Genomic DNA, 56,915 nt, shown 5'->3' with positions numbered 1-56,915 from the left:
GCTCGGCCCAGCGGATGAAGTCGTAGGCGTGCCCGACGTGCAGGGGCAGCCCCGCGCCCGCGTACGGCCGGTCGAAGGAGACCGTGACCGCCGCCTCCTCCTCGCCGAGCAGCCGGCCCTCCTCGTCCCAGGCGTGGTAGAGGCTGGCGCCGGTGTGGCCGTCCTCCGGGTAGAGGTTGTACGCCTGCCAGGTCACGTCCGGGAGGACGAGGAGCAGATCCGCCGGGTGGTTGTCGCGGACCGTGAAGGGGATGTGCGAGCGGTAGCCGTCGGCGGTGGTGAGGACGGCGACGTACGCGCCGATCGACCAGTACGAGGGGACCTGGAGCCGCCAGGACTGCCACCAGTGGTGGCAGGAGACCGTGCGGTCGGCGGTGAGCGGGGGCGGCTGGACGATCCCCGAGAGGCGCGGACTGGTGGTGATCTTCGCGGCGCCGTCGCCGCCGTAGTGCCCGATCCGGTAGACGTCGACCGAGAACTGCTGCGGCGGGTCCACGGTGATGTGGAAATCGATCGACTCGCCCGGCGCCACGGCCCCGTCGGACGCGAAGCCCTTGATCTGGCGCCGGACGTCGTCGGCCGTGCGCGGGCCGCCGCTGCCGCCCCGGGCCAGGACCTCGTCCGCGTACCAGGGGACCATCTGGCCGGTGTCGTCGAAGTAGTTGTCCGAGCCGCGCAGCCAGGGCAGCGGGCCCTGGCCGAAGGGATCGGAGACGGCGTGCGCCAGCGCACCCGACTCCCACCGTCTGATCTGCTCCGCCCCCATGTGCGCCCCTCCCTCGACTCCCCCGGTCGACCGGTCAGTGCCTGTGGATCGTGCCGCTGTCATTGACGGTCTCCAGCACATCACATAACGCACGCACTCCGTCACCGTTCGTCGTGAATCGGTGAGAGTGGAAGACAGCGCTCCGGGTACCTGCCGGTACGGCGGGCCTCAGACCAGGCGTACGGGCTTCTCCGGGCGCACCCCGGTGCGGCGGAGCCAGACCCGCAGGGGCTCCGGGTCGCCGTCCTCGACGAGGGCGAGCACCCGGGGGCCGAGGTCCGCCGCCCGCTCGCCGCCGACGAGCAGGGCCGGCCCGTCGAGCCAGTCGAGGCCGGGGGCGGCCTCGGCGGTGTCGACGGCCGCGCAGCAGACCATCGCGGTCACGTGGTCGGCGAGCAGGTCGCGGCCGGTACGGGGCGGCTGGAGCGGGAACAGCGGCAGGGGTCCGTCGGGACCGCTGACCACGTACGGGGCCGTGGTGCCGCTCCCCTTCTCCTCGGTACGGGCCGCCTCCTCGGCCGCCGCCGCGACCCGCGCCTCCCGGGCCGCCTCCTCCCGCGCCACGAGCGCGCTGAGCGCACCGGCGAGCGCGTCGGCGGCGGGGTTGACGGGGTCGTCGTCGTGCTCGTCGTGCTCGTTGAGGTCGGTGAGGTCGTCGTGCTCGCCGAGATCGGCGTGCTCGTCGCGCCCGGCGTCCAGATCGGCGTCGATCCCGTGCTCGTCCCCGGGTCCGGCCTCGCCGCCGGTCTCCGTCCCGGTCCCACTCTCCGCACCCGTACTCGCACCCACGCCCGCACCCGCCTCGGGCCGGGCAGTCGTCAGGTGGGCCATGACCCGGGTCAGGGTCGGGCCGGGGGCGTCGTCGGAGGAGGGGGAGTCACCGGTGCCGGGGACGCCCAGGCCGTCGAGGGCCTGGTGGAGGCGGGCGGCGTCGGTGCGCCACTTCCGGTCGACGACCTCCTCCGGGTACTGGCTCCACTCCACCGGGGCCCAGTCGGGTCCGGGCGCGGCGGGGCCGCCGTGGAAGAGGCGGGCGGCGAGCAGCGAGGTGGCCTCGTCGACGGCGCCGGGCTCCTCCAGGAGGTCGCAGGCGGGGCGCTCCCCGAGCCGGGAGGAGAAGCCGTCCGCGAGCCGGTCGCGGCGGGAGAGCTCGGTCAGGGCGGAGACCACGCCCGCGTCGAGCTTGGCGGGCCAGCGGCCCATGCGCCAGGCGGGCAGCGCGACCCGGGTGAGCAGGCGGTCCCAGCCGGCGTAGGCGAGGCCGACCTGCTCCTGGGCGACGATCCGCACGCCGTAGTCCACGGCCTGGGCCCGCTCCGAACCGGCGGCGGCGACGCCGCGCTCCATCTCGGCGGCGTGGCCGCGACAGGCGCGGAGCAGCACGCGGGCGACCTGCCCGACGCCCTGGGCGCCGAGCCGGCGGACCGGGTCGAGGCCGGGGGTCCGGGGCACGGCGACGGCGGCGTCGAGGCCGCGGACGAAGCGGCGGGCGGCGGCTATGTCGGGGTGGGCGGCGGGTCCCGTACCGGCGACGACGGGGGCGAGGACCGCCCGGAGCTCGCCGACGCGCATCCACCACAGGAAGGGCGAGCCTATGACCAGGACGGGGGCGCCGTCGCCGCCGGAGGTGCGGTGGAGGTGGCGGTGGGCCCGGTGGGTGCGGTCCTCCAGCCAGCTGTCGCAGTCCGGGGTGAGGGCTATCGCGGCGGGCGCGGGGACGCCGAGCCGGTCGGCGAGGTCGCGGACGAGCCGGTACAGGTCGGGGGCGGCGGTCTCGGCGAGCTCCACCGTCGGCGTGGCCGCCGGGCGGGCCCGGGCGATGACGAGGGCGACGGCGGCGGAGGCGAGGAGGACGAGCACGGCGAGGACGGTCACGACCCAGCGGGCCGTGTCCCAGCCCGCTCCGGTGAAGTGGCCGGTGACCCCGCCCGCGTACAGGACGACGGCCACCGCCGCGGGGAGCACCGCGAGGCCCAGGGCCCTGCCGCGGACACGGAGGACGGCGAGGGCCCGGGAGCGCGCGGCACGCGCACCCCACTCCTCGCCGACAACGGAACCGGTACCGGACACGCCGTTCATCACCCCCTCCTGCCCTCGACGGGACTGCCTGTGGCGGTGTTGCTCACTCCCCCACTGTGGCACCCGTCACTGACATCGCAATGCCGGTGGGCCAAGTGCCGGAATGCCTTCGCCGCACCCTAGTTGGGGCTGTGGCGGGCGTCATCCGTATGGCCGAGCCGTCACTCGATGGAATGGCTTTGGGTAAAGGTGATGGCGCACATGTGGCCGTGTGGTGCACAGCTTCCGCACCACACGGCCACAAGTGGAATCAAGAGAATTCAGGCGAAATACGCCCGGATCAGGCTTCGGCGGCCTTCCGCGCGATGTCCGTACGGTGCTGCGAACCGTCAAGGCGGATGCGGCCGACCGCCGCGTACGCGCGCTCGCGGGCCTGCGCCAGGTCCGAACCGGTGGCGGTGACCGAGAGGACGCGCCCGCCGGCGCTCAGGACCGCGCCGTCCTCGCCCCGCTTCGTACCGGCGTGGAGCACGTACGCGTGCGGGGCGTCCTTCTCCGCGACCTCGTCCAGGCCCTCGATCGGGTCGCCCGTGCGCGGGGTGCCCGGGTAGTTGTGCGAGGCGATGACCACGGTCACGGCGGCGTCGTCGCTCCAGCTCAGCGGGGCCTGGTCGGCCAGGGTGCCGTTGGCGGAGTGCAGCAGGACGCCCGCGAGCGGGGTCTTCAGACGGGCCAGGACGACCTGGGTCTCGGGGTCGCCGAAGCGCGCGTTGAACTCGATGACCCGGACGCCGCGGCTGGTGATCGCCAGACCCGCGTAGAGGAGGCCGGAGAACGGCGTGCCGCGGCGGCGCAGCTCGTCGACCGTCGGCTGCAGGACGGTCTCCAGGACCTCGTCGACCAGCTTCGGGTCGGCCCAGGGCAGCGGCGAGTAGGCGCCCATGCCGCCGGTGTTCGGGCCCTCGTCGCCGTCGAGCGCGCGCTTGAAGTCCTGCGCGGGCTTCAGCGGGAGGACGGTCGTGCCGTCGGTGATCGCGAAGAGGGAGACCTCGGGACCGTCGAGGAACTCCTCGATGACGACCCGGTCGCACGCGAGCGCGTGGGCGCGGGCCGCCTCGATGTCCTCGGTGACGACGACGCCCTTGCCGGCGGCGAGGCCGTCGTCCTTGACCACGTACGGAGCGCCGAAGGCGTCGAGCGCCTCGTCGATCTCCTCAGGGGTCGTGCAGACGTAGCTGCGGGCGGTGGGGACCCCCGCGCCCGCCATGACGTCCTTGGCGAAGGCCTTGGAGCCCTCCAGCTGCGCCGCCTCCTGAGACGGGCCGAAGACGGGGATGCCGGCCGCGCGGACGGCGTCGGCGACGCCGGCGACGAGCGGGGCCTCCGGGCCGACGACGACGAGCTCGGCGCCCAGCTCGGTGGCGAGCGCGGCGACGGCAGCGCCGTCCAGCTGGTCGACGGGGTGCAGCTCGGCGACCTCCGCGATTCCGGCGTTGCCGGGCGCGCAGTGCAGAGCGGTGACGTCGGGATCGAGGGAGAGAGAGCGGCACAGGGCGTGTTCGCGGGCGCCGCCGCCGATGACGAGGACCTTCACGCCTGCCAGGGTAGCCCGCTGGACGGGATGCCCTTTGTGCGGGCCACCGAGCGAGACGCCCCTACTGGTTCGGATATTCCTCCACAACCGTGGCGCCGAGCTCGCGCACGATCAGGTCGTGCCCGGACAGCGCCGACTCGACGAGATCCGGGTCGTCCTCCTCCGGGATGTCGTCCTCGGGCGCCACGGGCTGCGGCGCCGGCGGGCTGTACGCGGGCGCGGGGGCCGGCGCGGACTGCTGCTGCACGGGCGCGGGAGCCGGGGCCTGGGCCGGCTGCGCCTGTACGGGGGCGGGGGACGGGGCCTGCTGGAAGGCGGGCGCGGGAGCGGCGGGCCGACCGCCGCCGAAGCCGCCGCCGTTGTTGAATCCTCCGGTGCCGCCGGAACCGCCGAAGCCGGTGGCGGCGGGCGGGGGCGAGGCGCCGCCCGAGGGGTCGATGATCGCCTCGATCTTCCAGTTCACGTTGAACTGCTCGGCGAGGGCCTGCTTGAGGACCTCCTCGCTGCCGCTGCTCGCGAAGTTGTCGCGGGCTCCGGCGTTGAGGAAGCCGAGCTGGAGGGTCGTACCGTCGAACCCGGCCACCTGCGCGTTCTGGCTGAGCAGGATCCAGGTGAAGCGGCGCCGGTTCTTCACCGCGTCGAGGATCTGCGGCCACAGGTTCCGCACCTGGGCCGTGTCCCCGCCACCACCACCGCCACCGGCGGCCGGAGCGGGGGCCTGCGGCGCGGACTGCTGCTGTACGGGCGCGGGGGCCGGGGCGGCGGGCGCGGCGGGCGCGGCGGACGCGCCGGGCCAGGCACCGGGGGCACCGCCGCCGGGGGTGGCGGCACCGGGCCAGGCACCGGGCCGGGCCTGTTCCTGCACAGGAGCCGGTACGGGGGCGGAGGTGGGCGCGGGCGCGGGCGCGGGCTGCTGGACGGGCGTCGGGGCCGGCGGGGGCGGGGCCATCGGGGTGTGGGCCTCGGGCCCGGGCACGTACCCCATGGCGGGCGCCGGGGGTCCGGGCGTGAAGACGGGCGCGGGCGCGGCGGCCGCCCCGCGCTCCAGTCGGTCGAGCCGCGCCTGGAAGGAACGCTCGTCGTCGAAGGCGGCGGGCAGCAGCACGCGCGCGCAGATCAGCTCCAGCTGGAGCCGGGGCGAGGTGGCACCGCGCATCTCGGTCAGCCCCGCGTTGACGAGATCGGCGGCCCGGCTGAGCTCGGCGGCCCCGAACACGGACGCCTGGGCCTGCATGCGCTCCAGGACGTCGACGGGGGCGTCGATGAGCCCCTTCTCGGCGGCGTCGGGCACGGCGGCGAGGATCACGAGGTCCCGCAGCCGCTCAAGGAGGTCGGCGACGAACCGCCGGGGATCGTTCCCGCCCTCGACGACCCGGTCGACGACCTCGAACGCGGCGGCGCCGTCCCCGGCCGCGAACGCGTCGACGACGGAGTCCAGCAGGGACCCGTCCGTATAACCGAGAAGAGAGGTCGCCATGGCGTACGTCACACCGTCATCGGCGGCACCCGCGAGCAGCTGGTCCATGACGGACATCGAGTCACGCACGGACCCGGCGCCGGCGCGCACGACGAGCGGCAGCACCCCGTCCTCGACGGGGATGCCCTCGCGCCCGCACACCTCGCCGAGGTAGTCCCTGAGCGTCCCCGGCGGCACCAGCCGGAACGGGTAGTGGTGCGTCCGGGACCGGATGGTCCCGATGACCTTCTCGGGCTCGGTCGTGGCGAAGATGAACTTCAGGTGCTCCGGCGGCTCCTCGACCACCTTCAGCAGGGCGTTGAAGCCCGCCGAGGTGACCATGTGGGCCTCGTCGATGATGTAGATCTTGTACCGGCTGGACGCGGGCCCGAAGAAGGCCTTCTCCCGCAGGTCACGGGCATCGTCCACACCACCGTGCGAAGCGGCGTCGATCTCGATGACGTCGATCGACCCCGGCCCGTTCCGCGCGAGGTCCCGACAGGACTGGCACTCACCGCACGGAGTGGGCGTCGGCCCCTGCTCGCAGTTCAGACACCGCGCGAGGATGCGCGCACTGGTCGTCTTCCCGCACCCGCGGGGCCCGCTGAACAGGTACGCGTGATTGACCCGGTTGTTCCGCAGGGCCTGCTGCAACGGGTCGGTGACATGCTCCTGCCCGATGACCTCGGCGAAGGACTCGGGGCGATAGCGGCGGTACAGCGCGAGAGACGACACGTATACGAGGTTATAGGCGCCCACCGACAACCCGGGAAACCCGACCGACGTCCGCGGGGAACACCCATGGGGAACATCCGCGGGAACGCAAGCGCCCCCCACGCACCTGCCAGAGCCGACCTACCCTTGCTGCCTTCCGGCCCTGGGGGAGTTCAGTCAGATAGCACCGCGTGAGGGGCTGCGCCCAGCGTACCCGATCCCGCGCCTCCCCCGGCCCCCCTCACCCACCTGCGACCTTCCCCCACCCCCCGCTCCGGACGGCGTGCGCGAGCACCCCCTCCGGTCATGTAATGTTCTCCACGGAGGATTCGCCTAGAGGCCTAGGGCGCACGCTTGGAAAGCGTGTTGGGGGCAACCCCTCACGAGTTCGAATCTCGTATCCTCCGCCAGTGCCTCACCGGGCACGTTGTCGAAGGGCCCCACTGCTTGCAGTGGGGCCCTTCGACGTGTGTGGTCTCAGTTTTGGTCTCAGTTGGCGCGAGCGGCCGGTCATGAACCTGCGCAACCGCGCCTGTGGTGCGGGTGAGTCCGGGGTTGATCAGCCAGCGGCTGCCCTGCTGCATCACGTGGCTGTTGTCAGAGGCACACAGGAGGCTGGACTCCGCTGACCATGGAGGAGACCTTCGACGAGCCGCCGTGGAGCCACGAATCCGAGTAGTTGTGGGAAGTCCTCTGGCGGTCGTGCCCACCGATAGCCTTGAAGTGAAGGCTCGTGCAGTGAGCCATGACGAGAGGAACCCATGGCTGCAGCTGCCCCCGACGAGGTCGAGTACGGCGAGGTCTTCACCCGTCGGTGGGTCGTCGAGACGATTCTTGATCTGGTCGGCTATACGGCAAACAAGGACCTCACCCAGATGAAGCTCGTTGAGCCGTCAATCGGGTCCGGAGCGTTTTTCGTCCCCGTACTAGAGCGACTGCTCGAGTCTGCAAGGGTCCATGGCACGGAGCTGCCGGCACTGGCTGGCTGTCTGTACGGTCTCGATCTCCAGCACGAGCATGTCTCGACCTGCCGGAAGAAGTCGGCAGACATGCTCCAAGCCGCTGGGGCAAGTCCCACAGAGGCCCGAGCTCTGTCTGCAGGCTGGCTGCGTCACGGCGACTTCCTTCTCGATGAGGTACCGACGGATGTCGATTTCGTGATCGGCAACCCGCCGTACATCCGCACCGAAGACCTCGATGATGAGACCGAGGCTGCCTACCGCAAGACCTGGCGGACGATGCGTGGACGGGCGGACATCTACGTCGGCTTCTATGAGCGATCGCTATCCATGCTCGCAAGCGGCGGGAAGCTTGGGTTCATCTGCGCGGACCGTTGGATGCGGAACGCCTACGGGAAGCACCTGCGGGGTCTCGTGACCTCACGCTACGCGGTCGAGTCCGTGTGGCAGATGCACGACGTGGACGCATTTGAAGCAGAGGTCTCGGCCTATCCGGCGATCACGGTACTGGCCAACTCCGAGCAGGGCAGCTCCACGTTCATCGACACTACTGCCACATTCGGAGCGGCCTCCGCGAGTGAGGCCCTGGCGTTCGTGCGGGGCACGGTGGAGGAGGCCTCAGGCCAGGGGTGGGAGGGCGCACGCCTGCCCAGCTGGTTCGAGACCGATGACTTCTGGCCCGCGGGATCCCCTCACACGATCAAGCTGCTGGAGCACCTACAGGAGAATTTCCCGACGCTGGAAGCCGACGGCACGACGAAGATCAGCATTGGGGTCGCGACCGGAGCCGACAGGGCCTACATCATCAGCCCAGACGCTGGCATTGACGTCGAGCAAGATCGGCTGACACCCATCGTCATGGCCGACGACATTCGCGCAGGTCACCTCACGACGCCTACGAAGATGCTGCTGAACCCATGGGACGACGAAGGCAGGCTCGTGGATCTCGCGGACTACCCGAAGTTCGCGGACGCGCTTGCGTCGCACCCGAACGTCAAGAAGCGCTTCGTCGCGAGGAAGAACCCGAACACCTGGCACCGCACGATCGACAAGGTCTATCCGGGCCTCGCCGAACAGCCGAAGCTACTTCTTCAGGACATGAAAGCCCAGATCACACCAGTGCTAGAGCCGGGTGGCTACTACCCGCACCACAACCTGTACTACATCGTCTCGTCGTCGTGGGACATGGAAGTGCTTGGCGGGTTGCTGCTGTCCCGGATCGCAGAGGCCTTCGTGAGTGCCTATGGCGTGAAGATGCGTGGCGGCACGCTGCGATTCCAGGCACAGTACCTGCGGAAGATCGCCGTTCCGCGCCCCGAAGCGATCCCCGACGACATCGCCTCCAGGCTCCGTGACGCGTTCCGGGCCGGCGACAGGGCGGCTGCGACGCGTGCGGCCGAAGAAGCGTACGGGCTGCCTGCTGGCAGCATCTGAGGATCCGAACAGAAGAAGAGGGGTCATGAGCGACCTGACACCTGTCGAGACCTGGCGCGCTGCTGTTCTCGGCTACTGGACTGGCCTGGACCTTCAGGCCGCCAAGCAGGGGCAGGCGACCGGGGTCAAGGACACTGGCAACCGGGCAGCCGTCACGGGCGGCAAGCAGATGGACGCGATGCAAGAAGTCGTGGCGAAAATATGGCGCGACAATCCGGATGTCACCCTTGAGGTGCGAACGACCGGTCACAACAATCTCCCGGCGTACTTTCGGCCAGCGAAGAACTGGGACCTCCTGGTGCTCTACCGCGGCTCCCTGATCGCGGCGATGGAGTTCAAGTCCCAGCGAGGCCCCTCGTTCGGCAACAACTTCAACAACCGGACAGAGGAAGCCCTCGGGCTCGCGGCCGACTCCCAGATGGCCGCGGAGCGCGGCCTGTTTGGCCAGTTGAAGCCCTGGTTCGGTTTCATCATGCTCGTAGAAAGCGCACCGGGATCGTTGAGCACGGTCAAGGTGCCCAAGAACATGCCGTTCCCGGCGGACCCGATCTTCGAGGGGGCGTCGTACATAGGGCGCTACAAGATCTTCTTCGAACGCATGGTCAAGGAGGGCAACTACGACGCTGTCGCTCTACTCACCGCCGAGGCAGGCAGCGAACACTTCACCGAGCCGTCGGTGAGCTTGTCGTTGGCCAATCTCGAGGCAGCCATCCGTGCACGCATCGCGTACATCAAGACGCTGCCGGACGATGTGTTCGACGAATTGACGCATTAGCGCATATTGCACCAGGAGGTGAGATGACACCTCCGAACCGGCCCATGCGTGAGATGCCAGCCGGTCTCCTACTGCCATCGGGACCGGATCGAACGAGAACGCAGAGGGCCCGACCAGACAGGTCGGGGCCCTCTCTCATGCGCACCAACTACCACTCGTCGGTGTCGCCGTACTTTCCCGGGTTTCGGGCTCGGTCCACGGCCTGAGCACACGCCGCCGCGAAGGCCACCTCCACGGCGGCCTTGTCCGTGCCTCGCACCTGGGCCTCGACCTCCTGGCCCATGCCGGGTCGTCGGGCCGTGCGCCAGGCAGAGGCGCGGTCGGTGTAGCGGTCGGTCTCGAAGTCCCAGGCCGGTACCGACCACTGCTCCGGAACCCCGGTCGCCGCGCGTTCCCCGCCGGGGAGGAAGAGGGCTCGGGCGTGGAAGACCACAGCCCGCTCCGGTACACGGTCACGGATGGCGCTCGCGCCGCCGGGGCCCTGGTGTTCCCAGCGCCAGCGATCCCATTCCTCGACCTCGGCAGGGTGGTCGGGCCAGTCCTCGCTCCAGCGCGCTACGACCTCGTCGGCATGCTCACGGTGGAGGAAGGGCACACGCCGCTCGCCGAGGCGGGCGACGTGGACCACCAGGTCGGCGGGGACGGGACTCTGGCCAGCGTCCGGCGCGGCACTTTCCGCAGCCTGGTCCGTGCCCCACAGGAGGCCGCCGATCTTGGCAGCGGTGTCCTTGAGGACGCGGCTGGTCAGGTGCTGGTAGCGGCGGCGCATCCGGGCGGACTTGCCAGGTTCCCAGCCCATGATTGCGTCGACAACTGCGTCGGAGACGCCGAGGATGAGCAGGACCGTCGCCGCGGTGTGGCGGGCGTCGTGGAGGCGGGCGTCGCGGACGCCGGCGGCTTTCAGGAGCTCCTTCCATTTGTGGTAGTCGGTGTTCGGGTTCAGGGGCTCGCCGGTGGGCGAGGTGAAAACGTACCCCTTCTCCGTCCAGAGGTCGCGGGCCACGGTTCGCTCACGGGCCTGACCCTCCTTGTGCCGGCGCAGGAGCTGGAGCAGCTCTTCGGGTACGCCGATAGGTCGCTGGCCAGCGCGGGACTTGGCGTTCTTCGTCTCGCGGCGGGTGTTGATCTTCTGGGGGCAGAAGCCGGGCTTGCGTCCGCAGCGGTCGCCGCAGCCGTGCTTGTAGCGGGGCCGCAGCCGGCCACGGCGTACGCGGATGACTCCGAGCTCGAAGTCGACGTCGTCCCACTGCATGCCGAGAACCTCGCCCTGGCGCAGGCCGAGAGCGAGCGCGATGACCCAGCGGGCGGTGTTGCGATGCTTGCCCGCTTCGGCGAGGAGCCGCTGGACCTCCTCGACCGTGTACGGCTCGACCTCCTCCTCTTCGACCTTGGGGGCCTTGGCGATGGAGGCCGGGTTCGCGGTGAGGTGCTTGCGGCGCACGGCCTCGTTCAGCGCCGTGCGGATCGTGCGGTGCGCCTGGTGTGCGGTGCCAGCGGCGCTGCCGTTGTCCTGCATCTTCTTGTAGAAGCGCTCCAGGTGTTCGGGGTCGAGCCTCTCCAGGCGGTGGGCGCCGAGGCCGGGGATGAGGTGGTGGTAGACCGCCACCCGGTAGCCATCGATCGTGTTCTCCGAGACGTGCGAGGCGGCGATGTTCTCGACCCAGTGGGCGAGCCACGTCTTCACGGTCCACGACTGGCCTGCCTTGCGGACGGCGCCCTTGTCGCGCTGCCGCTCCAGCTCGCGTACGAGCTTGGTGACCTCGGCGCGGGTCTTGCGGCCGACGTGGCGACGGTCCGGGGTGCCATCGTCCTTGACGCCGACGGTGACGCGACCGTGCCAGCGGCCGTCCTTGCCGAGATAGATGGACGAGGCGCCGTTGGGCTGGCGGGGCTTCGGTGCGGAGGCTCGCGTCACGCGGCGGCCCCGAAGTCGGTCGCCGACAGACGGCGGGCCAGGAAGTCGTTCAACGCCTCCGCTGGGATGCGCCGCAAGCTACCGATCTTGACCGAGGCGATCTCGCCGGAGGAGACGTACTCGTACAGCTTGGTGCGGCCGATGCCGATCCGGCGAGCTGCCTCGGCAACGGTGAGGGCGACCAGGGTCGTGTCGCCGGCGGATCGCCGCTCGACCATCAAAGTGCGCAGGGCGTCTTCGGGGACGTCCAGGAGGTGGGCTATCTGGGAAATGGGCAGCGCGGGCTGTGGCATGGGGTACTCCTCCCGCCGGCATCGCAGCGTCGCGGGAGCGGCAACTCCCGTCGGCCTGGCCGGTGGCATCGTTCAGGGATGGATGGGTCGTTGGATGATCGTCGGCGACGGAGGTCGCCGTGCGTGGGGGGTCTCAGCGTTCGTAGCGCCGTAAGGGGACAGCGGCCGACTATTCGCCGGTGGGTGGCTTCCCCTGGTTTCGCAGGTGCGCCCGGGATGGGTGCAGGCTCCTCTGCAGGGCTCGTTCTTCGAGCCGGAGGAGTTCGTCGACCTGTCCTCTCTGCTCGGGGCCCTTGTCCCCGTATGCGTTGAGTTCCATGTCGATTTCGTGCAGGTGCATCTGGTTCCGGTCGATCGCCGCTCGCAGTTGGTGGTACTCCCGCGTCATCTGGACGTACTCACGGACAAGCTCACGAATGCGGGGCGTGGCCAGCTCTCCTGGCGGCCCCGTCAGGTCCTGCATGGTGATGTCGAAGACCTTGCAGAAGCCGAGCGCCTCGTCGAGGTTGACCCTGCGACGGGGTTTGCCGCTCTCGATGCGCCAGATCGCCGACTGGTTGATCGGATGGCCGACGGCGGCCATCTCCTCGGCGAGCTTCACCGTGCTCCAACCGCGGACCTCGCGCTCCAGCTTGATGCGGGCAGCGACGTGCTCCTCCGGCATCGGACGACCGGGGCCGGCGCGCTCCGCACCTTCCTCACCGCTCACTCGCACCTCCCTTCACGCGACAACGGGTCCACTGGGGCCAGCATCCACAACTAAACATCGTTGCGGAATGAAATGCAAGGCGTTGCGCTGCCGAAAATCTCGGCTATGGTCGTAGTCCGCCGTACAGCGGCGGACGGATCCGCACACGCAAGCGGCCCCGGTGCTACGAACACCGGGGCCGAAGTAGAGGCTCCACCGCACAACCATCCATCCCTGAACGATCGAAACCGGAGGCCGGGGTTGCCGCCCCGTAATGGCCTGCCGGATGAGGAGCTCCGTGACCCAGGGTACGACCCTGCCATCCCAGACGCCATCCCACTTCGACGAAGGTCCCACCCCGACGGAACCTCCGTTCAACCTGGACGCCGAGCGCGCGGTCCTTGGCGCCTGCATGCACAAAGCCGACGTCATCGACGCGGTCCGGCCCGTCCTCGGCGACGACGCCTTTTACCGGCCCGCCCACGAGACCATCTGGCGCGCGCTCCTCACCCAGCACCGCGAGGACAAGCCGACCGACCCGATCGTCCTCACCGAACTGCTCCAGCAGCAAGGCGATCTGCAACGGGTCGGCGGTCCCACCTATGTGTTCCAGCTCGCCGATGCGCCCTACGGAACCGGCAGCGCCGAGCACCACGCGGAGATCGTCCGCGCGAAGGCCGACCTACGCCGCCTGATGACCTCCGCTGTACGGACCCTCCAGCGGGCCCAGGAACCCGGCGCTGATCCCGAGGCGATCCGCAGCGAGGTCGAAGCGGAAGTACGCGCCGAACGCGAGCGCGCACTCGCCTCGGGACAGGGACGGCTGTCCCGCTTCGCCACCAACGGATGGTCGTTCGTCAAAGAGAGCGGCGCGGACACCGAGCCCCTGTGGGGCACCCGTGAGAAGACCGTCTGGGCCTCCGGCGAGAGCCTGATGATCGTCGGCGCTCCGGGCGTCGGCAAGACGACCCTGGCCCATCAGGTGATCTTCGCCCGCATCGGCCTGCAGGAGACCGTCCTGGAAATGCCCGTCGCCCCCAGCAGGCGCGTGCTCTACCTGGCAATGGACCGGCCGAAGCAGATCGCCAAGGCCATGGCCCGCCGCGTCTTCCCCACCGACGAGAAGATCCTGCGCGAGCGGCTCGTGGTCTGGGAGGGTCCGCTGCCCGCCTCGCTCGACAAGGAGCCCGACCTCCTCGCCGACCTCGCCGCCGCCCACCAGGCCGACACCATCGTGATCGACAGCCTCAAGGACGCGGTCAGCACGATGGTCGACGACAGCCTCGCGGTCGCCTTCCACAACGCCCGCATGCGCGCCATTCGCAACGGCGTGGAGATCATGGAGCTGCACCACCAGCGGAAGGCCACGGCCGACGCGCCGCGCGGCCAGCGCCCCAGCCTGGACCAGGTCTATGGCTCCACCTGGTTCACCTCCGGCGCGGGCAGCGTCCTGTTCGTGAGCGGCCGGGCAGGCGACCCCGCGGTCACCCTGCACCACCTCAAGACCTCCACCGGTGAAGTCGGCCCCCTGGACGTCACGCACGACCACGTGCGCGGCACCACCACCGTCGACCCCACCAAGGACCCCGCCGCCCTGCTGCGCAACGCCCCCAACGGGCTGAGCGCACGCGAGCTGGCGGCCATCCTCATCGGCGGCGACGACCCTGAACGCGCCGACATCGAGAAGGCACGACGTCACCTCAGCAGCCTCGTCGACAGCGGCCTGGCTACGAAGGCCGACGGCATGGCCGGAGGGGTCGGAGGCGGCCGACAGGCCCGCTACTACGCCTCCGCCCGCCACCTCACCGCCGTCGGCTGAACCCCCGCACCGACCCCCGAAAGCGTTCACGCGACCGTACACGCGGCCCTCGCGCCCGCAGACCGCCGTGAACCGCTCACAGCGCACACGCTCACCGCAAAACCGCAGGTAGAGCGATCACGCGACCGTCCACGGCGTACACGCACCCAAGCGATCACGCGCGGGGCCCCCTTTAGAAGGGGGCCCGCGTGGACGCCCCCCTCCGTGAACGCCGTGATCGCCTCCTCACTCTCTCCCCGGAGTAGCCCCGTACATGCCCCCTGTCATAGCCGACATGATCGCCACCGCTTCGCTCCCGCTCACTGACGGTCCGCTCCTGCCCGTGGCCGTCTTGGTCGTCGCCGCCGGCGCACTGCTCGCGGGCCTGAGGGCGCGACGCAGCCAACACCGCACCCACGATCGAAAGCGGCGCTTCTCGGCCGCCGTCGTCACAGCGACCGTGGCGGCGCTCGTATGCACCGCCTACAGCGCGGACACCAGCTGGCGGTTCGCCGCCCACTACCTCGACATGCGCAACACCGCCGAGCGCACCGCGATGTTCGCCGCCGCCGAGCTCGCCCTGTTCTCCATGGCCCTGATGGCCCGCCAGAACCTTCATGGTCCGAGGCAGGCGGCCGGCCTGCCCGGAGTCCTGGTCTGGGTGATCACCGCCATGCAGACCATCCCCGCCTACGCCGAGGCCGGCCCCGTCGGCGGCACCGTGCGCGCCTTCACCGGCCCGGTGATGGCGGCAGTGCTCTGGCACCTGGCCATGGGCATCGAGCTGCGCCAGCAGACCCCCGACGCCGCTTCCCGCGGCCTCGCCGCCGTCCTCACGCGACAGGCCCGCGAGCGGCTACTCGCCCGCCTGGGAATCGTCGAGCAGGACCAGGGCGCCGCTCAGATCATCCGCGAGCGGGCCACACAGCGGGCCGTCGCTCTGGCCGCCCGCCTCGCCGAGATGACTCCCGGGCAACGCACCGGACGGGCAGGCCGGCGCACCGTACGCCGCTTGTCCAAGGCCCTCGCCCGCTCCGGCATCGACGCCGACCCGCTCCGCAACGAGCAGCTGCTTCGCCAGCTCGCTACCCGCCGCCAAGCAGCCGCCCTGGCCGCCATCGACCTGCCCGAGCGCTGGATCCCGCTCGCCGGGCAGTCCGCCAGCCCGCCCGCAGCACAGCCCGACCATTCCCGGGCAGACACCGATGAGCGGGCGGGCGGGTGCGGGCGGGCAGAAGACCTCGCCCGCCCGCACCCATCAGATACGGGCGACGAGGAACACCACCCGGGCGCCCGCCCGCGATCCGCCCGCCCGGATCCCACCGCCCGCTCCGGCCCGGAAACGACAGCCCGCCCGAATCGGGCAGCCCGCCCGCAAGAGGCCATTCCGCCATCCACGGGCAGCGGCTCACACACCCCACCGGCCAGGCGCACCACGCCGAAGCCGAAGCGGTCCGGTCGCAAGTCCAGTGCCTCCGACGAAGTCATCCTCCAGTTCGCCCGCCGCATGTACGAGGAGACCGGCAGCGTCGGACGCGACCGAGTGGAGGACGCCGTGCGCGACGCCGGCTACAGCGTCGCCAGCAACGACGCAGGCCGAGTCGTCCGCGAATTCAAGGACCAACTCGGGGCCACGCGCACAGGCGCCTGATCCCCGAAACCGCAACTACTCGCCGCAGTGATGACCTGAGACGGAGATCCAGTGCACGACGCCCACCACGAACCCGTCACTCCCCAGCAGCAGCCGACCACCACCCCAGCACCAGGCGGAGCAAGTTGTACCGGGAGCAATGCTCCCGGAGTTCCCGCCCCAGGGGTGGCGGGAACAGTCCTGCGCCAGGGGGCGCCGGACCGGCAGGCAGCGACCGAGGGCGGACCGCAGCCTGGAGGAGGGCGGCAGGCCGAGTCCCTTTCGCGGCGACGTCAGCGCGCCCGTCAGCCGAAGCCCCGCAAGCGCCTGCACCAGCCCAGCTGCCGCATGAACGACACCGAGTACAAGCGCTTCACCGACGCAGCCGCCCAGTGCCAGATGACCAACGCCGCCTTCCTCGCCTACGCCGTCGACAAGGCCGCCCGCGACCTGACCCGAACCGCCGCCGAGATCGCGACCGAACGGGAGGTCATCGGCGAGCTGTTCACCGCGCGCCGGCACCTGGGCCGGATCCACGGCCTGTTCAACCAGGTCGCCAAGGCCCTCAACTCTGGTGCCGACGCACCCCACCTCGACGCCACCGCCCAGGCCGTCCTGAACGCGGCCCGCCGCATGGAGGACGCCACCGATGCCCTGCTCGCCCACCGGGACGGCGGTGCCGCTGCGTGATCCCCCGCATTCACAAGCGCGGCGGCGCGACGATCGGGCTGATCCGCTACCTGTACGGCCCCGGCTCCCACGAGGAGCACATCGACCCGCACCTGGTCGCCGCCTTCGACTCGCTCACCCCCGACCCCGGCCGCGACCCGCAGGCCACCTACGGGCAGCTGCAGCGGCTGCTCGACCAGCCCGTCGACGCCCTGCCCGCCGGCCGGCGACCCGAGAAGCACGTGTGGCACCTGTCCGTACGTGCCAGCCCCGAAGACCCCATCCTGTCCGACGACGACTGGGCCGCCATCGCCCGCCGCATGGCCGCCGCCACCGGCATCGCCCCCGACGGCGACAACGCCGCCTGCCGGTGGGCGGCCGTCCGGCACGCCGACGACCACATCCACATCATCGCCACCATGGTCCGCGAGGACGGCCGACGGCCCCGCCTACACAACGAGGCCCGCCGCGCCCAAGCCGAGGCCCGCCTCATCGAAGCGGACTACGGCCTGCGCCGGATCACACCAGGCGACGGCACCGCCGCCAAGCGCCCAACGAGCGCCGAGCGCCACAAGGCCGACCGCCGTGGCCAGCAGCGCACTTCGCGCGAGGAGCTGCGCGAGACGGTCCGCCGCTCGGTGGCCGGCGCGGCAAGCGAGGAAGAGTTCTTCGACCGCCTCAGCGCAGCCGGCCTGCTCATCCGGCGCCGCGTCGCGCCGTCGGGCGACACCCTCAACTACATCGTCGCCCTCCCCGGCGACCGCAACGCCAAGGGCGAGCCGGTCTTCTACTCCGGCTCCAAGCTCGCCCCAGACCTCTCCCTGCCCCGCATCCGCGAACGCTGGACCCAGAACCCGGACAACGCCACCCAGCAGCCGACCCAGCCGTCGGTGACCGGGCCCGCCTCCGCACGCCGGCGCGCCACCACCGCCGCCTGGCAGGCACTGCTCGTCATCGACCACAGCGACGACGGCGTCATCGCCGCGCAGATCGCCGCCACCGGCGAAGTCCTCGACGCCCTCGCCCAGACTTCCGCCGCCCACACCCGCAACGAACTCCAGGCAGCAGCCACCTCGTTCGAACGTGCTTCCCGCTCCCGCATCCGCGCCGCACGCGGCCACGACAGCGCCCTGCGCCGAGCCGCCCGCGACCTCGTCCGCAGCGGCCCGGCCCTCGGCCGAGGCGAGGACGGCGCTACCACGGCCATGGCGCTCGACATGCTGTTCTTCCTGATCACCGCCGCCGCACACTGGCACGCCAAGAAGCAGCACGCCCAGCAGGCCGAAGCCGCCCACCGGGCCGCCGAACACCTGCGTGCCGCCTACCAGGCCGCCGCCACCCAGCCCTTGGCCCTGCTCCACCAGCGGGGCGCTCGCCTGGCCCCATCCTGGCAACGCCACCACGCCACCGCCGTACGCCAGACCCTGCCCGAACTGGCCGACCGAATCCTCGCCGAACCCGGCTGGCCCGCCCTCGCAGCCACCCTCGCCGAAGCCCGAGCCGTCGGCCACAACCCCACCGCCCTACTCGCTCAGGCAGCTGCCCGACGGGAGCTGGACACAGCGGAGCGCATGAGCGACGTGCTCGTGTGGCGGCTGCGGCGGATGGCCGACCTCCCCGCTGATCCCCAGAACTCCCAGGGCTGGCGAGCCAGCGGCGCCCGCGCCGTCTCCACGCCAGGGCGCCCCGCCCACATCGGAACCAGGCTCGCGCACATTTCTCCGCGACATCACTGAACCGTAAAAACCGAGCCGACAAACATAACCGACAACCGCCGGTTAGCCTAACCGGCGATTCTCTGGACCATGAATGCATCGGTACTCACCCTGTCCCTCTTGAGGAGAGTCCACATGCCCAACTCCACCCCTCGCCCCCACGTCATGGCGCTGCTATTCGACATGAATTTCAAGGGCCCGGCTGATTCCCTGGTCTTCCGCCGCCTCGATGGCCGCCTCTTCACTGAGGAGGAGCAGGCCATCATCCGTGGCGCAACCGCCGAAGAACTCCAGGCCGCCGGAGCCCACGTTCACAACCCAGAGGCCAGGGCCGAAGCAGAGGCGGCCGTGCTGAAGCTGGCCGAGCTGCTGTTCAAGTACGTCATCCCGCACCGCAAGGTCCTCATCCCCTTCATGACCCACGAGGACATGCTGGAGTACGGCCGGTTGGAGACCATCGTCACTGCGGGCGCCGACACGGAGGGCTGATCACACAGAAAAGGCGCCAGATAAAAGAATCGGCGGCCGGTGGTCGGGATTAATCCCTGCCACCGGCCGTACCCCGCCGTCTGGTCGGCCGGCCCCATCCCACGGTCTGCGACCGAGCTGTGCTGCTTGTGGCTGCTTCGCCATCATGGGTGGATGACGTACAGCGATGCCGACCTGAAAGCCCTCCTTCATCGCCTGGACGATCCGGAGCTGGTGGAACGTCCCCCCGGCTACGACCACGCGGCGACGCGAGCGCTGTTCGAGCGTCTGGTGGTCAGGCTGGACGCGGACTTCGATACCCGCTGCACGGCCGATCGCCAGGTGCAGGACGCGAGCCTGCATGCCAGGGTCGAGGTGCCGGCGGAGGCCACGGCATGCGGGGAGCGAATCGTCGTTTCGGTGAGCAACTTCGGATCGATGGCGGTCGTGGCCGCAGAGAACCCGGGCGTCTACTTCGATACCGAGGAGGCGGTGGAGGCGGATGCGCTCGACGTCGCCGACCTGCGGAGGGTCGAACGTGCTCTCACGGACCTGGGCTACGTACCGATCCCCGAGCGTCTGCTCACCCGGCCGTACGACGGCCTGAGTCCTCTGGCTACCTACCGCCCTGGGGAGCCAGTCGATTGGTGGATTCGGTACTTCGACTACATCTAGACGCTCGGTCCGAGAAGCAGCCATGCGAGGCGAGGAAGCCGTCGGTGCATCTCCTCGGCGTCGGCAAGACCGTATCCGCCGCCTTGCTCCGGCTGGTCGTGGAGATTCCCTTCCGGGGTCGTCGCCGCCGGAGCGCGCTGGTGCGGTCTCAGCCCTTAGCCAGTAGTTCCCTGGCCGCGTAGTAGGCATGCAGCGCGGCCTCACTGCCGGAGCCCAAGGCGGTCATGATCCGTTGGAAGCGGGCGGAGCGGAGGTCGCCGGCCACGATGACGCGGGGGTGCTGGTCGGCAGGCAAGCAGTATCCGTCCGGACCGCGAGTCAGGTCGCCGGACGGGGCGGTGGGCGCGTTCCCGATGCTGAGGTAGGCAGCATCCGCCGTGATCGTCTGCCGTGCGCCGTCCTGGCCCACCGCCTCCGCTGATACCAAGGCGCCTTCCGTCAGATCCAGCGTCAGGTGCTCGACGAGGAAGAGTGCGACCCGGGGGTCCTCTCGGATCTCTTCGATCTTGTACGCGTCGGCCGCCGGGAACGCCACAAGCAGGCGGGTGTCGGTGGTCGGGTGGGCGCGCAGAAAGGTGCCGATCGGACGGTCGCCGCCGAGGACGAGGAGGGTTCGGCCTTCGGCGTCGTCCGCCTCGGCCCGCCAGAGCGGGGGCAGGGTCAGGCCGCTGGGGGCGGTGATCCAGGCGACGTCGCGGGGCTGGAGGGGGCCGACGCCGGTGGCGACGATGGCGTACGGGGCGGTGAGACGGGTGCCGGTGTCCACCGTGATGGTCACCTGGTCGCCGTCGGCGCGGAGCTCGGTGACGTGTCGGCCGAGTTCGAGACGGCACAGCTCCGTGCTCTTCAGCTCCGCGACGATGGAGTCGGCCAGCTCCGGGCCGCTGGTGTAGCCGCCGAGGACGTTGTTCAGGGCCGGGATCCGGTAGAGGTTGCGGCACAGCCGGTCCGGCTCGATCAGGATCGAGCGCATGCCGACGCTGGCGGCCATGCGGGCAGCGGCGCAGCCGGCCGGGCCGCCGCCGATGATGATCAGGTCGGTGTCGTACAGCGTGTCGGCCATGGGGCTATTCCAGCACTGGGGCCCCGGCGTACGCAGTGAGTTGGCCGATCACGTGGTCGGTGGTGACGAGTTGGCCGGTTCCGATCAAACGCCGGGCGACGAGGAGGCCGGCGTCGTGGACGTCCGGGCCGGCGTCGCTGGCGCAGGCGTCGGTGACGATCCAGGGCGCGTAGTCGTGCTCGAATGCGTCGGCGGCGGACTTCAGGACACAGCTCTCGGTGGCTATCCCGCAGAAGACAAGGTCGGTCCAGCCGGCCCGGCGGATCAGTTCAGCGGCCTCGGGGGTGAAGAGCGTGTACCCGGTCTTGTCGACGACCGCGCGTGCTTGGGCGGCTGCTTCGGCGAGCTCGGGAACGATGTCGGTCTCAGGCGGTTCCTGGAGGCGGCGCCACTGGAAGAAGCGCTCGTAGGGGCTGTCCGGATAGTTGAAGTACCGGGTGAAGACCACAGGCCGGCCGGCGGCGGACCACTGGGCGACCAGGTCGGAGACCGCGTGCACGGCGTGGCGGCTGTGGTGGTTCACGAAGCCGTTCTGCATGTCGATCACGACCAGCGCGGCACTGCCGATGTCCATCCGCTGTCTCTCCTGCCCCGTGTTCTCAGCCGACGCTCTCGCGCAGCGCGTCCTGTGCGGAGCGCAGCCGTTCGGCCAGTCCGCTGGTTTTCATGATGGCCTCCCGCATCAGGACGTGCTGCGCGGTCTCTTGAGCTCGGGCGGTGGTGAGCCGGGAGTAGGCGGCGCGCAGGAAGCGCCAGCCGTACTGCTCGGGCATGGAGGGATCCTGGCCCTCCTCGATCATCTGCTGGATCTGGCGGGTGAAGCACCACAGGGCCTGGACGGCCAGCTCGCAGGTAACCAGCTCGTCGATGGTGAGGCTGCGCTCGCGGGAGTGGGAGGCGTAGGCGACGCCGGACCAGCCGGCGTAGGCGGTGGAGACGCCCCGTACGCCGAAGGACACGATGTCCGGGTGGTCGAAGCCGGTGGCGAGGAGCGACTCCTCAACCGTGCCGTCCAGGGGCGCGGGCCCGCCCGGGGCGCCGCGGTCGACCAGGACCGAGGGCGTGGATAACAGGCGCAGTGCGGTGTCACGGGAGTCTCCGGCCCACGGGCCGGAGGTGAGCCAGTACAGGGAGAGGACGTACTCCGGGTTCGGGACGCGGGTGTGGTCCTCGTCCAGGAGATCGCGGAGCTTGTTTCGCGCCCAGGGCAGATCGGAGGCGTATGAGCGGTAGCGCCAGACGGCGAGATCGGTGAGCGCGGCAGGCTCGTGCGGCTGAACAAGGTGGAAGACAGCCACCCCGCACGCGAAGACGTGCAGGACGCAGTCCTGCGCTTCAGGGTGGTCCACTCGGGCCGATGAGGACTCCAACCACTGGTCGTCCACGCTCTGTGTCATGTGTGCGCGGAGCTGGCGGGCATGCTCGACGCCGATGAAGACCGGCAGGAACTTGTGGGAGTCGACTTTGATCCGGCCTACAACGGATGCAACTGCGTCACTCGTTCCCAGCGCCGCTGCGAAACGGGCCTTCGCGTCGTCCGACGCGCGGCCGAGCGCGGTATCGAGTACGGCCTGAGACTCGGCACGAGGCTGATAACTCGCTCCGCCGCCCTCCCAGTTCGATACGGTCCGGTCACTCACGCCCAGGTAGGCGGCGAAGTCCCGCAGGCTCATGCGCAGGGCGTCGCGTAACAGCCGGGCTTCCCGGCCAGACCATCGCTGCACCGTGACCACCGTCGTACCCCCTGTCCGTCACCCGGTGGAACGCCGAAACGACCAGCGTAGCCAGCCTCGTTCAGCAGTGGTGCGGCATTGCTGCAGCACTCGTACGTCACACCCCTCCATCGCCCTGCACCATGCTGGGTCCACCGAGCCGGGGTGCCCACCGCCACCAGGCGACCCTCTGCCCGTCCTCTCCTGTACCACCACCGCAAGGAGCAAACGGCATGACCGACATCGTCAAGCGCAACGCCCGCGCCATCCTCCTCGACGGCGACGAGCTCGTCCTCATCAAGCGCACCAAGCCGAGCAGGGAGCCGTACTGGGTGACCGTCGGCGGAGGGGTCGAGGCGGACGACGCGACCATCGAGGCGGCCCTGCACCGGGAGGTGTTCGAGGAACTGGGCGGCAAGCTGGAGCGCGCCGAGCTCGTCCACCTGATCACTGACGAGCTGGAGGGCGGCATCGGTGTCCAGCACATCTTCGCCGCGCGCCTGGAGTCGATGGACCTGGCCGCGCGGACGGGGACGGAGTTCGCCAAGCCGGAGCGGGGCGGGTACGAGGTGGTCCGCGTGCCCTTCGCCGCCGAGGCCGTCCGCCAGCTGAACCTGATGCCGCCGGAGCTCGCCGAGTTCATCGCCACGAACACGGACGCGATCGTCTCCGTTCTCGACACCCCGATCCGCGAGGCGTGAACAATGGCGCAGGTCCCGGACTTCGTCAGCCTCAACGGCCCTGACAACGTCGGCAAGACGACCCACCTGGTGCGGCTGGCCGAGCGGTGGGACGGCTTCCAGCCGCTGGGCGCGGTCCACAAGCACGACCCCGAGCCGTGGGCGCGGGTGGCGGTCGACGACTACGCCCGGTGGTGGTTCGAGACGTCCACGACCGTCGAGCTGACCGAGATGCTGCTCGCCGGCCACGCCAAGCGGGCAGCCGCCCGCGAAGCCGGGCGCAGGGGGCTGCTCGACCGGGGCCTGCCCATGCTCCTCGCCGTGGCCACCGCGACCTGCGTGGTCAAGGACGGGCTGACGGTCGGCGAGGCGTTCAAGACCGTGACGGGCATCGCCGGTTCGCGAGCCGCCGCAACGGAGACCTCGATCCTCCTGCTCCCGTCACTCGACGCCGAGCGCAGCTACGCCATCACCAGCGCCCGAGAGGGCCGCCCCTGGACCGGGATCTACCCGGCCTACCAGAAGACGCTGCACGCGGTCCTGCTCCACCAGGCCGAGCACGGCTCGTACACCACGGTCGTGGACTGCGAGGACCGCTCCCTGGACGACGTACATGGCGACGTCCTCGATCGCCTTGGACTCAGCCCACTCGCTGACGGGAGTCCCCAATGACTCAGAACTCCCCGCCCCTGATCCTTCCTCCCGGCCTCGCCCGCGCCATAGCCACGCTCCAGGACAAGGACCTGCGCCGCCTGGACGACACCATCACCCGGCTCCACACCGTCAACGGACGCCTGTGGGACACCGAAGACCGGGTGCGCGGCGCCTTACTCTCCGCCGCCCAGGTCGCCGACTGCAAGCGCGAGATCGACCAGCTCAACGCCGAACGCAACGTGCTCGCCGAGCGGGCCGACGAGGTCCTCGGCTCGCTGGCGGACGCGGGCCGCGCCGACGCGCCGCTGCACACCGAGACGCTCGCCTCCGTCGTCGACCGTCTGTCGGTGCTGACCTTGCGGATCTGGCACAGCGAGCGCGCGGCGGCCCGGGACGAGTTGGCCCGTCGGCGCGTCCCCACCCTCCACGGCCAGCGGGAGGAGCTGTGCGCCGCCCTCGACGCGCTGGTCTCCGATGTCGTCGCCGGCCGCCGCCGGCTTCCCGTACCGGCTCGCTTCAAGCTGTACGGCCGGGACGACGCCGCCCCCGCGGAGATCAAGCCGAGTCGTCACCTGCGCCGGGTCCTCGCCTTCGGTGGGCTGAGTGAGTGCGGCAAGAGCACCAGCGCCGAGTTCGTCCAGCGCACGTGCGGTGCCCAGCGCCTCAAGATCGGCTTCCTGCTCCGGCAGGCGGCTCACCGGGAGGGCCTCGCGGACCCGTACGCGCTCTCGGCCCGTCGGCAGGCCGAGCTGCTGCTCGGCGAGCTGAACCGCTTCGCGGACGCCCACGTCGACACGAAGCTGTTCACCATCGAGTCCGTCCACGACGACGCCTCGATCTCCGAGCTCAAGCAGCTCATGGGCCGCACTCTCCAGATCGTCTACCTGGAAGCCTCCTTCGCCGTACGCGTCGAGCGGTCCGGTACGCCGGCCCAGGCCGTCGCCGCGAAGGACGAGATCAAGATGAGCCGTGGCGCCCACCAGGTCGCCGCGCTCGCCGACCACGTCATCGACAACACCGGCAGCATCGCCGCCCTCCGCGCCCAGCTCCGGCGCATCGCCGCCCCGCCCGCCACCACGGCGCTGCGCGTGGCCACCCCGTACGGGCTGGGACTGCCGGCCGCCGTCGCCTCGGCGACGGCTGACTTCACCGACGCGGTACGGGTATACGGCCCCGGCGTACGGCTCGCTGCCCTGACCGGCAGCCCCGGCGAGGGCAGCTGGATCGCCGGCTGGTCCGACCTGGACCTTCTGGTGATCGCCGAGCACGAGGCCATCGGCCGGGTTCACGAGGCCCTGGAGCAGTACCGGACCGCCCTGGGCGGTGCGGCCTCCCTCGGTCCCACCCTCGTCACCCCCGGCGAACTGACCGCCCGGCGCCTCACCCCGCGCCTGGCGTTCGTCATCCACCAGCTCCAGCAGGGCAGCCCCGTCCTGCACGCCGCCCCCAACCTCGAACTGCCGACGATCAGCCGAGACGAGCTCGCGTTCGCCGCCGTCCGCGAACTCCCCCAGGTCGTCCTGACCATGCGCCGTCTGCGCGCCGACGCGGGGCCGGCCACCCTGCGGCAGCTCTACAAGCACCTCGTGCTCGCCTGCCGCCTCCTTCTCCGCGAGCACAACCAGTGGGAGTCCGGCCCCGAGCGGATCCTCGCCGCGGCCTCCCGCATGCCGGACCTGACGGCCCTCTCGGTGCCCTCCCTGGCCGAGATCGCCAGCGCCTGGCGCGACGGTGACACCGAGCTTGTCCTCAAGCCCGTCACCACGGCTGTCGACCAGCTCCTCACCTGGTACGCCGCCCAGCTCGCCGCCTGAACAGCCCCCCTTGCCTTCTTCCTTCTCCACCGACAGGAGCTTCGCCATGCCCGAAACCATCGCCATGCCGTCCTTCTCCGCCCGGATCGTCGAGCGCCTCAGCGTCGGAGCCACGAGCCGCCGCGAGCGCGTCATCCACTCCCTGGACGGCCTGGAAGACCCGGTCCACCCCGACGCCCTCGCCAACACCGGGGCCGACCTGTGGCGTCTGCTCCAGGAGCAGGTGCCGGACGGACTCGGCTCCGTGGACTTCCTCCTCGGCCTGGACGCCGGCGGCATCCTGCCGACCGTCTCCCTCGCCGGCGCCTCCCACCTCCCGTACAAGATCGCCTGGAAGCTGCACCTCCCCCTCGACGGCGCGGTCCGCTTCAGCGAGCCCCACGCGATGCGCACCGACGTCTTCGCGTACGGCATCGCCCCCGGCCAGCGCATCGTCATCGTGGACGACGAGATCACCACCGGCCGGACCCTGGCCGACCTCACCCGCCGCCTCCGCGAGGCCGGCGCCGTCCCGCTGGCGGCGGCCTGCCTGGTGGAGGACCTCACCCGTGGAGCCCGCGACCTGCTCACCGACCTCGGCCTGCCCCTGGTCTCGCTCACCACGATCGAGGGCGCGGCGTGACAGCGGTCGCCCCGGTGGGGATCCGGTTCCACCACGGCTCCCTGGTCGTCCCCGCCGGGGCCGTGCACACCACCCCGCTCGGATACGACCGTGACAGCGTTCCCATCGGCGCACCGCTCCCGCTGGCCGCCTCTGCCGAGCTCGTCCACCGTCTGAGCGGGTGCGGCGAGGTCGTGCTGGCCTTCGAGGGGAAGCTCGGCGACACGCTTCTCGCACTGTCGGGGGTCCGCGCGGTCCTCGACTGGCTGCGGCTGCGGTCGGTTCGCGTGGCCGTTCGGGCGGTGGGTCCGTACGCGGGGCTGATCGCCCGCACCGGGCTGCTCACGCAGCCCCAGGCCACCACGCCCAGCGGCCGGCGGGCCGTGATCGGAGACCGCGCGGGGGTCGAGGCACGAGGCTCGACGGCGGCGGTGAGCCTGGTGCTCGATCCGGCCGCCCCGCCCTGCTGGTCGACCGATGGCCGCGCCCACTCAGACCTGCCCGCCCGCCACTACCTGGCGGTGGAGCGCCGCCTCGGCATCCGCCTGCCCGCCACGGCCCCCTTCGCTCCCACCTTCGCGACCGGGCCGAACAACCTCGTGGAGGAACTGCGCTCGGTGGGCTGGCTGGGCGACCTGAACATCGCCGCCGTCACCGCCACCAGCTGGCCGGAGCGCAAGGACTACACCGCCCAGCGCTACGTCACCCTGGCCGAGCACATCGCCGAGGCCCACCAGGCCCAGGCCCGGCTGCTGCTCGTCGGCGGCAACCCGGGCGACGGCCTGCGCATCACCGCGGAGGCTCCCAGGCGCCACGTGCAGGTGCTCCGCCTCGACGGGATGCCGGCCGACCACCTCGTCGATCTCTTCCCGCACTGCCACCTGGTCGTCGGCAACGACACCGGCCTCACCCACCTCGCCGCGATGGCACGCGGCGGCCGGGATGGCGGTGGCCCGCCGGTCATCGGCCTGTACGCGCGCCACAGCCACAGCAAGTGGCGCACCGGCCTGCTGCACCACCACGCCGTCGCCACCGACCTGTCCGACCGCATGCACCAGGGCGACCTCTGCCCCGTCCGCGACTCCATCCCCCCGGACACGAACACCCACATGGACGCCTTCCCGCCAGCCGCACTGGCCCAGGTCTGCCTCGAACTGCTCAACGGGGTGAGGCCATGACCTTCCAGCCTCTCCTTCGATTGGGTCCGGTACGGCGCTTCACCCGCAACCTGCTCTGCCCCGTCGACCTCCTCGGCCGCCCACTGCTCCTGAAGTACACCCGCGACCCGGCCGAGGCCCGCGAGGAGATCCGCGGCCACGCCCGCCTGTCCCGGCACTACCACGTCCCTGCCCTCCACGCCCACCTGCGCGTGCCGGGCGGGCACCTCATCGCGTACGAACGCCTCCCCGGCGGCACCGACCAGGGCCTCCTGCTCGATCTCCTCAACGCGGACGAGCCGAGCAACAAACTCAACATCTACATGGACCAACTCACAGCTGCGTACCGCAAGGTCATCCTTGCGACGGCATGGCCGGCCGATCCGGCACACGTCGTCCGCAAGCTGTACTGGGACCGCGCGGCACCCGGCGGCCGGCTCGACATGTACTACGCCGGCAAGGACTTCCTGATCGCCGACGGCCTCATCAACATCCCGGTCTCCCGCCTCGACACCTACACCCTGAACATCAACGGTCGTCGACACCACCTCGACTGGGCCGCCACCCTCCGCTGGCTCCGAGTCCACTTCGCCACGAGCGAGCCGGTCTGGGCAGCCCTCACCCAGGGCGACCCCACCGACGTCAACCTCGCCCACCCGCTCGCCTGGCTCGACTACGACACCTCCGGGATGAACAGCATCCCCGGCGAGTTCGCCAACTTCCTCTGGTACGCCTGCGTACTCGGCGGCTGGCTCACCCCCACGTACAACCCTGCTGCCTTCGCCGACCACCCGGCCACCTTCGACCACGTCCCGGCCAACACCCCCGAGATCCGACGAGCGGACGTCGACCACACCACCAGCACCATCCACATCGACTACACCCCGCGCGTCTCAGCTCCCCGGCGAACCGCCGTGACCACGTACTGGAACCAGCTCGTACAGCCGATCGCCGACCGCCTCTGGCCCGGCGAGGACCTGGTGAACCTGCTCCGCCCGTACCTGTCCATGCGCATCCTCGGCGTCTACAACCTGGCCGACCTGGCCCCCGAGGACCGGGTCGTCCTCCTCGCCCGGCTCGCCGAGGCCATGAGCCCAGCCTTCGACCCCACCACCTACTTCTGCCCGTTGGAGTCGCCATGCCCGGCCCCCTGAACGGCCGTACCGCCCTGGTCACCGGAGCCACCGGCGGCCTCGGCTCGGCCATCGCCCGCCGCCTCGCCGCCGACGGCGCCACAGTCGCCCTTGCCCACCTCGACGACGACCAGGCCGCAGCCGAGCTCACCACTCACATCACCGACAGCGGCGGCACCACCATCCCTCTGGCAGCCGACCTCCGTGAGGCCGAGGCCGTGCGCACCCTCTGCCAGCAGGCCCATGACCGGGTCGGCCCGATCGACATCCTGATCAGCAATGCCGGCGCCTACCCCCGCCGACCGTGGACGGAGACGACGCCGGCCCACTGGGACGACGCCCTGGCCACCAACCTGACCAGCCACTACCTCCTCGCCCACGAGCTCACCCCCTCCATGACGACCGTCGGCTGGGGCCGGATCATCACCATCGGATCGATCCTCGCCACCGCGGGCCGCCACGACCTCGCCGGCTACATCAGCGCCAAGGCTGGCCTCGAAGGGCTCACCCGCGCCCTTGCCCGCGAACTCGGCCCCGCCGGCATCACCGCCAACTGCGTCGCCCCGGGTTCCATCCGCGTCCCAGCCGAGGACACCGTCGTCGACGACCCGGAGGCCATGACCGCCCGGCAGCTCGCCCGCCAGTGCGTCCAGCGCCGAGGCCGCCCGGACGACGTCGCCGCCGCCGTCGCCTTCCTCGCCACCGACGACGCCGGCTTCATCACCGGCCAGACCCTGCGCGTCGACGGAGGCTGGATCCTTGGCTGACATCTGGCTCATGCGCCACGGCGCCTACGAAGGCCACCGCCCCGGCTACCACGCCCCACACGAGGCCACCCTCACGCAGGAGGGCCGTGACCAGGTACGCCGCTCCCTCCCCCTCCCTGAGGGCATCACCGCGATCGTCACCAGCCCGGTCCCCCGCGCCCGCCAGACCGCCACCCTCGTCTCGCACCTCACGGGCCTGCCGATCGTGGCCACCTCCGGCCTCCTCGCCGAATGGCGAGCCCCGAGCATCGTCCTCGGCCGCACCGCCGAGACCTACCCGCCGGCCTACCGCGCCTGGCGAGCCCGCCGCCTCGCCAGCCCCTCCCTACGCTGCGAAGATGGCGAAAGCCTCACCGACCTCCACACCCGCGCCCGCCACTGCACCGCTTTCCTCCACCACACCGCCCAACGCCACGGCCCCCTCCTGGCCGTCTCCCACACCCTCCTCCTGGGCGTCCTCACCCACCTCCCAGAGGGCCCCGCTGCCTTCACCACCGCCGCGAACACGCCCTGGCACTTCGCCGAACTCCGCCTTCTGCCCGCCCATCAACGAGCGCCAGCTGGCCTTCAGCGACCTGCCCAGTAAGTGGCCGTACCCCAGCCACTAACCCCGCAGGGAGGCCCTCCTACTCGTACGTCTCCTTCCACCGCTCCCGGTGCTGCCGGTCCCCTTGCCCCAGCCCGTTCACCGTGCCGCGCGACAGCAGCGAGGCGCCGTTGTTCCACAGCCCGAGGTGATCGCGGACGCCGAGCCGGACACGATGCGCTTCCGCCTCTACCACCTGCCCGCCCGCTTCGCGAAGCACGCCCGTCAACGCTGGCTGCGGATCGAACACACCTGGCCCTTCGCCAACGCCTTCACCATCGCCTGGCGGCGGCTGACCGCCCTGCCGGCCGTGGCCTGACAACGGCCACGCCCCCGACGACGCCTGGAGAGGAGCGGACACACCACCCCGGACCCGTGGAATCCGGCGCAGCCGCAGCAACACGCGAAGATCCCGCCCGAGACCCACTGGGACAAACGGGATGAGCCGATCCCCTCAACCAGCAGCGACCACCGCTGACGGATCGAGGCCAGGCCCGTGACCAGCAACTTCACGATGCACAGTGCTCATATGCTGACCGAATCCCTCACCGACGGCCCGCTTCCTCCGTAGCATGGCGACCCACAGCTCAGTCGGGGCAAAACCGGCCCACTAACATTGCGGGAGTAGCCAGTCATGGCCATGCACGATAGTGACGTGCTCGGTTTGGAGAAGAAGAAGCTCTTTGCGGCACGGAACGCAGCGCGTGGTGGTCAGTACCAGATGCTGCTGGGTGCTGGCGCCAGCGTAGGCGCAGTCAGTAGCCACGGCCCAATTCCGCTGGCGAAGGACCTCGTAACAATCCTCAAAGACCGTTACCCGAAAGCCCCGATCAGTGCGGATGACCCTCTTCCGCGGGCCTACCAGCGTTCGCTGATGGTGAGTTCGGCAAACCACGTGTGGGCCACCCTCTCCGAGATCTTCGGAGGAGCGAAACACCAGGAGTGGTTCGAGACGCTGGCCGGACTTCCCTGGTCGCGGGTTTGGACGTTGAACGTCGATGATGCCTTCGAGAACTCGTATCATGGCGGTACCGATACTGGGAAACGAAGCCTGAGAACCATCAGCTGGGACGATCCCTACATCCAGACCGGCGACCTCGAGGTTGTCCACCTACACGGGCACATCCTTGGGAGCAAGCCCAGAAAGCTGGTCTTCTCATTCTCCGAGTACCAGGCCATGGCAAGCGTGAAGCCGGTATGGAATCAGGTGCTGGCCGGCGCCATCGGTGTCGATCCATTTGTTGTCCTTGGTGCCAGCATTCTGGGCGACCCCGACGTCGAGGCTCTACTCCTGGCCAACCGTCCTGCAGCTCTGGCACCCTCCTTCGTGGTGGATCCGTTCATCGCGGACGGAAACCGATGGGAGCTCGAACAGCTGGGCTACAAGGTCCTCCGGATGACTGGCGAGGAGTTCCTCCAGGCCTGGCAGGAGTCCATGGGGCTGGACGAGGAGAGCGTACGGAGCCTCGAAGAGACAGAGATCCTCTCGATCCCCCAGTTTGTGAAGCTCCAAACCAATCGGGTTGCACCAGTTCCCCAATCCCATGACTTCTTCGGCGGCGACGCACCCGTCTGGAAAGACATCATCGATCGTCGTCCTGCGCTATTCCCCTGGATGACCGACGTCGTAGACCAGCTGGAGCAGTGGATTGGCACAGGCGCGAACGAACCAACACTCCACGTCATCTACGGTCGACGCATGTCGGGTGTCTCTAGCGGCCTTCTGATGGCGGCGAGAGCGTTTGCCGGCATGCACGTCGATGTCTTCTCATTTGACAAGTCCTCCCGCTTCAGCGTCCCCGCTGTCCTGCGGGCGCGAAGCGGAAAGCGCCCGGCGGTCATCGTCATCGATTCCGGCGCGGACTTTTCAAACGACATAGATCAGCTGCTTCGCGAGGCCGCTACGAGCGATGCCAGCCTCTATGTCGTAGTCACGGAGTCTCCACAGAACGATCTCCGACTGGAGGGAAGACTTGGGGGCGGCTACCAGAAGAAAATCACCCGGATCCCAGCTCGCCTCGACCACAAAGCAGCCGGTGTACTGGCTAAAAAGCTAGACGAGTTTGCTCGGCTAGGCTCGCTTGAGCTGGAGGATCCGAACAGTCGGATCAGACACTTCAAGGGCCGCGATGTCTTCTCTGCCCTGATGCAGGTCGAGCATGCCATCGGCTTCCGAAAGCGCCTCGAGGGCGAAGTCCACGCACTAGACACGCCCTGGAAGCGAGACCTCCTCCTACTGTTGTCGATCGCTGCACAAGGCGCCCGTCAGGTGGGCATCGTAGAGGCTGCAATCGCCGTCGGCCAGCCATCCGATCGCATGTCTCGGGAGGTTCTTCAGGACGAGCATCTCAGTGCCGTGGTCGAAGAGGTTGCACCTCAACTGGTCGCGCGGCAGCGCGAGTATGCGGTCAAGGCAATCGTCAACGAGATCGGCCCAGACCGAGCCATCGCGCGAGTGCGAGAGATGGTCGAGAATCTCGCACCACTGGCTACCAGGCATAGTCTCCAACAGCGCAACCGTCCAGTGCAGTTGGTTGGCTACCTAATGACCGCCAAGCAGCTACAGAAGAACTTCCCGAACGTCGACCTCGACATAGAGTTCTATGACCTTTTGCGGCCGCTCTTTGGCGACTGGAACGGTCGATTTTGGGAGCAACGAGCCATCTACGCGAAGGGGCGCGGCAATTGGGCAACTGCCGAATCGTTCGCGGCACGAGCGGTCGGGCTCTACGACGACGCTTTCACACGGACGACCTACGGAACCATCCTTATCAACAAGGCTGCGAGCTTCGCGTCGCTGGAGAGCCCGACCTGGCACGAGTTCTATACGAGGGGCCGCGCAGAATTTGATACTGCTATGGGGCGTGAAAGCGGAAACAGAATCACTGTATTTGCCTACCTGACCGCGGGACTGGATCTGGCCAAGTTCGTGGTGCCCTGGCAGGGCAAGGTTCAGGACGGATCGCCGGTCGGGTCGGTTGCAGAGCTCAAGGAGGACTGGGAGCGCACCTATAGCGGCTTGAGGATCTCGCTGGTCGGCGAGGAGAACTTCGAGTCGGCGCGACGTGCCGAGCAACTCTCCTCGCAGTGGCAGGCGATCTGGGCTTGATCCAACTATTCGGCCCTTCCTTCGGCCGGGCCGTTGGTTTCGCGGCGTCTGCTGGTCGTGCCGCTCCTCTGCACGGCCAGCAGACGGGCACTGCACTTGTCGTAGGCGCGCTTAGCTTGACTCCTCAGGGATCTGGGAGTTGGGAAGGTCGATCGCTAGCGACTCGCCAGGATCCCGGTCGGGTCTCGTGCTTGTGGGAAGTCCTGGGCAGCGGCCGGCGGTCCCCGGAAGCTGCGCACACCGTCCCACGGGTACCACGCCGTGAAGTCCTCGTCGTACTGCGCGGGTTGTGCCTGCCCGTGCAACCCGCGAAGTCGTGGACGGGGCCTGCTCACCGGAACGGGGACGGACGGCCACCGACACCTCGACAACCCATCGGACTTCGCGGCAGCCCCGGCGTGTCCTCCGGTCAATGCCTTCGCACCGGCAGTTCAGGTCCCCGTCGAGAGCTCGGGACGCGCGCCGAGAGCGATCCGGCAGACGGCCTCCTGTACGTCCGTGTAGGCCAGCAGATAGACGACCCGTATACGAGACGCCGGATGGGCTTCGAAATACCCCACGATGGCCGCCAGCAGAGTATCCACGGTGTGGCGCAAATCACTATTACCCCCGCCGGTTCCCAGCAGCGGCACGACAACTGAACGTAGCGGCTCCCCGGCCTCGGCGATCCGGTCAACCTCCAGCAGGATGTTGCGGGCGCATCGCGCCAGATCCATCACCTGGCGGTAGCCAGAGCCAGGTTCCCCCTCGACCGCGGCAACGTGCACGATCTTCCGAACCTGATGGCTCTCCAGTAGCTCACCTGGCCCGGTGACCACCACCTGACCCGCCGATACATACTGCCGACCGTCCATACGCTCGGCGAGTTCCTTGGCAATGGCGTCGTCGATCAGATGTCCGGCGTCGTCCCGGCGACCCCCGTGGTAACGGATTGCAGCGGAGATGGTCGGCTCATCGACACGGGACATCTCCATGCGGGTGTTCTCCGGGTTGACCCACACGTCGATGCCGAGCACATTCGCGAGATTTCCGGTAACCATTCCGATCCGGTGCCGCCTGCTGCCGCGCAGAGGGGCGTCGTATCGGGTGGACTGTGCGAGTGGGCGCGGCCCTTCTCCCGAGAGGCGTTCACCCGCCAACTGCCTCCGCAGGGCCGCGTTCTCGCGCTGGACCTTCTTCAACTGGGCCGTCAACTCGTCCCGTCGGCGGGTCTTTGCGAGCCAGGTGAAGGAGATCAGCATGATGAAGGCGGCGAATCCCGCCGCACCGCTGAGGCCGAACCCCAGCGCCTTGCCTTCTGTCAGCGAATCCGGGAAGACCGAGAAGAGGAAGAGCGCTGCGGCAAGCGAATACAACAGGACGGAAGGGAGCTGGAGGGCGTACTGCCGCTCGGCCCGGCTCGGCGCGGACGACCAGATCTGCAGGGCAACGCCGGCGACAGTGAGGATCGCGGTGATGGCGAGCTGCAACGGACTCAACGGTGGCATCTCCTCTGCCTTGGACCCCTGCGGGTCGATCATAAGGGTCGCCACCCTCGCGTGGATCACGAACTAGCGCTATTCATAGGCGGCTTGAGCGCCCCGCCGATCTGGGATGGTGACCGGGGACTTGGCTTCATCCGCGTAACCCCAGCCCCAACACCTACTCCGCGACCGTCGCCGCAGCAATCACCCTGCAGGAGCCAGCCCTGCACGGCTGGGACCTGGCCCCCGCTGCCGGCCTGCCATTCCCGGTCGGCGAGGAGGCCGGCACCGCGGTGCTCGGCGCGGTGCGGCAGATCGCCGACAAGGCTCGCGCCAACGGCGGCTACGCCCCGGCCGTCACCGCCCCGGCCGACGCCTCCGCCTTCGACTGCGCGCTCGCCCTCAGCGGCCGCAACCCGGGCTGGATCGGCTGACCCACCGACCTTCGCTCATCCCCGGAGGCCCCGCCTTCTGGTGGCAGTTTCGGTTGCATTCACCCCCGTCCAGGGCCGTTCAGAGCTCGGCCGACGGGCCGCTCCCCCACAGGTCAGGACCCCTACGGCCCCCGCCGGACCCCCGTACGAATATTCCGAGTCGGCCATCAGCGGTCAGGTACTCGCTGACCTATTCGCGTCCGAGCTGGTGGAGAGACGAAGGATCTTGTCCCAAGTAGCCACTACCCCCGCAGCGGCGGCCGTGGCCAGCGCGACGCCCACAGCTGACGAAGCCAGGGCAAAGACGATGCCAGCGAGACACAAGGTAAACGCAGATCCCCGCAGCACCTGCTGCCGCCACGCTCTGCGCTCGCGGTGACTGTGCAACAGCCCATAGGCGGATACGTCCCCAGGTGCGAGATCCTGCAGCCGGCCGCTGGCGAGCACTTTCAGGATTCGCTCCACTTCAAGCAGAGCACGCTTCGCACCGTCAATCCGGTCAAGCTCAACCCCGTCCCGAAGCTCGCGCACGAGGGCAGCGGCTGCTGCAAACCTGGCTACAACCTGGGGCATGGGGTTACGGCCGTCAGGAAGCGCACGTTGCACGGCATACCTCTCCAGCGCGATGGCGAAGTCTTCCAACGCTTGCACTGCCGCAACGTGTGGAGAGTTGAAGGGCGATGCCGTCGGAGGCTCCTTCCCTGTTACCTCCAGAGGCTGGAGGAGTGCCTCATAGGCCCTACGCACCGTGACCGTCACGGCTTCGGTTGTCCACCGTTGCATGCCTTGGTTTGTGACAAGCGAGGCGATTACAGCAGTGATCAGCATGGGCGTCACCAAGACCCCTATGGCGACGGCGTCGCGCCAGACGTGCCAGTTTGCGCGTTGGATGGCTGCTGCAAGGGCACCACCCGCTGAGACGGATATCGCGACGGGGACGATCATCTTGAGAGCGAGTGCCCTCCGGGACGCCTGATACAGGACGTCTTCGCGCTGCAAGTAGTCCAGCGTCGGACGATCTGGACGCGTCGCCAAGGAGCTGTCGCGGACCTGGCGCACCAGGTGAGCGCGGCGCCGTCTTGCGTGTGCCCGCGCGTGAGCCCAGCAGATCCGTTCCAAGAGCGTTCTGTTACGTCGGCGCTGCGACGTTGCCGTCATGGTCAGGGACCACATCGACAATGCCCAAGCAGCGAAGATGAGCGCCCCAAACTCGGCTTTCGACACGTTCCCCCCTCCGGAACATCGAGGGGCTCAGCCCCTTCACAGGTCCCTATGCCCCGGGGAGGTTCGCCAACGCCTCGCTGTCAGTACGAAGCCCTGTGCGAGCCGAGTGCCGTCAATCCGGCCACCGCAGGCCCGTGACCAGCTACAAGATCGGGCTGTCGACCTGGCAGACGACCCAGCTCCGTGGTCTCAGTTCTGGTCTCATTCACCCCCGTCCGGCCCCGGCCAGACGTGGCCACCCCGAACGCTCCGCCGCAGGTCAGGACGCCCACGACCCCCGCCGGACCCCCGTACGAACATTTGGAAAGCGTGTTGGGGGCAACCCCTCACGAGTTCGAATCTCGTATCCTCCGCCAGCGCCCAGCAGGGCGTACGAAGGTCCCGACCGCACAGCGGCCGGGACCTTCGTCGTTGTGCGGTCGCGGTTCTGGTCGCGGTTCCCGTCTACCGCCCGTCGAGGACGGATTCGACAGGGGCCGCGGGGAGAGGCGTCTCCTCGTCGGTGAGCTCCCGCCACAGCGCGCGCTCCTCTGCCGACACCCGCATGTGCCGGCCGGCGTGGCCGCGCCCCCGGCTGGGCACGTGGACCGGGACGCTCTCGCCCGTCGCGCTCCGCAGGACCAGGCCCTCGATGTGGACGGGCTTCCGCCGCGGGAGGCATAGCGCGGGCACGAACCAGGCCGCGTGAATCACGCCACAGTGACCGGCGCCTTCGCTGACGAGGCAGTGGCGTTCGCTGCTCGGTACGCACTTCCGGACTTCGAGGTGCCGGTACCCGCCGCGGATCACCATCTCCATGCCATATCCGGTGTGCCGCACCCCATGTGCCATCGATCAAACCGCCGACCCGCGTACTCGGCCGGGCAAGTGGTGCCGATTCCGCAACTAGCCGTGCTGGTGGGATTCTTCGCCCGGGTCCGCCCGGGTCCGCCCCAGGAGTCATCGCTTTTGGCAGAAATCCGCCCTCCCGACTTCCGAGGTGCACCACCATCAACCCATGGACCGTGGACAGACACGTGGGTAAGCGCGAACGCCGCCGCAAGCGGGAACGAACCGACAATCACCAGTCGAAACAGCGAGCGGCCGCTCCGCAGCCGATCTTCCGGGAATTCCCGGAAGACGTTCCCCGCATCCGTGTCGTGATCAAGCACGACGCTCCCGAAGACGCGCAGAGGATCAGTGCCCTCTACTGGGAGGTCAAGAACGACGGCACCTGGGCCCGGACCGTGAGCAGCATCGGCGTCGCCGGCAACATCGGTGCGGTGGCCACGGCCCACTCCCACGCTGTCCTGCTCCACTGCCCCTGTGCGAACTGCTCCGAACCGATAGCCGTCACCAACCGGTCCTGGGCCAACAAGGTGGGCGGCAAGTACCTGGACGCCGAGGCTCCCTCGTACCTGTGCGAGGACTGCACGGCGATCGAGAGGCACGAGGAGAGCGAACGGCAGCAACGCGCCGCCGAACAGAGGCATGCCGAGCAGGAGCGTGCGCGGCAGGAGAGCGAACGGATCAAGCTCCTGATCGCCGATGCGATCAAGGATGAGGAGGGGAAGCGCGAGCCGACCGGCCCCCTGGATGTGGAAGATCCTCTGGCCCTGGCCCTCTATGCGGCGTTGACCAGCTACTCCACGAGCCACCCCGGCAAGGCGCTCCCCAGCCTCACGGGCATCGGTCCCCTGGGGTGGACCGGCGATGAAGAGCAGGACAGGGAACTCCTCCTGGCCCTCTACGACGCCGGTCTGCTCGCCCTCGCACCGGAGAGTCCGACGCAGGCGTTCGTTCCTTCTCCGGACGGCGACGGCGTCGCCTTCGTTTCCGCGGAGGTCGCGTGGCGGATCGTCGGCGGCCCGGCCAACGCGCAGGAACGCGCCAAGGAGATCAGGTACGCCCTCCAGACCCGGCCGGGCACCCAGGGCGCCGCGGCACGTGACGCCTTCGCCGCTCTGATGGACCGGATGGAAGTCGCGGACATCGCGGCCTACCTCAACGGCCTGCTCACCAAGAAGTACGGCTATCCCGAGGTGCCCGAAGCCCGACGCGAGGAGCTCGCGGACGTCATCCGAAAGGGCCTCGACCACGGGTACACCCCTGGCCAGATGATCTGCTTCGCATGGCGCGCCGCCGACTCCGCCGCGGCCTGGAAGGAGCGCAATCCCCGTATGGGACCGCCGGAGGCGGCATCTGCCTCGGTGACCAGCCTCAACGGAAAGCTCGAAAAGGCGATCGAGCTCCACCACTCCATCCCCGAGTACGAGACCCCCCGCTGGCACAAGGCACCTCTCGCACTCGGCAGCTTCCGGCGGCTCCACGCCGACATCCGCTGGGTGTACAACCGCGAGATCATCAGCGCGTGCCCTCATTGCGACCACCAGGGCCTCAAGGAAACCATTCGCGCGGAGTCCGGAACAAAGGCCTTGTGGCGCTGCACCCATCCCGTCGAAATTCCCGCCCAACAACAGAATCCGGAGGAGACGAGCCCCCGGGACGAAGCGCCCGACCCTGCCGATGTCTGATCTCGAAGCCCTAGGTTTCATTTTTCCCCCCGCCCCGCCAGTACCTCACCGGGCACGTCGTCGAAAGGGCCCCACCGTCGGCGGTGGGGCCCTTTCGACGTATCCGGTATTCCCCGCCTAGACGGGACAGGGCCGGTACTCGAGGCTCAGCTCGCGGTCGACGGCGTAGCTGGTCCGCATCGACGCGTCGATCACCTGCTGCCAGGAGCCGTACTTGGCGTACAGCTGGTCCGCTGTGGGGCCGAGGGGGTTCCCGTACTTCGCGATGTTCCGCTCCTCCAGGATGCGGACCTCCTCCGGAGTCATGCCGGCCCGGGTGATCGCCTTCGCCTGGTTCCGCATGTCGACGAGCTCCCGCGCGATCTCCTCGTCCGTGGCCCCCGCCTCACGCATGTCCCGCTCCGTACGGTGCATGTCCTCCAGAAGCCCGTGATAGCTCATCCGGGTCCGCTGGGCCTCGACCTTCTCGTCCATCGGCAGGACGCGAATCCTGCACACGACCGGGTCGGTACTGGGGCAGGGATCATCGGCGGAGACCGGCGGGGCCAGCGGCGCCGTGATCACGGACCCACAGGCCTCCGCCGCCCCCGCCACGGACGAGCCGGCCGTACCCAGCACGGCGACGGCAGCCACGAACGGAACGAGCGCACGGCTCAGCAAAGAAGAGGAAGAACGCATGGGCGCATCCTTGGGGGCGCCCCCGCGCCCCTTCACGCAGGCGCACCGATGATCACCCCTACGAGGGCGGGACCATGGCCCGACCGGCAGGTCCCGCCAGCCACGTGCGACCCGACGCGCCCGAACACCCCGCCGTCAACCGCCCGCCCCTCGGCGGGGGCCTCCGGGCGCCTGGCGGCACCCCCTGCCCCTTCTGAACCGCGCTCCGGCCGCTCGGGGAAATGGCCCGCAGGGCTGAGTGGCGGCCCGAAAGGGCTCGTTCACTGAATAGGGGGGTCATTTGGCGGAGGCACGTTCCTCCTCCATCCCCGGCGTAGCGATGCCGGTACTTTCTGTGACGGCCAGTCGGCCCAGATGACCAGTCGGCACACGCAACAAGGGGAATCCATGAGGAAGTTGGTAACGACGGTAGTCGCTGCGGGGTTGCTCTTCGGAGGGATGGGCGCGGCGGCGGCCGACTCGTGGCACAGAGTCGCTCTTTTCAAGACGACCGGAGCGCGCTTCGCAGACGGAATGTACACGTGGGAGCCCGTTGAGACCCAGCAAGGCGCCTTCCACATCAAGGGGAAGCTGCGCGACATCGGCCTCAACGACAACCACAACGTGTATCTGCAGGTGAAGGTGCACGGTTACGGGTGGAATCGCTTCGACGGCGTGCAGAAGAAGACCGTCTGGATCGACAAGCTCGTCCACGACGGTGCCACTCGGTACACGAGCACGGCGGATGTGCGCGTATGCCAGAACCGAGGCTCCCTGCACCCTGACAACTGCTCGCCGACAAGGCACTTCGAGCGCAAGTAGGCAGCCGATCTTCGCGGGAGTCGCCCACCAGCGGCTCCCGCTCCCATAGGAGTGCGCACCACTGTGGACGTCATCCTCCGCGCCGAGGGCGTGGATCTCTTCTACGGCACGCAACAGGCGGTAACCGGTGCCGACTTCACGCTCAAGCGCGGTGAAGTGGCCGCCATCACGGGGAGCAGCGGCTCGGGGAAGTCGTCTCTGCTCTACTGCCTCGCCGGGGTCCTGGCGCCCACCAACGGCACGGTGACCTTCGACGGGGAACAGCTCTCGTGCCTCCCCGACGGGGAACTCAGTGCGCTGCGCCGTACGCGCCTGGGATTCGTCTTCCAGTACGGGGAGTTGCTGCCGGAGTTGACCGTCGAGGAGAACGCGGCGCTCCCCCTCCGGCTCGCCGGGATCAGCAAGGCCCATGCCCACGCCGTGGCCGCCCAGGTACTGGGGCGGCTCGGCATGGGTGATCTGCTGCGGCGCAGGACGTCGAAGCTGTCGGGTGGCCAGAGTCAGCGCGTGGCGGTCGCGCGGGCTCTGGTCCACCGGCCGGACGTGGTGTTCGCGGACGAGCCGACCGGAGCGCTCGACAGCGCCAACGCGGCTTCCGTGCTGGATGAGTTCCTTCGGCTGGCGCGGAGGCAGAAGACCGCCGTGGTCATCGTGACCCACGATGCCGATGTCGCCGCGAGGGCCGATACCCAGTACACGATGTCGGATGGTGTGCTGGCCCAACGGGTGGCGGTGTGAACGCGTTCGTCCTCGGCATGCGTCTACTGTGGGGCAGCGGACGCAGGGCACGTGCCCGGTTCCTCCTGATGGCGCTCGGGTCCGCTCTCGGGGTCTCCTGCCTGGCCGCCGCACTCACCATTCCGGCGATCATCGCTGCCAACGACGCCCGGGTGACACATCGCTCGGCGGAGACGGGCGAGCACACGAACGCGGTCTTCCAGGAGTTCCTGGACCCCTACGGCTCGCGACCGCTGCGGCGGATCTTCATCGCCCGCACGGGCCCCGGACCTCTGCCCGTTCCCCCAGGGGTCAAGGAACTCCCTCGTGCGGGTGAGGCGATCGTCTCGCCGAAGCTGGGCGAGATCCTGACGGCCAACCCACGAGCTGCCGGACTCGTGCCCGGCCGTGTGACCGGCACGATCGCCCCGGCGGGGCTCGGAGGCCCGGACGACCTGTACGCCTACATCGGCACCCGTCCGGGTGAGCTCACCGGGGCGGCGCCGCTCGGCCACTTCGGCGCCCCGTACACGCAGCACGATCTCCTTGAGCCTTCCACCCTGGACATCCTGCGGTTCACCATCGGCTGCATCGTGCTGCTCCCGCTCGTCATCTTCCTCTCCGTCTGCGCGCGGCTGTCCGGGGAGTCCCGCGCACGCCGGCTCGCCGCACTTCGGCTCGTCGGCCTCAGCGTGAAGGACACGCTGCGGGTCAACGCGGGAGAGAGCGTGGTCGCCGCCTTCGTCGGGGCCGTGGTGGGGCTCGTCGGGTACCTCGGGGTCAACGAGGTCATGGCGCGGGTCGGGATTCCCGGATTGCGCTGGTTCCCGGCCGATGGGCGGCCCGAGACCACGACCGTCGTCGTGTGCCTGCTGGGATGTCCGGCCCTCGCATGGATCGTCGGACAGTTCAGTGCACGTCGGGCAGCACAGTCGCCCATCAGCGTGCGCCGCACCGGGGAGAGCAAGCCTCCGAGGAAGTACGGGGCGTTTCTGCTGATTCCCGGGATCGGGATCATCGGCGGATACTGCCTGCTCAGTGCAATGGGGCGGGATCCGTCAGGCGGCTCCGCCAGTGCCGTACTGGTTCCGGGTGCTGTGCTGATGACCGGGGCGGGGCTTGTGTTCGGCCTGGCGCCGATCACGGCATGGCTCTCCCGACGCCTGGCGGCAGTATCGCGATCGCTCCCCCTGTCTCTGGCCATGCGACGCACGGAAGTCGATCCGGGTAGTGCGCTGCGGGTGGTCACGGGTCTCGTACTGCTGGTTTTCGGTGCCTCGCTCGCGCAAGGGGTGCTCATCGAACTGGACCAGGTCAGTCGGCGGACGGCTCCGGTCCAGGAGTACAGCCTTCCGGAGAGAGAGCTGAGTGCACAGCAGCGCACTCGACTGACCAGGCTGAGTGGAGTGCGGGCCCATGGTTTGGTGGTCGACTCGTGGGTGGCCTCCATCGAGGATCGCCTGCCCAGGGCACAAGGCATCGTTGCTACATGCGCTCAGCTGGCTGCCTTCACAGGGGCAACGCACGGGTGCGTCGACAACAAGGTTCTGCGGATCGAGGATCCGGCCTTCCTTTCCAACGAAGACGCACGCCCCGGCAGCAGCTTCCCGTTCCTGCTCGGCAATGGGCGAAAAATGACTGTCTCCGTACCCCAGGAAACGGTCGTTATCAGGGCATACGATCCTTCGGAGTTCGTCGGCCCCAGCCTGCTCATTCCCCCTTCTCTGGTTCCCCGGGGCACTCATTTCACAGACGCCCGCTTCGTCCTCGCCAGTTCGTCCGACCCCGCCACCGTCCGTTCCGTTCTCGACGGTATCGGGGCCGTGGCGCCCACCGTTTCTGTCGAGCCCGTGGGGATCGTCATCGGTTCGCTCGTTCAGTTGACCGTGATTCGGAGTCTGCTGGTCGTCGGAATGGTGCTCGGGCTGGTGATCGGGGTGGCCGCGTTTGTGGTGTCGGTGGCGGATCGGGCGCTGGAGCGGAGGGGGCAGGTGACGGCGCTGGCGTTGTTGGGGGCGAGGGCGGGGACGTTGCGGGTGGTGCAGGTGGTGCAGGTGTTGTTGCCGTTGGTGGTGGGGTTGGGGGCGGCGGTGGTCGCCGGGTGGTTGGCGGAGTCGAGTTATCTGATCACCGGGGGTGGTGAGGTGCACTGGGACTGGGAGGGGTTGCCCTTGCTGGTGGTCTGTGCGCTGGGGGTCATGCTCGCTGCCGCGGTCGCCTCCGTTCCGATGGTGCGGCGGCACATCGACCCCGAGCACATTCGGCGCGACTAGCGCGCTCATGCCGCCGGTTCTTGGGCCGTGCGGGTCTCGATGCGGGTCTTCAGGGTGAGCGTGGCCGCCGCCGTCGCCGTGCCGGCCGCGAGGGCGGTCCACCAGAGGGTCGTCGGGCCCAGGTTCGTGTAGGTCGTCACGCCGAGGGTGAGGGCTCCGAAGCGGGCCACGCCCCAGGTCCAGCTGAAGGCGCCCTGGTAGCGGCCGCGGGCGTGGGCAGGGGCGAGGTTGGCGAAGAGGCCGGCGGCGATGCCGGCGACGACGACCTCGCCGAGCGACCAGAGCACGACCGAAGCCGTGTAGCCGGCGATGCTGTCGGCCAGGCCCGTCGCCGCCACGCCCAGCGCGATCAGGGCGCTGCCCGCGCTCTGGACCGCCAGCTGCGGGAAACGGGACAGCCAGGCCGTCGCGAAGGGCTGGAGCGCGACCACCATGATCGCGTTGACCGCCGCCATCGCCCCGTACACCGCGGGCGACAGGCCGCTGTCGCGGACGGCCAGCGGGAGCGCGACCTCGGTCAGCGAGTAGACGAAGAGCTGGACGCCGAAGAGGGGGAGCAGGAGCATCGCCAGACGGTCGCGGGCCACCACTCCGTAGCCGATGCCGTCCTTCTGCTGCTTCCGGCCGGCCTCGCGCTTCGGTTCCGGGACGCGTACCGCCACCACCAGCGCGTACAGCAGCATCGAGCCCGCGTCGACCGCGAACAGGAGCCAGTAGCCCTGCGCCGCCAGGTAGCCGCCGAGGACTCCCGCCACCGCCGTGCCGATGTTCACGCCCCAGCCGAAGAGGGCGTACGCCCGCCGGCGCCGTTCGCTGTCGACGGCGTCGGCCAGCAGCGCGTACGCCGCCGGGGAGACCGTGCTGCCCGCCGCGCTGATCAGCAGCGCCGCCGCGGCCATCGTCCACACGCCCGGGGCCAGGAAGAGCGCTCCCTGCGCCGCCGCCGCGCCGATCAGGCCGATCAGCATCGTGGGACGGCGGCCGATGCGGTCGGCGAGGACGCCGCCCACGGCCGGGCCGACCAGGTTGCCCGCGCCGAGCGCGCCGAGCACGTACGAGGTGTCCCCGCCGGTCACTCCCCGCGAGGCGAGGAAGAAGACCAGGAACGGCGTGACCAGGTAGCCGAGGCGGTTGACGATCGTTCCCGCGAAGATCGTCCAGACCACGGACGGGAGTCCCCGGAAGGCCGAGGTGGAGGCCGACGTGGAGGGGGAGGGGGAGGGTGAAGTGGGGAGGGTGGGCTTGGAGTTGTTCGCTGTCGGAGGCATGGGTCGAGGGTGCTTTTCTTTCGCCTCTCCCCTCCAATCATTAAGCTCAGGCCGAATCCGTTCGCCGACTCCAGGACGTGAGACGCATGGAAGCCGGGCTCAGCTTCTCCGCCGCCGATCTCGCCCAGACCCGTTTCGCCGTCTCCCCCATGTGGGAGGTCGTCACCAGCTACCGCGTCGCCGCCCATCTGCCCGACTCCGCCCCGCACGGGCGCTGGGCCGCCCAGGTGCGGCCCCGGCTCGTCCGCGCCGGGCTCGATCGCGGCTGGCTCGCGGCGCTCGTCCCCGGTGCCGGATACATCGCCGACTTCCTCAACCCCACCCCCGAGGGGCCCTTCCCCACGCTCGCGTCCGAGCTCGACGCCATCCGCCGCGCCTCCCCCGGGGACGTGAGGGACGATCTCGACACCCTGGAGGGGAAGGGCGTCGACGCGTCCCGGCTGCGGGCCTTGCGCGAGGATCCCGTCGCCGTCCTCCCCAAGGTCGCCGACGAGATCGAGACGTACTGGGAGCTCGCCCTCGCCCCCTACTGGGCCCGCATCCAGAAGGTCCTCGAAGCCGATGTCTTCCACCGGGCGCGGCAGGTCGCCGAGCACGGTTCGGCTCGGGTCCTGAGCGAGCTCCACGAGACCGTGCGGTGGGACGACGGCACCCTGCGGCTCGTACGGCGGCACTGCGCGCTCACCCGCGACCAGGCGGGCTCAGGGCTGCTGCTCGTCCCCTCCGTCTTCGCCTGGCCCCGTGTCCTCACCCGCTCCGTACACCCCGACCCTCCGCAACTCGCCTATCCGGCACGGGGTTTCGGCGGAGTATGGGAGCCCCGTACCACCGTCGCCACGGATGCCGTCGCCGCCGTCCTCGGGCGCTCGCGCACCCTGCTCCTCACCGAGCTCGACACCCCCGCCTCCACCACCCAACTCGCCGCGCACTGCGGCATGTCCGCCGCCGGCGTCTCCCAGCACCTCATCGCCCTCCGGAACGCCGGCCTCGTCACCGCCCACCGCAGCGGCCGGTCCGTCCTCTACGCCCGTACCGCCGTCGCCGATCAACTGCTGCATCCGTGAGGGGGGATGGGGCCGCGGCCGGTGCCGTTCCCGGTGCGGGAGGCGGCCGTCTCCCGTCGGCTTGTCGGTTCACTGAGCGGGCGTGAACTGCTCCGTGCCCACCACCCGGAGCAGCGCGAGGCGCTCTCCCGTGTCCGTGCCCGGGGGCGGGGTGTAGAGGACGAGGCGCTGTTCGCCCTCCGGGGCGAGCAGGACCTGGCAGTCCAGGTCGACCGTGCCGATCACCGGGTGCGCGACGCGCATCCGGGTGTGGCGGCGGACCGCGACCTCGTGCCGCTCCCACAGCTCCGTGAACTCCTCGCTCGCCCCGTGCAGCCGCTCGACCAGGCGCGTGGAGGCCGGGTCGCCGGAGCGGCGGGCGACGGCCGCGCGCAGGTCGGCGACGTGGAGGCGGCTGTAGTACGCGTGCTCCTCGGCGGGGTAGGCCGTACGGGCCGCGGGGTCGGCGAACCAGCGCCAGGCCACGTTCCGCCCGTGCTCCGACACCGTGCACACCCCGCCGAGCAGGGACCGGGCCATCGCGTTCTGGGCGAGGACGTCCCCGAGGTCGCTCAGGACCTGTGCGGGGGTCGTGTCCAGCTGGTCCAGGAGGTGGAGGAGGCCCGGGGCGACGTGGTCGCCGGCCGTGGCTCCGGCGGGCGGGCGGTGGCCGGCGAGGAGGTGGAGGTGGTCGCGCTCGTCGGTGTCGAGGCGCAGCGCGCGGGCGAGCGCGGCGAGCATCTGCGGCGAGGGCTGCGGGCCGCGGGCCTGCTCCAGGCGGATGTAGTAGTCGGCGGACATGCCGGCGAGCTGGGCGACCTCCTCGCGGCGCAGTCCGGGCGTCCGGCGCCGGGGCCCGGCCGGGAGACCCGCGTCCTGCGGGCGGACCCGCTCGCGGGAACGGCGCAGGAAGTCGGCGAGTTCACGGCGGTCGATCGTCATGCCGATCATGGTGCCGGGTGCGGGGCCCCGTATCCAGGGATCGGCGGTCCCGGGGATGCCCGTAGCCGGGGGTGCCCGTAGCCAGGGATCGGCGGTCCCAGGGATCCCCGTAGCCGGGGACGCCCGTAGCCAGGCATCCCCGTAGCCAGGGACCGGCGGTCCCAAGGATCCCCGTAGCCAGGGACGCCCGTAGCCAGGCATCCCCGTATCCAGGGATCGGCGGTCCCAGGGTCGGGAGGGCTCTCCCGAGGTGCTCCGGCGGTCGGCAGAGTCCTCGGTGTCAGCCAGCGAACGCCTTCCCGCCGGGGAGGCCCGTCCACCGGGAGCACAGATCATGGCCACCGCCACCGTCGGCACCGCCCGCGTCCACTACGACATCGAGGGTTCGGGCGCCGGGCCCGCCCTGCTCCTCGTGCACGGCACCGGTTCGGGTGGCGCCGTCGTCAACTGGGGCCGGACCGCGCCCCGTTTCACCGCCGGCCGCCGGGTGATCACCCTGGATCTGTCGGGTGCGGACCGGACCGTCGACGAGGGCGGGGCGCTGACCGTGGAGGCGCTCGCCGCGCAGGTCGTCGCCGTCATCGAGGAGGCGGGCACCGGGCCGGTGGACCTGCTCGGGTTCTCGATGGGGGCCCCGGTGTCGGCGGCCGTCGCCGCCCTGCGCCCGGACCTGGTCGAGCGGCTCGTCCTGGTGGCGGGGTGGGCGTACACCGACGGGGACGAGTACCTGCGGAACCTGTTCACGCTGTGGCAGCGGCTGGGCGAGTTCGACCCGGCGGGCTTCGGGCGGAGCGTCACGATGACCGGGTTCAGCCGTGGCTTCCTCAACGCGATCGGCCGCGAGGGCGTCGAGGCGCTCGTCCCGAACATGCCGCCCACGCCGGGCACCCTGAGGCACGTGGCGCTCGACCTGACGGTCGACATCCGCGCGCTGCTGCCCCGGATCACGGCGGAGACGCTGGTCGTCGGCGGTACGCAGGACATCACCGTGCCGGTGGAGAACAGCCGGGAGCTGCACGGGGCGATCGCCCGCAGCACGTACGCGGAGATCGACGCCGGGCACGTCATGTTCTTCGAGAAGGAGGACGAGTTCGTGAAGGTCGTGACGGAGTTCCTCGGCTCGACCGGCTCCTGAACCCCATCATGGGGCCCATGGGAGAGACCAGGATCATCGATGCGGCCGAGCGGCGGGCGCGGCTCGGGGTGCGGCACCGGCTGGCCGGGGGCGCGCGGGCGGGGTCGGCGGCGGAGGTCGGGGACGCGCTCGTGGCGCTGCACGGGACGGATCCGGCGAGCGTGTTCCTCGCGGTGGGGGCGCGGCTGGCGGGAGGCGTCGAGCCGGTGGGGGCGGTGGAGGGGGCGCTGTACGAGGACGGGTCCCTGGTCCGTATGCACGGGATGCGGCACACGGTCTTCGCCTTCCCGTCCGCCCTCGCCGCCGCCGTCCAGGCCTCGACGACCGGACCGGCCGCGGTCCGTGAACGGACCGCGCTCCTCAAGCACTTGGCGGCCGGAAGCGATTTCGACGGGGCCTGGCTCGCGGAGACCGAGCGGCTCGTCCTCGCCGAGCTGGGCGCGCGGGGCGAGGCGACCGGGGCCGAACTCGGCGTGGCCGTACCGAGGTTGAGGTCGACGTACGTGTACGGGGCGGGGACGCGCCAGGAGGGCGTGCAGTCCGTCGCGAGCCGGGTGCTGCGGGTGCTCGGCATGGAGGGGCGGATCGTACGGGGCCGGCCGCAGGGGACGTGGACGTCGAGCCGCTTCCGGTGGGCGCTCGCCGAGGCCCGTCCCGTACGGGATCCGGCGGAGGCGCGGGCGGAGCTGCTCGGGCGGTGGCTCGGGACGTGCGGTCCCGCGACCGAGGCGGATCTGACGTGGTGGACGGGGTGGAGGGTCACGGACGTGCGCAAGGCGCTCGCGGCGGTGGGCGCGCTCGCGGTGGCGGTGGACGGGGGAACGGGTTTCGTCCTGCCGGACGACCTCGGTCCCGTACCGGAGCCGGAGCCCTGGGCGGCGCTGCTGCCCGCGCTCGATCCGACCGCGATGGGCTGGCAGGGCCGTGACTGGTACCTGGACCCGGCCCACCGGGCGGCGCTCTTCGACCGCAGCGGGAACATCGGGCCGACGGTGTGGTGGAACGGCCGGATCGTCGGAGGCTGGGCCCAGCGCCCGGACGGCTCCCTCGCCCACCGGTTCCTCGCCGACGTGGGCGCGGAGGCGGAGCGGGCGGTCGGGGCGGAGGCGGAGCGGCTCGCGGGGTGGCTGGGGGACGCGCGGGTGACGCCCCGCTTCCGGACTCCGCTGGAGCGGGAGCTGAGCGCCTCCTGACCGCGCCTTCTGACCGCGCCTGGTGACCGCGCCTGGTGACGGCCGCCTAGTGACGGCTCCCCAGGCCCGGGACGCCCAGGTCGTAGAGGCCGTCGAGGACCAGGTCGACGCCGACGGCGGCGAGCAGCAGGCCGAGGAGGCGGCCGAGGAGCTCGATCGTGGCGTGGTGGGTGCGGCGCAGGATCCGGGTGAGGAGCAGGACGCAGACGAGGTCGAGGGCGAGGACCGACACGTACGCGCCGACGACCGTCGAGCGCCAGCTGAAGGAGTCGCGGGCGGCCGCCTCGATGAGGACGGCGGTCATGGCGAGCGGGCTCACGATGTACGGCATGAGCAGCTCGCGGACCCCGCTGACCAGGTCGGGCGAGTCCTGGTGGGTGCCGTCGGAGCCGAGGTGGAGGCCGAGGACGAGGCCGACGGCGTAGATGAAGAAGATGACGCCGCCCGCGAGCTGGAGGGCGGGGGTGCTGATGTGGAAGAGGTCCAGCAGGTAGGGCGCCGTGATGCCGGTGACGAGGCCGACGAGGACGGCGGCGCCGGTGGAGATGAGCGCGATGGTCCGCAGCTGGCGGGGGTCGTGGACCTGGGCGAGGCCGGCGAAGGCGAGGAGGACCTTCGGGGGGCCGACGACGGAGAAGAAGGCGATGAAGGCGGCGGAGTAGGTGAGGGCGTTCACACCGGAATCATGGGGCGGTCGAGTGATTTCTCCCGCTTTCCGGGATTTCGTCCGCGCGGTGTCGAGAACGACGGACCGGCTCCGACTGTGCTGCGAGAGGCAGTGAAAGCGGGGAACGAGAGAACGAGCGAGGAGGACGTCATGAAGTACCTGGTGATGGTCCAGGGCGCGCAGGCCGACTACGAGGCGATGTCGGGCCGTGGCTCCGCGCGGTACCCCGCCTGGGACAAGGCGCAGCTCCAGACCATGTTCGACCACATGAACGCGATCAGCGAGGAGGCGGCCGCGCGCGGCGAGCTGGTCGACGCCCAGGGCCTCGCCGCCCCCTCGACGGCCCGCTTCGTCACGGTGGACGCCCAGGGCGAGCCGCTCGTCACCGACGGCCCGTACGCCGAGACCAAGGAGGTCCTCGCCGGCTACTGGGTCCTCGACTGCGCCTCCCTCGACCGCGTCACCGAGATCGCCGCCCAGGTCGCCCGCTGCCCGGTCCCACCCGGCTCCCCGGAGTACCCGGTGGTCGTCCGCCCGATCGACGAGACGGGACCGGGGCAGGACTGACGGGGCGGGACCGGTGGCGAGACGGTCGCTCAGTGCGGGCCGTGGGCCCCGCCGGCGTGGTGGGGTCTGCCGGCGGGGATCAGGAGGGGGGCGGTGAGGGCCGCGGTGGCGGCTGCGGCGGTGCAGAGGGTGAAGGCGGTGGTGAAGCCCGGGGTGGGGGAGCCCAGGGCGAGGGTGGAGGCGAGGGCCACGCCGATGGTGCCGCCGACCTCGTGGGAGGTGTTGACGATGCCGGAGGCGAGGCCGGACTCGTGGGCGGGGATGAGGCCGAGGGCCGTGGTGGTCGCCGTGACGAAGACCGCGCCGAGGCCGAGGGCCGCCGTCGCGAGGGACGGCAGGAGGCTCGTCCAGGGGTCGGCGGTCGGGGGCAGGAGGGCGAGGGGGAGGCAGCCCGCGGCGGCCAGGGCCGTGCCGGCGGCGGCGCAGGCGCGCGGGCCGGCCGTGGTGACCAGGCGGGAGCCGAGGTGGGCGCCGATCGCCGTGGTGAGGGCGACGGGGAGGAAGAGGAGTCCGGTGCGGAAGGCGTCCAGGCCGTTGACCTGCTGGAGCCGCATCGAGCCCAGGAAGAAGAACGAGATCAGGAGCGCCGTCGCGACCAGCATGAGGAGGGAGCCCGCCACGACCGGGCGCCGGGTCAGCATGCGCAGGTCCATGAGCGGGGTGCGGGTCCTCCGCTCCACCGCCGCGAACACGGCGTAGAGCGCGACCGCGCCCAGGAGCGGCAGCAGGGTCCCGGACGAGGTCCAGCCGTCGTCGCCCGCCCGGACCAGGCCGTGGACGAGCGCGCCGGTGGCGGTGGTGACGAGGAGGGCGCCGGGGACGTCCAGGCGGGCGCCGCCTCGCGGGGCCGCGTCCTTCGGCAGCAGCCTCGGGAGCGTCGCCAGGAGGGCGAGGCCCGTCGGGACGTTCGCGTAGAAGATCCACGGCCAGCCCGGGCCGGCCGTGAGGGCGCCGCCGAGGAGGACGCCGACGGCGGAGCCGGTGCCGCCGATGGCCGCCCAGACGCCGAGGGCCCTGGCCCGTTCCGGGCCGTGGAAGGTGGTCGTGACGAGGGCGAGCGCCGCCGGGGAGAGGAGGGCGGCGCCGATGCCCTGGGCGACGCGGCCGCCGAGGAGCACGGTGGCGTTCGGGGCCAGGCCGCAGGCCAGTGAGGCGGCGGTGAAGAGGGCCAGTCCGGTGAGGAGCACCCGGCGGGCGCCGAGGGCGTCGGCGAGCCGTCCGCCGAGGAGCATCAGGCCGCCGAAACAGAGGGTGTACGCGGTGACGACCCAGGTCAGGGCCGTACGCCCGAGGTCCAGGTCGGCGGCGACGGCGGGCAGCGCCACGTTCACGACGGTGACGTCGAGGATCAGCATGAACTGGGCCGCGCAGATCAGGACGAGGGCCGTCCAGCGGCGCGGATGGACGCGGGCAGGGGTGGGTACGGCGATGTCGGTGGGCATAACTGAACTGTACGGCACAGTACAGTTGAACTCAAGAGTGCAGTTCCATGGGTGGACCCGAGGGTGCGGTTCCGTAGGTGAACTTGAGAGTTCAGTTCGCTTGGTACGCTCCCCGCATGGACCCCAAGCCCGCCCCCACCGGCCCCCGCGCCGCCCGCAAGCGGCAGGACATCGTCCGGGCCGCCCGCGACCTCTTCCTCCGCGAGGGCTTCGGCGTCGGCATGGACGCCATCGCCGCCGAGGCGGGCGTCTCCAAGGTGACCGTCTACAACCACTTCGGCAGCAAGGAAGCCCTCTTCACCGCCGTCGTCGCCGGCGCCCTCGACGAACCGCTGCACGGGGAGACCGGCGGCCCCGACCTCTCCCGGCTCGCCGACGCCGAGGACCTGCGCGCCGCCCTCGCCGAGGCCGGGCGCGCCTGGGCCCTGGCCGTGCGCGCCGACGAGGAGGGCCGCGCCCTGCGCACCCTCGTCGCCACCGAGCTCCACCGCTTCCCCGAGCTGGGCCGCGCCTGGCGCGCGCATGGGCCGGCCGGCCACCACCCCGCCGTCGCGGACGCCCTGCGCGCCCTCGCGGACCGGGGGCGGCTCGCGATCCCGGACCTGGAGGTCGCCGTCCTCCAGCTGTACTCGCTGCTCGTCTTCCCGCAGATGGTGTTCGAGCAGTACGGGACGGAGCTCACCGAGGAGCTGAGCGAGCGGCTCGTCGTCGACGGGGTGGAGATGTTCCTCCGCCGCTACGCGCCGTGACAGGTGTCAGCGGGTGTCATCCTTGGTCTTCGACGGAACCCCGAGCCGGGGAGTAAAATTACCCCCTGGGGTATCTGTGGAGGAGTGGCAGTGGAACTCGATCTCGCGGGCGCCGAGCTCAAGGCCGTCCTGAACCGGCTTCGCCGGGCCCAGGGCCAGATCTCCGGGGTGATCCGGATGATCGAGGAGGGGCGCGACTGCGAGGAGGTCGTCACCCAGCTGGCGGCCGCCTCCCGGGCCCTCGACCGGGCCGGGTTCGCGATCATCGCGACCGGGCTCCAGCAGTGCTTGACCGACATCGAGGACGGTCGCAAGAACGGTGAGGACCCCGAGGCGATGCGGGCCCGCCTGGAGAAGCTCTTCCTCTCGCTGGCATAGGAGCGCGGAAGCACCCCCGGTGAAACGGATCGATATCCGGTTCACCGGGCGGACGGGTATGCTCGCTTCGGGGAGCGACCGAGGGGAAGACGGAGCCCAGGGGCGGCCAGGGACAGGAGTCGGCAGATGAGCACGGAGAACCCGCAGGCCGGAGACAGGGCGGCGGTGCCGGTACTCAGCCTGCTCCCCGCCGTCGACGCCCCCGCCCCCGAGCGCGCCGACGCGGCCCGCAACCGGCGCAGGATCCTCGACGCGGCCGCCCGGATCGTCGCCGAGGAAGGCCCCGACGCCGTCACCATGAACCAGGTCGCCCACGCCAGCGGCATCGGCGTCGGCACCGTCTACCGCCGCTTCGGCGACGTCTCCCAGCTCCTGTGGGCGCTCCTCGACGACCGCGAGCGCCAGTTCCAGGAGGCGTACATGAGCGGCCCTCCCCCACTGGGCCCCGGCGCCCCCGCCGCCGAACGCCTCGACGCCTTCTTCGACGCGCTCGTCGACCGGGTCGCCGCCCAGCGCGCCCTGCTCCTCGCGGCGCACTCCGCCGCGCCCCGCGCCCGCTACCACAGCGGCGCGTACCGGGTGATGCACACGCACATGGCCCTGCTCATCGGAGAGCTCCGGCCGGGCAGCGACAGCACGCTCCTCGCCCACCTGGCGCTCGCGCCGTTCTCGCCCGACGTCATGCACCACCTGACGGTCGAGCAGGAACTGTCGGCCGACCGGCTCAAGGCGGGCGTGAAGGAACTCCTGGCCCTCCGGGCCTGACCTCTCAGGGCCTGACCCCTCCGGGCCCGACCCCTCCGGACCCCGCCCCCGAGTCCGGCCGGTCCGGTCCGTGGCGCGTGGTGGACCGGTGGGCCGTCGCAGGTCCAGGATCACGCCATGACCACGTACTTGATCCTGCACGGCTTCCAGAACCGCCGCCCGCCCGCCCACTGGCAGTACTGGCTCGCCGAGCAGCTGCGCGAGCGCGGCCACGAGGTCCGCTACCCCCAGCTGCCCGCGCCGGACGCGCCCGTCCTCGACGAGTGGATCGACGCGCTGGAGCAGCACGGGCAGCGCCCGGCCGAGGGCGGGTTCGTGGTCCTCGCGCACAGCCTGGCGGTGCTGCTGTGGCTGCGCGCCGGAGCCCGCCGGCCGGACGCCGACCGGGTCCTCCTGGTCGCCCCGCCCTCCCCGGAGGTCACCGCCTCGATCCCCGAGATCGCCGCCTTCGCCGACGGCCTCGACCTGACGGAGGCGGACCTCAAGGCGCGGCTCGTGTACGGGGAGGGGGACCCGTACTGCCCCGGGGGCGCCGACCGGCACTACGGCATCCCGCTGGGCCTCGACCTGGACCTCGTACCGGACGGCGAGCACCTCAACCCCGACTCGGGGTACGGGGAGTGGCCCTCGCTCCTGGAGTGGTGCGAGGACCCGTCCGTACGGGTGCGGGAAAACCTCGCGCCGTAGCACCGGCACGCCCGGTAGCGTCGGCCGGATGCATCCCGTGACCGATCCGTACGACCAGGGCCTGCTCGACGTGGGCGACGGCAACCGCGTCCACTGGGAGGTCTCCGGGAACCCGGACGGCAGGCCCGCGCTCGTCGTGCACGGCGGGCCGGGCTCCGGCTCCTCCCCGCGCAGCCGGCGCTGGTTCGACCCGGAGGCGTACCGGATCGTCCTCTTCGACCAGCGCGGCTGCGGGCGCTCCACCCCGCATGCGAGCGACCCGGCCGCCGACATGGCCGTGAACACCACCGCGCACCTGGTGGCCGACATGGAGCGGCTGCGGGAGCACCTGGGGATCGAGAAGTGGCTGCTGTACGGCGGCTCCTGGGGCTCGACGCTGATCCTGGCGTACGCGGAGGCGCACCCCGAGCGCGTGTCGGAGATCGTGATCGCCGCCGTCACGACCACCCGTCGCTCCGAGACCGCCTGGCTGTACGAGGGCGTCGGCCGCTTCTTCCCCGAGGCCCACGAGCGCTTCCGCGCGGGGGCGGACCACGCGGCGGACCTCGTCGGGGAGTACGCCGCCCGGATGAACCACCCCGACCGGGCCGTACGGGAGAGGGCGGCGGCCGACTGGTGCGCCTGGGAGGACGCCGTGCTGTCCATGGAGGGCATGGGCACCCCGTACACCGACCGGGTCGACGACGCCCGGCTCGGCTTCGTCCGGATCTGCTCGCACTACTTCGCGCACGGCGCCTTCCTGGAGGAGGGCGCGCTGATCCGCGACGCGCACCGGCTCGCCGGCATCCCGGGGGTACTGATCCACGGCCGGCTCGACATGGGCGGGCCGCTCACCACCGCCTGGGAGCTGTCCCGCGCCTGGCCGGACGCCGAGCTGCACGTGGTGGAGCAGGCCGGGCACCTGGGCGGCGAGGAGACCGGACGCCTGGTCCTGGCGGCCCTCGACCGCTTCGCGAAGAACCCCTTCACGAAGAACGGCTCCACGAAGAACCGCCTCACGAAGAACGGCCCCGCAAAGGGGTGAAATCGGGCCCACCGGGCGGGAATTGATAATTCCACATTTCATTCCTGTTCGACCTGACAGGAATTGTGAAAGACCTGTTCACAGAATGCCCTCAGGCTCGCTAGCTTCCCCTCAACCTCGTCCGTACCGGGAAGGGACTTCTGTGAACGCATCCCAGCGCCGAGCCGCGGCCATCCTCGCCGCCGCCGCCCTCGCCACCCCGCTGGTCCTCGCCTCCCCCGCCACCGCGGGACAGGACCCGGCGGCAGCGCCCGCCCGCGACGCCGCCAGGCTGGCGAAGAAGCTGGTCCGCGAGACGACCGCCCAGGACGCCTACAAGCACCTGCAGAAGTTCCAGGCGATAGCCGACTCGGCCGGCGGGAACCGGGCGGCCGGCACGCTCGGCCACGACGCCTCCGCCGCGTACGTGTACACGCAGCTCAAGAAGGCCGGATACGACGTCCGGTACCAGCAGTTCGACTTCGTCTTCACCCAGACGCTCGCCGAGAAGGCCTCCGTCGTCGCGCCCGCGCCCCGGACCCTCGACATCAAGGCGATGACGTACACGAAGTCCACCCCGGTCGGCGGCATCACCGCCGAGCTCGCGGCCGTGCCCGTCGACGCCGACGGGACCACCGGCTGCGAGCCGGGCGACTTCGCCTCCGGCACCTTCACCGGGAAGATCGCGCTGATCAAGCGCGGCGGCTGCACCTTCGCGGTCAAGCAGCAGAACGCCGCCGCGGCCGGTGCCGCCGGCGCGGTGATCTACAACAACGTCGACGGCGCCCTCTCCGGCACCCTCGGCGACCCGGCCGCCGGAAAGGTCCCCACCGGCGGGATCAGCCTGGCCGAGGGCACGCAGCTCGCCGCCGACCTCGCCAAGGGCCCGGTCTCGCTCTCCTTCGAGGTCCGCCAGCTCCTGGAGAACCGCGTCACCAACAACGTCATCGCGGAGACCCGGGGCGGCAACGCCGCCAACACCGTCATGCTCGGCTCCCACCTGGACTCCGTCACCGCGGGCCCCGGCATCAACGACAACGGCTCCGGCTCCGCCGGCCTCCTGCAGACCGCCCTGGAGCTCGCCAAGTCGAAGGACAAGGTCCGCAACAAGGTCCGCTTCGCCTGGTGGTCGGCGGAGGAGCTCGGCCTCCTCGGCTCCGAGCACTACGTCGACAGCCTGACGGACCTCGGCAGGAAGGAGATCAAGCTCTACCTCAACTTCGACATGATCGCCTCGCCGAACTACGGCCTGTTCGTGTACGACGGCGACAACTCGGACGGCGTCGGCGCCGGCGCGGGCCCCGAGGGCTCCGCCCAACTGGAGCGCGACATCACCGACTTCATGGACGGACGCGGGCTCCCGCACGAGGGCACCGACTTCACCGGCCGCTCCGACTACGGCCCGTTCATCGGGGTCGGCATCCCCTCCGGCGGCACCTTCACCGGCGCCGAGGGCATCAAGACCCCTGCCCAGGCGGCCAAGTTCGGCGGCCAGGCGGGCGTGGCGTACGACGTGAACTACCACGCCAAGGGCGACGACATCAGCAACATCGACATGACGGCCTTCGACGCCAACATCGACGTCATCGCCAACGCCGTGGGCACCTACGCCCACGACATCTCCTCCCTGCGCAAGCCGGTCGTCTCCACCCCCACCACCGGCGACGCGGGCAGCGGCGGCGGCCTGCACGGCGACCACGACGAGGTGACGCAGTAGCTAGCGCCTGCGGCGGGCCGTCCCGAAGAGCGAGCGGCTGATCTCCCGGCCCAGCTGGGTGCCGATCGACCGGGCCAGGGACGTGAAGATCCCGCTGCCCACCACCTGTTCGGCGAGCGAGGGCTCCTCCTTCCCACGAGGGGCCCTCGCCGCCTCTTTCTCACGAGGGGCCCTCGCCGCCTCCTCGTCCCGGGCGGCCTCCAGCGCCGCCGCCTCCGCCGCCCGCTGCTCGGCGGTCAGCTTCTCGTACGCCGACTCCCGGTCCACCGCCTCCGCGTACCGCCCGTACAGCGGCGAGGCCTTCACCGCCGCGTCCAGGGCCGCCGCGTCCACCGGCCCCATCAGCGACTCGGGGGCCCGCAGCCGGGTCGCCGCCACCGGCGTCGGCGCGCCCTTCTCGCTCAGTACGGTG

Annotated in this window: 52 protein-coding genes, 1 tRNA gene and 1 other RNA gene (2 of these 54 running past the window's edge); 34 read left to right on the top strand and 20 right to left on the bottom strand. The window is 70.4% G+C overall.

Features of this window, described 5'->3' with window-relative positions; all coding sequences use genetic code 11:
• From ACH4TP_RS20160 to ffs, 5 genes are all read right to left on the bottom strand, one after another.
• Nucleotides 1-766 carry the 5' portion of a N,N-dimethylformamidase beta subunit family domain-containing protein gene (locus tag ACH4TP_RS20160; protein WP_398191534.1) on the bottom strand. 695 nt of this gene lie to the left of the window's left edge, so only the first 766 of its 1,461 coding nucleotides appear in the window; it begins with the start codon at nt 764-766; its stop codon lies off the left edge, out of view.
• 168 nt (nt 767-934) lie between these two features.
• Nucleotides 935-2,845: a hypothetical protein gene (locus ACH4TP_RS20155; protein ID WP_398438694.1), complete on the bottom strand. Its 1,911-nt coding sequence runs from the start codon at nt 2,843-2,845 to the stop codon at nt 935-937.
• Nucleotides 2,846-3,125: 280 nt separating this feature from the next.
• On the bottom strand, nt 3,126-4,379 hold the full coding sequence (gene purD, locus ACH4TP_RS20150) for a phosphoribosylamine--glycine ligase (protein WP_398438693.1): 1,254 nt from the start codon (nt 4,377-4,379) through the stop codon (nt 3,126-3,128).
• 61 nt (nt 4,380-4,440) lie between these two features.
• Nucleotides 4,441-6,570: a DNA polymerase III subunit gamma and tau gene (locus ACH4TP_RS20145; RefSeq protein ID WP_398438692.1), complete on the bottom strand. Its 2,130-nt coding sequence runs from the start codon at nt 6,568-6,570 to the stop codon at nt 4,441-4,443.
• A gap of 84 nt (nt 6,571-6,654) precedes the next feature.
• Nucleotides 6,655-6,753, bottom strand: an RNA gene (gene ffs, locus ACH4TP_RS20140) — signal recognition particle sRNA small type.
• 118 nt (nt 6,754-6,871) lie between these two features.
• On the opposite strand from ffs, the gene ACH4TP_RS20135 reads away from it, so the two are divergent.
• The 3 genes from ACH4TP_RS20135 to ACH4TP_RS20125 all read left to right on the top strand — a co-directional run bounded on the left by ACH4TP_RS20135 (nt 6,872) and on the right by ACH4TP_RS20125 (nt 9,717).
• Nucleotides 6,872-6,959: transfer RNA gene (locus ACH4TP_RS20135), tRNA-Ser, on the top strand.
• Nucleotides 6,960-7,310: 351 nt separating this feature from the next.
• Entirely contained in the window at nt 7,311-8,942 is a 1,632-nt protein-coding gene (locus tag ACH4TP_RS20130) for an Eco57I restriction-modification methylase domain-containing protein (RefSeq protein ID WP_398438691.1), read from the top strand.
• Nucleotides 8,943-8,967: 25 nt separating this feature from the next.
• Nucleotides 8,968-9,717 (top strand): PaeR7I family type II restriction endonuclease, encoded by a 750-nt coding sequence (locus ACH4TP_RS20125; RefSeq protein WP_398438690.1) that lies wholly within the window; start codon nt 8,968-8,970, stop codon nt 9,715-9,717.
• Nucleotides 9,718-9,865: 148 nt separating this feature from the next.
• Here the strand turns inward: ACH4TP_RS20125 and ACH4TP_RS20120 are convergent, their stop codons facing one another.
• From ACH4TP_RS20120 to ACH4TP_RS20110, 3 genes are all read right to left on the bottom strand, one after another.
• A complete protein-coding gene (locus ACH4TP_RS20120; protein ID WP_398438689.1) occupies nt 9,866-11,632 on the bottom strand; it encodes a tyrosine-type recombinase/integrase in 1,767 nt (588 codons plus the stop codon).
• Nucleotides 11,629-11,925, bottom strand: coding sequence for a helix-turn-helix domain-containing protein (locus tag ACH4TP_RS20115; protein WP_398438688.1), 297 nt, complete (start codon nt 11,923-11,925; stop codon nt 11,629-11,631). The genes ACH4TP_RS20120 and ACH4TP_RS20115 overlap by 4 nt, the downstream gene beginning before the upstream one ends.
• A 169-nt stretch (nt 11,926-12,094) precedes the next feature.
• Complete coding sequence (locus tag ACH4TP_RS20110; RefSeq protein WP_398438726.1) at nt 12,095-12,589, bottom strand: helix-turn-helix transcriptional regulator; 495 nt, start codon at nt 12,587-12,589, stop codon at nt 12,095-12,097.
• Between the two features lie 322 nt (nt 12,590-12,911).
• Between ACH4TP_RS20110 and ACH4TP_RS20105 the strand changes: the two genes are divergently transcribed.
• The 6 genes from ACH4TP_RS20105 (at nt 12,912) to ACH4TP_RS20080 (ending at nt 19,568) form a co-directional block, all read left to right on the top strand.
• Complete coding sequence (locus ACH4TP_RS20105; protein WP_398438687.1) at nt 12,912-14,432, top strand: DnaB-like helicase N-terminal domain-containing protein; 1,521 nt, start codon at nt 12,912-12,914, stop codon at nt 14,430-14,432.
• A gap of 253 nt (nt 14,433-14,685) precedes the next feature.
• Complete coding sequence (locus ACH4TP_RS20100; RefSeq protein ID WP_398438686.1) at nt 14,686-16,062, top strand: hypothetical protein; 1,377 nt, start codon at nt 14,686-14,688, stop codon at nt 16,060-16,062.
• A gap of 327 nt (nt 16,063-16,389) precedes the next feature.
• Nucleotides 16,390-16,731 carry a plasmid mobilization relaxosome protein MobC gene (locus tag ACH4TP_RS20095; RefSeq protein WP_398438685.1) on the top strand — a complete coding sequence of 114 codons (342 nt, stop codon included), beginning with the start codon at nt 16,390-16,392 and terminating at the stop codon, nt 16,729-16,731.
• A complete protein-coding gene (locus ACH4TP_RS20090) occupies nt 16,728-18,446 on the top strand; it encodes a relaxase/mobilization nuclease domain-containing protein (RefSeq protein WP_398438684.1) in 1,719 nt (572 codons plus the stop codon). The genes ACH4TP_RS20095 and ACH4TP_RS20090 overlap by 4 nt, the downstream gene beginning before the upstream one ends.
• Before the next feature lie 114 nt (nt 18,447-18,560).
• Nucleotides 18,561-18,914: a hypothetical protein gene (locus ACH4TP_RS20085; RefSeq protein WP_398438683.1), complete on the top strand. Its 354-nt coding sequence runs from the start codon at nt 18,561-18,563 to the stop codon at nt 18,912-18,914.
• A gap of 153 nt (nt 18,915-19,067) precedes the next feature.
• Complete coding sequence (locus tag ACH4TP_RS20080) at nt 19,068-19,568, top strand: hypothetical protein (RefSeq protein ID WP_398438682.1); 501 nt, start codon at nt 19,068-19,070, stop codon at nt 19,566-19,568.
• A gap of 148 nt (nt 19,569-19,716) precedes the next feature.
• On the opposite strand, the gene ACH4TP_RS20075 is transcribed toward ACH4TP_RS20080, so the two are convergent.
• From ACH4TP_RS20075 to ACH4TP_RS20065, 3 genes are read right to left on the bottom strand one after another with little or no spacing between them, the layout of a single operon-like run.
• Nucleotides 19,717-20,631 (bottom strand): FAD-dependent oxidoreductase, encoded by a 915-nt coding sequence (locus tag ACH4TP_RS20075; RefSeq protein ID WP_398438681.1) that lies wholly within the window; start codon nt 20,629-20,631, stop codon nt 19,717-19,719.
• Between the two features lie 4 nt (nt 20,632-20,635).
• Complete coding sequence (locus ACH4TP_RS20070) at nt 20,636-21,205, bottom strand: isochorismatase family cysteine hydrolase (RefSeq protein WP_398438680.1); 570 nt, start codon at nt 21,203-21,205, stop codon at nt 20,636-20,638.
• Nucleotides 21,206-21,230: 25 nt separating this feature from the next.
• The gene (locus tag ACH4TP_RS20065) at nt 21,231-21,980 is read right to left on the bottom strand and encodes a hypothetical protein (protein WP_398438679.1); all 750 of its coding nucleotides are present in this window, start codon (nt 21,978-21,980) and stop codon (nt 21,231-21,233) included.
• 596 nt (nt 21,981-22,576) lie between these two features.
• On the opposite strand from ACH4TP_RS20065, the gene ACH4TP_RS20060 reads away from it, so the two are divergent.
• The 10 genes from ACH4TP_RS20060 to ACH4TP_RS20015 all read left to right on the top strand — a co-directional run bounded on the left by ACH4TP_RS20060 (nt 22,577) and on the right by ACH4TP_RS20015 (nt 32,844).
• Nucleotides 22,577-23,044, top strand: a complete 468-nt coding sequence (locus ACH4TP_RS20060) for an NUDIX domain-containing protein (RefSeq protein ID WP_398438678.1) — start codon at nt 22,577-22,579, stop codon at nt 23,042-23,044.
• Nucleotides 23,045-23,047: 3 nt separating this feature from the next.
• The gene (locus ACH4TP_RS20055) at nt 23,048-23,695 is read left to right on the top strand and encodes a hypothetical protein (RefSeq protein ID WP_398438677.1); all 648 of its coding nucleotides are present in this window, start codon (nt 23,048-23,050) and stop codon (nt 23,693-23,695) included.
• Nucleotides 23,692-25,491 carry a DUF4254 domain-containing protein gene (locus tag ACH4TP_RS20050; RefSeq protein ID WP_398438676.1) on the top strand — a complete coding sequence of 600 codons (1,800 nt, stop codon included), beginning with the start codon at nt 23,692-23,694 and terminating at the stop codon, nt 25,489-25,491. Before ACH4TP_RS20055 ends, ACH4TP_RS20050 begins: the two co-directional genes overlap by 4 nt.
• A gap of 46 nt (nt 25,492-25,537) precedes the next feature.
• Complete coding sequence (locus ACH4TP_RS20045; protein WP_398438675.1) at nt 25,538-26,113, top strand: phosphoribosyltransferase family protein; 576 nt, start codon at nt 25,538-25,540, stop codon at nt 26,111-26,113.
• On the top strand, nt 26,110-27,270 hold the full coding sequence (locus tag ACH4TP_RS20040) for a glycosyltransferase family 9 protein (protein WP_398438673.1): 1,161 nt from the start codon (nt 26,110-26,112) through the stop codon (nt 27,268-27,270). Before ACH4TP_RS20045 ends, ACH4TP_RS20040 begins: the two co-directional genes overlap by 4 nt.
• Nucleotides 27,267-28,403: a hypothetical protein gene (locus ACH4TP_RS20035; protein WP_398438672.1), complete on the top strand. Its 1,137-nt coding sequence runs from the start codon at nt 27,267-27,269 to the stop codon at nt 28,401-28,403. Before ACH4TP_RS20040 ends, ACH4TP_RS20035 begins: the two co-directional genes overlap by 4 nt.
• On the top strand, nt 28,388-29,149 hold the full coding sequence (locus ACH4TP_RS20030; protein WP_398438671.1) for an SDR family NAD(P)-dependent oxidoreductase: 762 nt from the start codon (nt 28,388-28,390) through the stop codon (nt 29,147-29,149). The genes ACH4TP_RS20035 and ACH4TP_RS20030 overlap by 16 nt, the downstream gene beginning before the upstream one ends.
• A complete protein-coding gene (locus tag ACH4TP_RS20025; RefSeq protein WP_398438670.1) occupies nt 29,142-29,735 on the top strand; it encodes a histidine phosphatase family protein in 594 nt (197 codons plus the stop codon). The genes ACH4TP_RS20030 and ACH4TP_RS20025 overlap by 8 nt, the downstream gene beginning before the upstream one ends.
• Before the next feature lie 148 nt (nt 29,736-29,883).
• The gene (locus ACH4TP_RS20020; RefSeq protein WP_398438669.1) at nt 29,884-30,054 is read left to right on the top strand and encodes a hypothetical protein; all 171 of its coding nucleotides are present in this window, start codon (nt 29,884-29,886) and stop codon (nt 30,052-30,054) included.
• A 315-nt stretch (nt 30,055-30,369) separates the two neighbouring features.
• A complete protein-coding gene (locus ACH4TP_RS20015) occupies nt 30,370-32,844 on the top strand; it encodes an SIR2 family protein (protein WP_398438668.1) in 2,475 nt (824 codons plus the stop codon).
• Between the two features lie 431 nt (nt 32,845-33,275).
• Here ACH4TP_RS20015 and ACH4TP_RS20010 read toward each other — a convergent pair whose 3' ends face one another.
• Nucleotides 33,276-34,364: a macro domain-containing protein gene (locus ACH4TP_RS20010; RefSeq protein ID WP_398438667.1), complete on the bottom strand. Its 1,089-nt coding sequence runs from the start codon at nt 34,362-34,364 to the stop codon at nt 33,276-33,278.
• A 236-nt stretch (nt 34,365-34,600) separates the two neighbouring features.
• On the opposite strand from ACH4TP_RS20010, the gene ACH4TP_RS20005 reads away from it, so the two are divergent.
• A complete protein-coding gene (locus ACH4TP_RS20005) occupies nt 34,601-34,741 on the top strand; it encodes a hypothetical protein (protein ID WP_398438666.1) in 141 nt (46 codons plus the stop codon).
• Nucleotides 34,742-34,915: 174 nt separating this feature from the next.
• On the opposite strand, the gene ACH4TP_RS20000 is transcribed toward ACH4TP_RS20005, so the two are convergent.
• A complete protein-coding gene (locus ACH4TP_RS20000) occupies nt 34,916-35,740 on the bottom strand; it encodes a hypothetical protein (RefSeq protein ID WP_398438665.1) in 825 nt (274 codons plus the stop codon).
• A gap of 669 nt (nt 35,741-36,409) precedes the next feature.
• Complete coding sequence (locus tag ACH4TP_RS19995; protein WP_398438664.1) at nt 36,410-36,763, bottom strand: hypothetical protein; 354 nt, start codon at nt 36,761-36,763, stop codon at nt 36,410-36,412.
• A 218-nt stretch (nt 36,764-36,981) separates the two neighbouring features.
• On the opposite strand from ACH4TP_RS19995, the gene ACH4TP_RS19990 reads away from it, so the two are divergent.
• Nucleotides 36,982-38,478, top strand: a complete 1,497-nt coding sequence (locus ACH4TP_RS19990) for a hypothetical protein (protein ID WP_398438663.1) — start codon at nt 36,982-36,984, stop codon at nt 38,476-38,478.
• A 117-nt stretch (nt 38,479-38,595) separates the two neighbouring features.
• Here ACH4TP_RS19990 and ACH4TP_RS19985 read toward each other — a convergent pair whose 3' ends face one another.
• On the bottom strand, nt 38,596-39,156 hold the full coding sequence (locus ACH4TP_RS19985) for a hypothetical protein (RefSeq protein WP_398191552.1): 561 nt from the start codon (nt 39,154-39,156) through the stop codon (nt 38,596-38,598).
• 387 nt (nt 39,157-39,543) lie between these two features.
• Between ACH4TP_RS19985 and ACH4TP_RS19980 the strand changes: the two genes are divergently transcribed.
• From ACH4TP_RS19980 to ACH4TP_RS19970, 3 genes are all read left to right on the top strand, one after another.
• Nucleotides 39,544-39,957, top strand: a complete 414-nt coding sequence (locus ACH4TP_RS19980) for a hypothetical protein (protein WP_398191555.1) — start codon at nt 39,544-39,546, stop codon at nt 39,955-39,957.
• A gap of 63 nt (nt 39,958-40,020) precedes the next feature.
• Complete coding sequence (locus ACH4TP_RS19975) at nt 40,021-40,695, top strand: ABC transporter ATP-binding protein (protein WP_398438662.1); 675 nt, start codon at nt 40,021-40,023, stop codon at nt 40,693-40,695.
• On the top strand, nt 40,692-42,947 hold the full coding sequence (locus ACH4TP_RS19970; RefSeq protein ID WP_398438661.1) for an FtsX-like permease family protein: 2,256 nt from the start codon (nt 40,692-40,694) through the stop codon (nt 42,945-42,947). Before ACH4TP_RS19975 ends, ACH4TP_RS19970 begins: the two co-directional genes overlap by 4 nt.
• Nucleotides 42,948-42,952: 5 nt before the next feature.
• Here the strand turns inward: ACH4TP_RS19970 and ACH4TP_RS19965 are convergent, their stop codons facing one another.
• Nucleotides 42,953-44,215, bottom strand: a complete 1,263-nt coding sequence (locus tag ACH4TP_RS19965; RefSeq protein WP_398438660.1) for an MFS transporter — start codon at nt 44,213-44,215, stop codon at nt 42,953-42,955.
• A gap of 86 nt (nt 44,216-44,301) precedes the next feature.
• Here ACH4TP_RS19965 and ACH4TP_RS19960 point away from each other — a divergent pair, with 86 nt between their 5' ends.
• Nucleotides 44,302-45,279 carry a DUF5937 family protein gene (locus ACH4TP_RS19960; protein ID WP_398438725.1) on the top strand — a complete coding sequence of 326 codons (978 nt, stop codon included), beginning with the start codon at nt 44,302-44,304 and terminating at the stop codon, nt 45,277-45,279.
• A gap of 69 nt (nt 45,280-45,348) precedes the next feature.
• On the opposite strand, the gene ACH4TP_RS19955 is transcribed toward ACH4TP_RS19960, so the two are convergent.
• Complete coding sequence (locus tag ACH4TP_RS19955) at nt 45,349-46,209, bottom strand: helix-turn-helix transcriptional regulator (protein ID WP_398438659.1); 861 nt, start codon at nt 46,207-46,209, stop codon at nt 45,349-45,351.
• Between the two features lie 325 nt (nt 46,210-46,534).
• Between ACH4TP_RS19955 and ACH4TP_RS19950 the strand changes: the two genes are divergently transcribed.
• Nucleotides 46,535-47,335, top strand: a complete 801-nt coding sequence (locus tag ACH4TP_RS19950) for an alpha/beta fold hydrolase (protein WP_389237959.1) — start codon at nt 46,535-46,537, stop codon at nt 47,333-47,335.
• Nucleotides 47,336-47,352: 17 nt separating this feature from the next.
• Nucleotides 47,353-48,528, top strand: a complete 1,176-nt coding sequence (locus ACH4TP_RS19945; RefSeq protein WP_398438658.1) for a winged helix DNA-binding domain-containing protein — start codon at nt 47,353-47,355, stop codon at nt 48,526-48,528.
• Between the two features lie 46 nt (nt 48,529-48,574).
• Here the strand turns inward: ACH4TP_RS19945 and ACH4TP_RS19940 are convergent, their stop codons facing one another.
• Complete coding sequence (locus ACH4TP_RS19940; protein ID WP_398191570.1) at nt 48,575-49,204, bottom strand: MarC family protein; 630 nt, start codon at nt 49,202-49,204, stop codon at nt 48,575-48,577.
• 141 nt (nt 49,205-49,345) lie between these two features.
• On the opposite strand from ACH4TP_RS19940, the gene ACH4TP_RS19935 reads away from it, so the two are divergent.
• Complete coding sequence (locus ACH4TP_RS19935) at nt 49,346-49,762, top strand: YciI family protein (RefSeq protein ID WP_398191573.1); 417 nt, start codon at nt 49,346-49,348, stop codon at nt 49,760-49,762.
• A 29-nt stretch (nt 49,763-49,791) separates the two neighbouring features.
• Here ACH4TP_RS19935 and ACH4TP_RS19930 read toward each other — a convergent pair whose 3' ends face one another.
• Nucleotides 49,792-51,204, bottom strand: coding sequence for a DHA2 family efflux MFS transporter permease subunit (locus ACH4TP_RS19930; protein ID WP_398438657.1), 1,413 nt, complete (start codon nt 51,202-51,204; stop codon nt 49,792-49,794).
• Nucleotides 51,205-51,320: 116 nt separating this feature from the next.
• On the opposite strand from ACH4TP_RS19930, the gene ACH4TP_RS19925 reads away from it, so the two are divergent.
• The 6 genes from ACH4TP_RS19925 (at nt 51,321) to ACH4TP_RS19900 (ending at nt 56,503) form a co-directional block, all read left to right on the top strand.
• On the top strand, nt 51,321-51,953 hold the full coding sequence (locus ACH4TP_RS19925; RefSeq protein ID WP_389237969.1) for a TetR/AcrR family transcriptional regulator: 633 nt from the start codon (nt 51,321-51,323) through the stop codon (nt 51,951-51,953).
• Nucleotides 51,954-52,043: 90 nt separating this feature from the next.
• On the top strand, nt 52,044-52,331 hold the full coding sequence (locus ACH4TP_RS19920; protein ID WP_388851550.1) for a metal-sensitive transcriptional regulator: 288 nt from the start codon (nt 52,044-52,046) through the stop codon (nt 52,329-52,331).
• A 126-nt stretch (nt 52,332-52,457) separates the two neighbouring features.
• Entirely contained in the window at nt 52,458-53,096 is a 639-nt protein-coding gene (locus ACH4TP_RS19915; protein ID WP_389237971.1) for a TetR/AcrR family transcriptional regulator, read from the top strand.
• Between the two features lie 117 nt (nt 53,097-53,213).
• Entirely contained in the window at nt 53,214-53,783 is a 570-nt protein-coding gene (locus tag ACH4TP_RS19910) for an RBBP9/YdeN family alpha/beta hydrolase (protein ID WP_389237973.1), read from the top strand.
• Between the two features lie 28 nt (nt 53,784-53,811).
• Nucleotides 53,812-54,807 (top strand): prolyl aminopeptidase, encoded by a 996-nt coding sequence (gene pip, locus ACH4TP_RS19905; protein WP_398438656.1) that lies wholly within the window; start codon nt 53,812-53,814, stop codon nt 54,805-54,807.
• A 142-nt stretch (nt 54,808-54,949) separates the two neighbouring features.
• On the top strand, nt 54,950-56,503 hold the full coding sequence (locus tag ACH4TP_RS19900; RefSeq protein ID WP_398191587.1) for a M28 family metallopeptidase: 1,554 nt from the start codon (nt 54,950-54,952) through the stop codon (nt 56,501-56,503).
• On the opposite strand, the gene ACH4TP_RS19895 is transcribed toward ACH4TP_RS19900, so the two are convergent.
• Nucleotides 56,504-56,915 carry the final stretch of a helicase HerA-like domain-containing protein gene (locus ACH4TP_RS19895; RefSeq protein WP_398438655.1) on the bottom strand. 1,184 nt of this gene lie beyond the right edge of the window, so the window shows 412 of its 1,596 coding nt (coding positions 1,185-1,596); its start codon lies off the right edge, out of view; the stop codon is at nt 56,504-56,506.

It is taken from the genome of Streptomyces sp. NPDC021012 (assembly GCF_044333355.1).
In the GTDB taxonomy this organism is placed as follows: Bacteria; Actinomycetota; Actinomycetes; order Streptomycetales; family Streptomycetaceae; genus Streptomyces.
This window is presented reverse-complemented; position numbering and strand designations above follow the sequence as displayed.

Bases quoted from the DNA above. Each gene is read 5' to 3' on its own strand.
- ACH4TP_RS20155 (WP_398438694.1), bottom strand. From the start codon at position 2,845: ATGAACGGCGTGTCCGGTACCGGTTCCGTTGTCGGCGAGGAGTGGGGT.
- ACH4TP_RS20130 (WP_398438691.1), top strand. From the start codon at position 7,311: ATGGCTGCAGCTGCCCCCGACGAGGTCGAGTACGGCGAGGTCTTCACC.
- ACH4TP_RS20125 (WP_398438690.1), top strand. From the start codon at position 8,968: ATGAGCGACCTGACACCTGTCGAGACCTGGCGCGCTGCTGTTCTCGGC.
- ACH4TP_RS20115 (WP_398438688.1), bottom strand. From the start codon at position 11,925: ATGCCACAGCCCGCGCTGCCCATTTCCCAGATAGCCCACCTCCTGGAC.
- ACH4TP_RS20110 (WP_398438726.1), bottom strand. From the start codon at position 12,589: ATGCCGGAGGAGCACGTCGCTGCCCGCATCAAGCTGGAGCGCGAGGTC.
- ACH4TP_RS20100 (WP_398438686.1), top strand. From the start codon at position 14,686: ATGCCCCCTGTCATAGCCGACATGATCGCCACCGCTTCGCTCCCGCTC.
- ACH4TP_RS20095 (WP_398438685.1), top strand. From the start codon at position 16,390: ATGAACGACACCGAGTACAAGCGCTTCACCGACGCAGCCGCCCAGTGC.
- ACH4TP_RS20085 (WP_398438683.1), top strand. From the start codon at position 18,561: ATGCCCAACTCCACCCCTCGCCCCCACGTCATGGCGCTGCTATTCGAC.
- ACH4TP_RS20080 (WP_398438682.1), top strand. From the start codon at position 19,068: ATGACGTACAGCGATGCCGACCTGAAAGCCCTCCTTCATCGCCTGGAC.
- ACH4TP_RS20075 (WP_398438681.1), bottom strand. From the start codon at position 20,631: ATGGCCGACACGCTGTACGACACCGACCTGATCATCATCGGCGGCGGC.
- ACH4TP_RS20070 (WP_398438680.1), bottom strand. From the start codon at position 21,205: ATGGACATCGGCAGTGCCGCGCTGGTCGTGATCGACATGCAGAACGGC.
- ACH4TP_RS20060 (WP_398438678.1), top strand. From the start codon at position 22,577: ATGACCGACATCGTCAAGCGCAACGCCCGCGCCATCCTCCTCGACGGC.
- ACH4TP_RS20055 (WP_398438677.1), top strand. From the start codon at position 23,048: ATGGCGCAGGTCCCGGACTTCGTCAGCCTCAACGGCCCTGACAACGTC.
- ACH4TP_RS20050 (WP_398438676.1), top strand. From the start codon at position 23,692: ATGACTCAGAACTCCCCGCCCCTGATCCTTCCTCCCGGCCTCGCCCGC.
- ACH4TP_RS20045 (WP_398438675.1), top strand. From the start codon at position 25,538: ATGCCCGAAACCATCGCCATGCCGTCCTTCTCCGCCCGGATCGTCGAG.
- ACH4TP_RS20035 (WP_398438672.1), top strand. From the start codon at position 27,267: ATGACCTTCCAGCCTCTCCTTCGATTGGGTCCGGTACGGCGCTTCACC.
- ACH4TP_RS20030 (WP_398438671.1), top strand. From the start codon at position 28,388: ATGCCCGGCCCCCTGAACGGCCGTACCGCCCTGGTCACCGGAGCCACC.
- ACH4TP_RS20015 (WP_398438668.1), top strand. From the start codon at position 30,370: ATGGCCATGCACGATAGTGACGTGCTCGGTTTGGAGAAGAAGAAGCTC.
- ACH4TP_RS20010 (WP_398438667.1), bottom strand. From the start codon at position 34,364: ATGATCGACCCGCAGGGGTCCAAGGCAGAGGAGATGCCACCGTTGAGT.
- ACH4TP_RS19995 (WP_398438664.1), bottom strand. From the start codon at position 36,763: ATGGAGATGGTGATCCGCGGCGGGTACCGGCACCTCGAAGTCCGGAAG.
- ACH4TP_RS19985 (WP_398191552.1), bottom strand. From the start codon at position 39,156: ATGCGTTCTTCCTCTTCTTTGCTGAGCCGTGCGCTCGTTCCGTTCGTG.
- ACH4TP_RS19980 (WP_398191555.1), top strand. From the start codon at position 39,544: ATGAGGAAGTTGGTAACGACGGTAGTCGCTGCGGGGTTGCTCTTCGGA.
- ACH4TP_RS19965 (WP_398438660.1), bottom strand. From the start codon at position 44,215: ATGCCTCCGACAGCGAACAACTCCAAGCCCACCCTCCCCACTTCACCC.
- ACH4TP_RS19960 (WP_398438725.1), top strand. From the start codon at position 44,302: ATGGAAGCCGGGCTCAGCTTCTCCGCCGCCGATCTCGCCCAGACCCGT.
- ACH4TP_RS19955 (WP_398438659.1), bottom strand. From the start codon at position 46,209: ATGATCGGCATGACGATCGACCGCCGTGAACTCGCCGACTTCCTGCGC.
- ACH4TP_RS19950 (WP_389237959.1), top strand. From the start codon at position 46,535: ATGGCCACCGCCACCGTCGGCACCGCCCGCGTCCACTACGACATCGAG.
- ACH4TP_RS19945 (WP_398438658.1), top strand. From the start codon at position 47,353: ATGGGAGAGACCAGGATCATCGATGCGGCCGAGCGGCGGGCGCGGCTC.
- ACH4TP_RS19935 (WP_398191573.1), top strand. From the start codon at position 49,346: ATGAAGTACCTGGTGATGGTCCAGGGCGCGCAGGCCGACTACGAGGCG.
- ACH4TP_RS19930 (WP_398438657.1), bottom strand. From the start codon at position 51,204: ATGCCCACCGACATCGCCGTACCCACCCCTGCCCGCGTCCATCCGCGC.
- ACH4TP_RS19925 (WP_389237969.1), top strand. From the start codon at position 51,321: ATGGACCCCAAGCCCGCCCCCACCGGCCCCCGCGCCGCCCGCAAGCGG.
- ACH4TP_RS19915 (WP_389237971.1), top strand. From the start codon at position 52,458: ATGAGCACGGAGAACCCGCAGGCCGGAGACAGGGCGGCGGTGCCGGTA.
- ACH4TP_RS19910 (WP_389237973.1), top strand. From the start codon at position 53,214: ATGACCACGTACTTGATCCTGCACGGCTTCCAGAACCGCCGCCCGCCC.
- pip (WP_398438656.1), top strand. From the start codon at position 53,812: ATGCATCCCGTGACCGATCCGTACGACCAGGGCCTGCTCGACGTGGGC.